The organism is Saccharothrix sp. 6-C, assembly GCF_016695385.1.
Taxonomy (GTDB): domain Bacteria; phylum Actinomycetota; class Actinomycetes; order Mycobacteriales; family Pseudonocardiaceae; genus Actinosynnema; species Actinosynnema texasense.
Map to the genome: position 1 here is coordinate 8584736 of NZ_CP064192.1, position 56562 is coordinate 8641297.

Sequence of the window (56562 nt, forward strand, 5' to 3'; positions counted from 1 at the left end):
TCAGCGTGCCGCCGGTGTAGACGCCGAACTCCAGCGCCATGCCCTCGGCCGAGACCAGGCCGAGGGCGTGCTCCAGCGTGGCGTGCGGGTGGCCGAAGTGCGGCGCGGTCGGCAGGTGCCTGCGGATGAACCGGGCGCTCTCCTTGGCGGCTTCCTGCTCGCCCGCGAACACCAGGTCGCGCCGGGCCCGGATCTCGTACTGGACCGTCGCGTCGACCGCCCGGTCCGCCTGTCTGCGCAGCTCGTGGAGCTCCTGCTGGAGCGCGGCGATCCGCTCGGCCTGCTCGCGGTGGTAGGGGCGCACCGCTTCGTCGATGACCCGCAGGATCTTGCCGCGCACGCGCTTGCGGACCTCGTCGACGATCGGGCTGTGCCGGACTTTGTCGAGCACCTGTCGGCTCCTCTCGCGGGTGTGGCGGTGAACACGGTCGGGCAGCGCGGTGCCCGTTGTCCAGCCCCGCGACCTCAACGCCGCACCGGAACGTTACAAGTACTGACCAGTCCCCCGGATGTGCGGACCACCCTCGACGTCGGCGTGGCCCGACCCGGCGGGCAGGGCGCGGCCGCGCATCTGCTCCAACTGGACGCGCGCTGCCATCTGCTGGGCGAACAGGGCCGTCTGGATGCCGTGGAACAGGCCCTCCAACCAGCCCACCAGCTGCGCCTGGGCGATGCGGAGCTCCGCGTCGGACGGCGTGCCCTCCTCGGTGAACGGCAGGGAGAGCCGCTCCAGCTCGTCGCGCAGCTCGGGCGCCAGGCCGTCCTCGAGCTCGTCGATGGACCGCTTGTGGATCTCCTTGAGGCGGTTGCGGCTGGCCTCGTCCAGGGGCGCCGCGCGCACCTCCTCCAGCAATTGCTTGATCATCGTGCCGATGCGCATGACCTTCGCGGGCTGCTCGACCAGGTCGGTCACGTCCTGACCGCCGCCCGCCTCGTCGCCGCCCGGCACCCGTGCGGTTCCCACCGGCGTGCCGTCCGGGCCGACCACGACCACGTGCCGCTCGTTCTCCAGCTGATCATCTCGGGGTGCCTCGCTCATGCCTCCCATCCTGGCCCGATCGGGTGGCGAACGCCGAACCGGGTCACGGATCGGGTGGCAAACCCGCGGCCCCTGCTGTCGCTCCCGCCGACGTCCTCCGTACGGTGTGCGGCATGGCGTTCGACGTCGCCCGGGTCCGTGGGCTGTTCCCCGCGCTCGGCGACGGCTGGGTTCACCTGGACGCTCCGGCGGGGATGCAAGTACCCGAACAGGTGGCCACGGCCGTCTCCACCGCGCTGCGCGCACCCGTCTCCGGGCCGGGTGGCATCTTCCCCGCCTCGCAACGGGCCGAGGCGATCGTCGACGCGGCCAGGCGCGCGGTGGCCGACCTCGTGGGCGCCGACCCGGCGGGCGTCGTGCTCGGCCCCAGCTCCGCCGTGCTGCTGCAACGCCTGGCCGACGCGCTGTCGGAGGGCTGGTTCCTGGGCGACGAGATCGTGGTGTCGCGGTTGGACCACCCGGGCAACATCGCGCCGTGGCAGCGGGCCGCGCAGCGCACCGGCAGCGTGGTGCGGTGGGCCGAGGTCGACATCGAGACGTGCGAGCTGCCCGCCTGGCAGTACGACGACCTGGTCACGCCCAAGTGCAAGCTGGTCGCGGTGACGGCCGCGTCCGGCTCCGTGGGCACCCGGCCGGACCTGCGCAAGATCGCCGAAGCCGCCCGCCGCACGGACGCCCTGGTCGTGGTCGACGCCTCCTCGGCCGCGCCGTTCGTGCCGCTCGACATCACGTCGATGGACGCCGACGTGGTGGCGGTGTCGGCGAACAACTGGGGCGGGCCGCCGGTCGGCGCGCTGGTGTTCCGCGACCCGTCCATGCTCGACCTGCTGCCGTCGGTCGCCGTCGAGCCGGGCGCGCGGGGACCCGAACGCCTGGAACTGGGCCCGCACGCCTACCCGCTGCTGGCCGGTCTGGTCGCATCGGTCGAGTACCTGGCCGGTTTGGACGACGCCGCAGTGGGCCCGCGACGCGAGCGGGTGCTCACCTCCCTGGGTTCGGTGAAGGCGTACCAGGCCGGACTTCTGGCTAATCTCATCAACGAACTGCGATCGCTCCGTCACGTCATGGTGATCGGCGACGCCATGCGGCGGGTGCCCGCGCTGGCGTTCACGGTGGCCGGCGTGAAGGCGACCGACGGCGTGGAGCACCTGTCCGAGCGCGGCGTGTGCGCGTTCGCCGACTCGGGGCAGCACGGCGTGTTCTCGGTGCTGGGCGTCGGTGAGGTCGGCGGGGCGATCCGCGTCGGCCTGGCGCACTACACGAACGCGGTGGAAGTGGACGAGCTCGTGCGGGCGGTCGCCGAGCTCGGCTGAGGTCGGGTTGCGCTGAGACAGGGGGCTGGGTGGACGACCTGCTGTCACGGGAGCTCGCCGACCTCGCCGCACTGCACCGGCTGGCGCCCCTCATGTCGGAGTACCTGCCCGACACGGCGCACGAACTGCGGCCCGCCGCGCTGGTGGCCGTGGTGGACGAGGTGCTGCTCGGGTCGCGGACCGTGCTGGTGGAGTGCGGGTGCGGCGCGTCGTCGGTGGTGCTGGCCCGGCTGCTCGCCCGGCGCGGGTTCGGGCACCTGCTGTCGGTCGAGCACGACGAGCGCACGGCGGCGTTCGTGGCCAGCCAGCTGCGCCGGGAGGGCCTGGGCCACGTGGCGCGCGTCGTCCACGCCCCGCTCGCCCCGCACCCGGCCGCGCTCGGCAACGCCCAGTGGTACCACCCGCAGCTCGTGCACGACGAGGTGTCGGCCTACGTGGAGCGCTACGGCCTGGTCGACCTGCTGCTCGTGGACGGCCCGCTGCTGGGCGACGCGCGGTACCCGGCCCTGCCGGTGCTGCGGGGCGTGCTGGCGCCGGGCGCGGCGGTCCTGGTGGACGACGCCGAACGCCCCGGCGAGCACCCCGTCCTGGTCCGCTGGGCCGAGGAGTTCGCCCTCCGCTTCCGCACCACCCCTCGCACCTTCCTCGCCACCGCGACCGCGCTGGAGTGACCGCGGTGGCGTGACCGCGCTGGAGTGACCGCGCTTCAGACCGCCAGCACGAGCTTGCCGAACACGTCCCCGTCCGCCAGCGCGCGGTGGGCGTCGGCGGCGCGGGCGATCGGCAGGACGTCGTGCACGACCGGCTTGACCTGGCCGGACGCGATGAGCGGCCACAGGTGCTCGCGCACCTCGGCCACGACGCGGCCCTTGCCGTTCGGCCCGTCCACCGGGCGGAACCGCAGCCCGGTCGCCGTGACGCTCGCGCGCTTGGACAGCAGCTTGCCGATGTTCAGCTCGCCCTTCACCCCGCCCTGCATCCCGATGACGACCAGCCGCCCGTCCGGCGCCAGCACGTCGAGGTTGCGGTCGAGGTAGGCCGCGCCCATGTTGTCCAGGACGACGTCCGCCCGCCCGACCTCGGCCACGAAGTCCTGCTCGCGGTAGTTGACGAGGACGTCGGCGCCCAGCTCGGCGCACCGCCGCAGCCGCTCCGCCGAGCCCGCCGTGACGGCGACGCGCGCGCCGAGCGCCTTGGCGACCTGGACGGCGTGCGTGCCGATGCCGCCCGCGCCGCCGTGCACGAGGAACGTCTCCCCGCTCCGGAGGCCGGCGACCATCACCACGTTCGACCAGACGGTGCACGCGACCTCGGGCAGCGACGCGGCGGTCACCAGGTCGACGCCCTCGGGCACCGGCAGGAGCTGGGCGGCCGGGACGACGACCCGTTCCGCGTACCCGCCGCCGGCCAGCAGCGCGCACACCTCGTCGCCGACCCGCCACCCGGTCACGCCCTCGCCCAGGTCCGCGACCGTGCCCGAGCACTCCAGGCCCAGCACGTCCGACGTGCCCTTCGGCGGCGGGTAGTGACCCTGGCGTTGCAGCAGGTCCGCCCGGTTGACCGCGGTCGCGGCCACGTCCAGCAGCACCTCTCCGGGGCCCGGTTCGGGGTCCCGAACCTCCGCCCACGCCAGCACGTCGGGTCCGCCGAACTCACGAATGGTGATCGCGCGCATGATCCGCACGGTAATCCGGTAGCGCCCGCGACGCGCGGTCGCCACCATCGACGGGCATGGACCACTGGCCGTTGCACGACCTGGTGCTGCGCACGCCGCGCCTCGACCTGCGCCCCGACGACGACGAGGGCCTGGTCGAGCTGGCGGGGCTGGCGCTGGACGGCATCCACCCGCCGGAGCGGATGCCGTTCGGCGTCGAGTGGACCGACGTGCCGCGCGACCGGCTCGGCCTCAACACCCTCCAGCACTACTGGCGGGAACGGTCGATGCTCTCGCCGCAGCGGTGGACGGTGAACTTCATCGTGCGCCTGGACGGCCGCGTGACGGGCGTGCAGTCGCTCGGCGCGGACGACTTCCCGGTGCGGCGCGAGGTCACCAGCGGGTCGTGGGTCGGGCTGCGGCACCAGGGGCGCGGCATCGGCACGGAGATGCGGGCCGCCGTGCTGGCGTTCGCGTTCGACCACCTCGGCGCGGTGGCGGCGCGGTCGAGCGCGTTCGACGACAACCTCGCCTCGCACGCGGTGAGCCGCAAGCTCGGCTACCGGCCGGACGGCACGTTCACCCAGGTCAGGCGAGGTGAGTCGGCTCAGCAGACGCGCCTGCTGGTCACCCCGGCCACGTTCCGGCGACCCGACTGGGCCCTGTCGGTGGCCGGTGTCACACCGTGCTTGCCCCTGCTCACAGGGCGACAACCAGCCGAGTGACGGATTGCGCTCACCCTCCTGACTTGTGAGGGTTCGGCATCCGAGTGAAGGGGAACTCGATCATGTCAGGTAGAACCGGGATCCGACGCGCGGCGATCCTCGCCGCGTCAGCATCCCTCGCACTGGTCGCCGTGCCGGGCGTCAACGTCGCCTCGGCGGCGTCGCTCGACGGGCCCAAGCTGGCCAAGAACCTCACCAAGAACGTCACCGCGGACGGGGTCAACCGCCACCTGATCGCGTTGCAGCGCATCGCCGACCGCAACGGCGGCAACCGGGCCGCGGGCACGTCCGGCTACGACGCCAGCGTCGAGTACGTGGCGGGCAAGCTGCGCGGCGCGGGCTTCGAGGTGTCGACGCCGGAGTTCACCTACCCCGTGCAGATCACGGACGCCGCGACCGCGACGGTCGGCTCGACCACGTACGAGAACATCCCGCTGGAGTTCTCGCCGCAGACGCCGGTCGGCGGCGTCACCGGCCCGCTGCGCGCCGTGCCCGAGGACGGCACGCCGGGCTGCGAGGCGACCGACTTCGCCGGGCAGGACTTCACCGGCTCGATCGCCCTGATCCGCCGCGGCGCGTGCACGTTCGACATCAAGCACCGCAACGCCGCCGCCGCGGGCGCCATCGCGGTGATCATCGCGAACAACGCCGAGGGCAAGCTGTCGGGCGTCACGCTCGGCGCGCCGGGCGTCGTGCCCACCGGTGGCGTCACCCGGGAGGACGGCACCGCGCTGTTCGGGTCGGCCGGGCAGACCGTCACCGTCGACCTGCGCTACCACGAGGAAGACCGCGTCTCGCGCAACGTGATCGCGCAGACGAAGACCGGCCGCACGGACAACGTCGTGATGGCGGGCGCGCACCTCGACAGCGTCGAGAACGGCGCGGGCATCAACGACAACGGCACCGGTTCGGCCGGCCTGCTGGAGACGGCGCTGAAGCTCGGCGGCTCGCCGAAGGTCAACAACGCGGTGCGGTTCGGCTGGTGGGGCGCGGAGGAGCTCGGCCTGGTCGGCTCGACGAAGTACGTGCAGTCGCTGTCGTTCGAGCAGCAGCTCGACATCGCGCTGTACCTGAACTTCGACATGATCGGCTCGCCCAACGCGGCGTACTTCGTCTACGACGGCGACGACTCCGACGCCGTCGGCGCGGGCGCGGGCCCGTACGGCTCGGGGCAGATCGAGCAGGCGTTCGTGGAGTACCTGACGGTGGAGAAGGGCGTGCAGACCGAGGGCACGGACTTCACCGGCCGTTCGGACTACGGCGAGTTCATCGCGCAGGGCATCCCGGCCGGTGGCCTGTTCACCGGCGCCGAGGGCGTCAAGACCGAGGCGCAGGCGGCGAAGTGGGGCGGCACGGCCGGTGTCGCCTACGACCGGAACTACCACGGTTCCGGTGACAACCTGGGCAACGTGGACCGGGTCGCCCTGGACCGCAACGCCGACGCGTTGGCGTGGGTGACGGCGTCGTACGCGATCAGCACGGAGAGCGTGAACGGCGTGCCGGCGCGGTCGGCGCGTGCCGCGGCGCGTGCGGTCGCGGCGCGTTCGCTGCACGTGGAGCACCACCACTCGCACGCGGACGTGGCGTAGATCACTGCTTGACGGGTAACGGAGGCCGGTCTTCCCCAGGGGGGACCGGCCTCCTGCCGTCGCCGGTGGAAGGTCCACAAAGGATGGACTGGTGCGGTGGTGATCGAGGTCGGTCAGGTTGCGGCCATTCGAATCCACCACCCCGGGGGCCGGTCTTGACTCTCTCGAAGCGCGTGGTCGCGCGAAGATCCCTTGCCTTCGTCGCGGCGCTCGCGGTCACCGCGACCCTGTCCGCCGCGGCCCGCGCCCAGGGGCCGGTCCCGTCGACCGCCGGCGGAACGGCACCGGTCCAGGCCCGGCCCGCCGCCGCTGCCGCCGCCGCCCAACCGACCGTGCCCCAGCCGACCGTGCCCCAGCCGACCGCGTCCCAGTCGGCGGGGTCCCAGTCGGCGGGGTCCCAGCCGGCCACCGGGTCCGCGACCTCGTCGCCGACGGCCGCAGCCGCCGCGCGGCTCGCGATCTCGGCCACCGTCGGCGCGGGCCCGTTCCTGGTCGGCGAGCAGATCCCGGTCGAGGTTGCGGTCGCCAACGACGGCGACGCCGACGCCACCGGGGTGATGGCCTCCGCGTACTCGAGCGCCGGGTCCGCCTTCTTCGTCCCGTCCGCCGAGTGGGGCGAGCTGGCCACCTGGCCCGGCCCCGGCATCACCCTCCCCGCCGGGCAGCGGCGCGTCCTCACCGTCCGCGGCGAGGTCCAGGGGTGGAGCGGCGCCCCGGTGGTGAAGTTCCTCGTCCGGCAGGGCAACGCCTCGGTCGCCGAGCACGTGCTGCCGCTCCCGGTCCGCGACCCGGGCTCCGCCGCGGACGACCTGGGCGGCCTCGTCTACGGCGACCTCGACGGCAACAACGCGCCGGACGCCGGTGAGGCCCTGCACGGCGTCCGGGTCACCGCCTCCACGAACGGCTCGCCCTGGCTGCGGCTGGAGGCCACCACCGGCGTCGACGGCCGGTTCCGGTTCGCGGACCTCCCGGTGCAGGTCTACGCGCTGTCCCTGGACAACGCGCCGGACGGCTGGGTCGTCGGGTCGGGCTCGCGCGTCGCGGTGGACGGGAGCAGCTCGGGCGCGGCCCTGCTGCTGCGCGCCACGCGGCCGTTGACCGACCACCTGTCCGCGGCCATGCGGTTCACCCGGGACGTCTACCAGGTCGGCGACCAGGCGCAGGTGGAGGTGACGCTGACCAACAGCGGCGCCGCGGACCTGACCGGCGTCAAGGCCGCCTGCGACCGGGTCGGCGGCGGCGGGCCGGAGTTGCGGGACGTCGTCTTCGGCGAGCTGGGCTGGGACGAGCCCGGCGTGACGGTGCCCGCCGGCCGGTCGCGCGTGGTCACGATGACCGGTCGCGTCTCCGAGGCGACGGTCGGGTACGGCGCGGTCAACCACATCTGCGACTTCGGCCCGGCGCCGGACTCCCCGGGCCGCCCGGAGGCCTACGCCCTGGCCAAGGTGCCCGGTCCGGCCGTGACCGCGCGCATGTCCTTCCACCACGACCGCGACGGGGACCGGCTCGGCGAGCCCGACGAGGTGGTCGCCGGCGCGGTGGTCGTCCTGCGGGACGCGGTCACCCGCCGGGTCGTGGCCGAGGGCCGCACCGACGCGCAGGGCCGCGTGCGCTTCGACGACCTGCCCAGCGGCCCGTACGAGGTGCGCGTCTACGGCTCGTGGAAGCTCCCGTCGGACGGTGGCGCCCCCCTGTTCGCCGGCACCTGCGACAACTGCCAGGCCGAGCGCTCGTTGTTCCTCCTGCCCGGACCGGACCCGACGAAGGCTCACCGCGCCGGCGGGTGACGTCGGGCACCGCCTGACCTGGGGGTCCGTCCCCCCTGTCCCGCCGGCGGGACAGGAGGGACGGGCTCTCACGGACTCGCGGGGTGGTGTCGCGGGTCTCGGCGTCGGCTACGGTACGACCGTGGACAAGACTGACGGTCAGGACTACACCGACCGGCTCGCGCGCCTGCAGAACCTGCCCTGGAAGCGTGTCCTGAACGTCCAGGCCCCGTACCGGTGGAACGTGCGCCGCATCTTCGGCGAGCGGGAGGTGCTCGACGTCGGCTGCGGCATCGGGCGCAACCTCAAGCACCTGGAGCCCAACGGCGTCGGGGTGGACCACAACCCCCACTCCGTGCAGACCTGTCGGGACATGGGCCTGACGGCGTTCACCACGGACGAGTTCTTCGAGACCGAGTACGCGAAGCCGGGCCGCTTCGGCGGCATCCTGGCCGCGCACCTGGTCGAGCACATGCCGCGCCCGCAGGCCGTGGACATCCTGCGCGACTACGTGGAGTTCCTCGAGCCCGGCGGTCTGCTGGTGCTCATCTGCCCGCAGGAGCGGGGTTACGCGTCGGATCCGACGCACGTGGCCTTCACCGACCTCGACGGCCTCGCGGACGTGACCTCCCAGCTCGGGCTGGTCGAGCGCGACCGCATGTCCTTCCCGTTCCCCCGGTCGGCCGGGAAAGTGTTCACGTACAACGAGTTCGTGCACGTCGCGGTCAAACCCGCGAACTGAGAACCTGACCGCATTTCACTTTCGGCTGTCGTACCCCTGAGGTAGTGTCGCGCCCGTTCGGTCGAGTCGGGGGCTCGTCCCACAGGGGGGTCGCGCTGCGCGCTGCCAACGTCCGCGTGTCTCTGTCACGGACTGGCTGGAAGACCGACGCCTTCAGTTCACCTCGCAGTCAGGAAAGAGGATCATGCGTCGTTCCGCAGCGCTGCTGGTCGCCACCGCGGCGACCGCCGCCGTGGTGACGGCCGCGGCTCCGGCCACCGCCGAGCCCGCGTCCGTCCACAGTGGAGACCGGGTCGCCCGCGCCGAGCTGGCGCTCGACCGGACCTCCCGGCCGAGCCGGCCGTACGGCACGAAGACGACCGACGTCAACGCCCGGGAAGCCCAGGCCGAGGAGTACCTGGGCACGCGGTTCATCCCGTCCGCGCCCAGACGCATCCTGGACACCCGCAGCGGTCTCGGCCGCGGCGGCATCACCACGCCGGTCGGCGCGGGCGGCCGCATCGAGGTGCCCGTCACCGACGCCCCGGCGTACACCCTCGCCGTGGTGCTGAACGTGACCGGCACGTCGCCGACCGCGAACACCTACGTGACGGTGTGGGACGGCGGCGCCGACGTGCCCAGGCCGGAGGTGTCGACCCTGAACCTGGTGCCCGGTGAGACCCGCGCCAACTCGGTCACCACCTGGGTGTCGCTCGACCACACGATCAACCTGTACAACAACGCGGGCAACACCCACCTGATCGCCGACGTCGCGGGCTACTACGTCTACGACAACCCCAACGTGGCGGTCACCCCCGGTCGGTACTTCGCCACCGGCCCGACCCGCGTGTACGACTCCCGCAACACCGGCGGCGCGTTCTACGGCGGCGAGTCCCGCTCGATCGACTTCAGCTCCTACGGCGTGCCGGCCGGCACGACCGCGGTGGCGCTGAACGTCACCGGTGTCAACGCGACCGCGAGCACCTACGTGACCGCGTGGCCGTCCGGCTCGGCACGGCCGACCGCGTCCAGCCTCAACGTGACGCCCGGTGGCGCCACGCCGAACGGCGTGACCGTCGCGCTGGGCTCCGACCGCAAGGTCAACCTGTTCAACAACGCGGGCTCCGTGAACCTGATCGTGGACATCACCGGTTACTACCTGCCCACCGACAACGGCGGCGCGGACTTCTACCCGGTCACCCCCGGTCGCGCGTACGACACCCGGTGGGCGGGCGAGTCCGGCCCGATCCCGCCGGGCGAGGCGCTGACGCTGTTCTTCGACGACGAGGGCCTGCTCCCCGGTGACAGCCTGCTGCTGAACCTGACCGGCACCGAGCCCACCGCGGACACCTACATCACGCCGTACCCGGCGGGGGAGAACCGTCCCGGCACCTCGGCGCTGAACCTGGCGCCCGGCCAGACCTCGCCGAACATGGCCACGGTCCGCCTCGGCGCCCTCACCTCGGGCGGCGTGACCTACCCCGCGCACAGCCACTACAACAACGCGGGCTTCACGCACCTCGTCGTGGACGTGTTCGGCATCTTCGGCTGATCACCGCGCCCGCCGGGTGACCACCCGGCGCAGCACGAGCGACGCGCGAGGTCCCGGTCGCCGGGACCTCGCGCGTTCGTCTTCCCGGGGGCCTGCGGACGCCGCGGAGGCGGGTGGTCCGGGGCGAGCGCGCTGCCCGCCGGCGACGCCCGTCGGCTAGGCTCCTGCACCGAGGTAGCGTGCCCGAGCGGCCTAAGGGACACGTCTTGAAAACGTGCGAGGGTTGATCCCCTCCGTGGGTTCAAATCCCACCGCTACCGCGCTCGACGCGCCCCCGCGCCCCTCACCGGGCGCGGGGGCGCCGTCGCGTCACGGGCCCGGTCACCCGTCGACGTCCCGCAGGTGGTTGATGATCCGCTCGAAGACCTGGGCGACCACCGCCTGCTCCTCCCGCGACAGCAGGTCGACCATGTGCTCGCGCACGCCCTCGACGTGGGTCGGCGCGGACGTCTCCAGCAGCGCCATGCCCCCGTCGGTCAGCTCGGCGAACACCCCGCGGCCGTCCTCGGGGCACTCCCGCCGGCGCAGCAGCCCTTCCCGCTCCATCCGCGCCACCTGGTGCGACACCCGGCTCTTGGACGACGCCACCTCGTCCGCGAGCTGCGACATCCGCATCCGCCGCGCCGGTTGCTCCGACAGGCGCACGAGCACCTCGTAGTCGGCCAACGACACCCCGTGCCCGTCCTGCAGCTCGCGGTGCAGGCGGTCGGCGAGCATCGACGCCCCGACCACGTAGTTGCGCCAGGCGCGCATCTCCCCATCGTCGAGCCAACGCGGCTCCTGCTCAGTCACCCCACAAGGTTAGGCCGCACATATCCGTTAACGGACGATCCACGGACATGTCTGGTGCCGGTCAGCTCCGCCAGGCAAACTCCTGCGCCGTACCGCGCCCTCCTACCGGGGCGCCGCAGGGAGGAACCACCCCATGACCTCGTTCAGACGCACCGCGCAGCGCTCCGCCGCGCTCGCGGTCACCGCGGCGGCAGCGCTGGCGGTCACGCTGGTGCAGAACCCCGCGCTGGCCGACAAGGACAACCGGCCGGCGCGCACCGTCGACGTCCGCCTGATCGGCATCAACGACCTGCACGGCAACATCGAGCCGCCCTCGGGTTCCTCGGGCCGCGTCACCCTGTCGGACGGCACGCAGGTCGACGCGGGTGGCGCCGCCTTCAACGCGACCCACATCCGCAACCTCCAGGCCGAGGTGCGCAACTCGGTGATCGTCGGCCAGGGCGACCTGGTCGGGGCGTCCCCGATCGTGTCCGCGCTGTTCCACGACGAGCCGACCATCGAGGTGCTCAACAAGGTCGGCATGGACACGACCGCGGCGGGCAACCACGAGTTCGACGAGGGCTACCGGGAGCTGCTGCGGATGCAGCGCGGCGGCTGCCACCCGGCCGACGGCTGCCAGTTCCGCGAGGGCTACGAGGGCGCGGACTTCCCGATCCTGGGCGCGAACGTGACGCTGGCCAAGAACGACCTGCCCGCGCTGCCGCCGTTCTGGGTCGAGTTCCGCGACGGCGTGCCGATCGGCTTCATCGGCATGCCGCTGAAGGACGTGCCGATCCTGGTCGACCCGAACGGGATCAAGGAGCTGGAGTTCGGCGACGAGGTCGCCGCCGCCAACCGCTACGCCGACCTGCTGAACTGGCTCGGCGTGAAGTCGATCGTGCTGCTGATCCACCAGGGCGACAACACCTCGGGCGGCGGCCCGGACGAGTGCCGCACGGTCGCGGGCGGCCCCGGCCGCAAGATCGCCGAGCAGGTCAGCCCGAAGATTGACGCGGTGTTCTCCGGCCACAGCCACCAGCACTACAACTGCACGGTCACCGACCCGGCGGGCAACCCGCGCCCGTTTATCGAGGGCCTGGCGTTCGGCCGTGAGCTGTCCGTGGTCGACCTGAAGATCGACAAGCGGACCCGCGAGGTCGTCCGCTCGGCCACCGTCGCGCGCAACCACGTCGTGACCCGGAACGTCACCGCGGACCCCGAGGTGCAGGCGATCATCGACCTGGCCAAGTCGAAGTCCGGCCCGATCGCGAACCGCCCCATCGGCACCATCGCCCAGGACATCCCCCGCGCGCAGAACCCGGCGGGCGAGTCGCCGCTCGGCAACCTGATCGCCGACTCCCAGCTGGCCGCCACCGCGGGCAACGGCGCGGTGCTCGCGCTGATGAACCCGGGCGGCGTGCGCGCCGACCTGGCCTACGCCTCCTCGCCGGCCGGCGAGGGCGACGGCGTGGTGACCTACGGCGAGGCGTTCACCGTGCAGCCGTTCGGCAACATCCTGCAGACGGTCACGCTGACCGGCGCGCAGCTGAAGGCGGCGCTGGAGCAGCAGTGGCAGGTGGTGAACGGCGCGCAGCGGCAGATCATCCTGCAGCCGTCGGCCGGCCTGACCTACTCGTGGTCGGCGTCCACGCCGATCGGCTCCAAGGTGTCGGGCATCGTGCTCAACGGGACGCCGCTGGACCCGGCCGCGAGCTACCGGGTCACCATCAACAGCTTCCTGCAGGGCGGCGGTGACGGCTTCAGCGCGTTCACCGGCGGCACCGGGATCACCGGCGGCGGCATCGACCTGGACGGCTTCACGGCCTTCCTGACCGCCAACCCGAACACGGCCCCGCCGGCGCTCGGGCGCATCACCACCACCCCGTGAGACACGCGCTGTGAGCGGGCCCCCCATGTGCCCGCTCACAGCGCGCAACCACCGCTCCGCTGAGCCGGATGAATCTCGTTTCACCAGTTCAGGGCCTTCTACCCGGGTTGTGCATCAGGCCGAAGAGGCGCATCCTCGATGCAGGACCTGCCACCGGCGGAACCCGAGCTGACTCGCCGGCGGCACGCCCGGAAGGGGTAGGTGGTGCGGTGCAGGTAAGTCCTCGCGGTGACGAGCCGCGTTCGAACCGCGACCCCGCGGGCGGAGCGGTCAGCAGACCGGCCCGATCGCGACCGTGAGCGGTTCCGACGAGGTTTCGAGCGCAGGGCGCCCTCGGCGCCATCGCCGCGCTTGACGATGTTGACCCGGTAGGTCATCAGGGCGCCGTCTCCACCGTCGGCGCCGACCGCGGTCCACGCCGACCTCGTCACGAGGTTTTCGTCACTTCCACATGGGAAAACCCGGGTGCGGTGCCCCGACGTCGGGCTCCGCACCCGGGGCCTTGTGTTGTCCGGGTCCGGCTTAGTTCTGTCTGGGAGGACGAGCGGTGCAGTTCAACGAGAACGCCGAGCTGGACACGTCACAGGTCTCCGACCAACGCGGTGTCGGTGGCCGGGTCGCCCTGGGCGGCGGTGGGCTGGGGATCGTCGGCCTGATCCTGTACTTCGTGCTCTCCCAGCTCGGCGGCGGCGCGCAGCTGCCGACCGGCTCGGGGTTCGGCGACGTCGGCCAGGGGCAGCAGGTGGACTCCGAGGCCATCAAGGAGAAGTGCCGGACCGGCGCGGACGCCAACCGCGAGTCCGACTGCCGGGCGGTGGCGTTCATCAACTCGATCCAGGGCTACTGGAGCGACCAGTTCGCCCGGTCGGGCCGCACCTACCAGGTCGTGCAGACGAACTTCTTCTCCGGCAGCGTGTCGACCCGGTGCGGCAGCGCGTCGTCCGCCGTGGGGCCGTTCTACTGCCCGGCGGACTCGCAGGTGTACATCGACCTGGGGTTCTTCCAGGAGATGCAGGAGAAGTTCGGCGCCACGGGCGGCCCGTTCGTCGAGGCCTACATCCTGGCGCACGAGTACGGCCACCACGTGCAGAACCTGCTCGGCACGTCCGACCGGGTCGGCTCGGGCTCGGGACCGACGTCCGGCTCGGTGCGGCTGGAGCTGCAGGCCGACTGCTACGCGGGCGCCTGGGCCAACCACGCGGAGACCGTGCCCACGTCCTCGGGCCAGCCGCTGATCACCGGCGTCACGCAGGACGACGTGAACGCGGCGCTGGACGCGGCGTCCCGCATCGGCGACGACTTCATCCAGGGCGAGCTGGGCGGCGGCCAGGTCGACACGACCAAGTTCACCCACGGCACGTCGGCGCAGCGCCAGAAGTGGTACACGACGGGCTACGAGACGGGCGACCCGGCGCGCTGCAACACCTTCGACACCGACAACCTGGGCTGAGCCGCCCGGTCACGGCCGTTCGGCCAGCACCTTCGAGCACCGGGCCAGCAGGGCCCGGAGGGTCTCCCGCTCGGCCTCGCTGAACTCGTCGGCGAGCCGCCGCTCGACGGCGGAGGCCCGCTCGTCGGCCGCTTCGAACGCCACCCGGCCGGCCTCGGTCAGCCGCGTCTCCAGCACGTTGCGGTGCACCTCGTGCGGCACGCGGGCGATGAGGTCGGCCGACTCCAGGTTGCGCAGGATCGTGGTCATGGTCTGCGGCGTCACGCGGCAGCGCCGGGCCAGTTCGGCGGCCGACACGCCGGGGTGGCCGTCGAGCACCAGCAACGTCGCGTACTGGGCCACGGTCAGCCCGGCCGGCCGCACGGCCTGCTGCTTCACCAGCATCAGCTCGTGCTCGACCCGCTTGATGTCGCCGCCCAGGCGCTCCTCGAACGGCATGCCCATGCCCCCGATCGTAAAGTGCGTTGACGGGTATCAGGACTCTGATTTAACTTCGTGCTCGTACTCATACCAGTGGACGGAGCATGATGCGTTTCCTGATGGTTCTCGTGCTGGTGGTGGTCACCGCCACCCCGGCCGCCGCCGCGCCCGCGCCGGACGTGATCACCGGCCGATCCGCCGCACTGCACCCCGAGGGCATCGCCTGGGACCCGCTGCGGCACGCGTTCCTGCTCGGCTCGATCCGGCGCGGCACCGTCGAGGTCGTCCGCGACGGCACGACGAAGACCCTGGTCAGCGACCCCCGGATGGTGTCCGCGTTCGGCGTGCACGTGGTCGGGGGCCGCATCTACGTCGCTCACGGCGACATGGGCGTCGGCGCCCGGTCCACGCCGGAGACCACCTACCGGTCCTCCGGGCTCGGCGTGTTCGACCTCGCCACCGGACGGCCGCTGCACCTGGTCGACCTGGCCATCGGGCCCGGCCGGCACAGCGCCAACGACGTCGCCGTCGACCACGCGGGCAACGCCTACGTCACCGACCCGGCCTCCGACGCGCTCTACCTCGTCGACCGCGACGGCCGCGCCACCGTCCTGGCCCGCGACCCGCGGTTCGGCAGCGACACCATCGGCCTGAACGGCATCGTCTGGCACCCGGAGGGCTACGCGCTCGCCGTCCGCTACGACACCGGCGCGCTGTTCAAGATCACCCGGTCGGGACGGATCTCGGAGGTCGCCCTCGACCGGCCGCTCGTCGGCGGCGACGGCATGGACCTGCGCCCGGACGGCACGCTCGCCGTGGTCACCAACTCCCTCGGCGCGCCGGGCGAAGCGGCCGTCAGCGTGCTGCGGTCGGGCGACGGCTGGGGCACGGCCCGCACCACCCGCCGCGTCGCGCCGTGGGGCGACGACGAGCCGACCACGATCGCGCGCTCGCCGCACGGCAGCTACGTGGTCGACGGCGACCTGGGCACGCTGATCGGCGGCACGGGGCTGTCGGACGCGCACACCCTGCGGAAGTTCCCGGAAAGCCGGGGACGGCACGGTGGCGGAGCGGTAGCTTCCGACGCGATCGGCTGAGGGCCCTGCCCGGCGGCGACTCGGGGGACGTCGGCAACCCGCGGTGGGCGAGGACCTGCTCACGGGGGGACCAGCAGGACCGACGCGGGACGCGTCGCGCGGGTGATCACGGTGGGCGCGCCGGCGCTCGGCGCGAGAAACCACGACCACCACGACCACCACACCGTCCGGGTCACCGACGGTGACACCCGTCGAGACCACGACGACCGAGCCGCCGGCGGCGTGCTCGGCGAGTACCGCGACCAGGCCACCGGCGACGGCTGGTTCACCGTCGACGTCGTCGCCGACACGACCGCGCGGGTGGTGTTCGCGGTCGTGCCCGGCCCGGAGGTCGCCGAGCCGGTCGAGGTGGACCGGGTCGAGGTGACCGCGTCGTCCGACCGGGCGGCCTACGACATCGCCGGGCTCGTGACGGCCCGGGTGAAGGTCGCCGACACGGGCGTCGGGCCGCGCGTCCCGGTCCGGTTCGCGCCGGACTGGGTGCCATCCACGATGATCTACGACTACACCCGGTGGGGTCCGCTGTACCCGACCTCGAACCCGACCGGCGGCCTGTACCTGTGGGCGGGCGAGTCCTACGAGGTCACCCTGGTCGGCGAGCCCCGGCCCTGGGTCGGCGACCTGGTCTCGCTCAAGGGCCGGATCACCGTCGGCACGCGCGGCGAGTCCGTGCCGCTCGACCTGTCCGCCGCGGTGAGCCAAGCGGTGGGCGACGTCGCGGTCCTCGTCTACGGCGACGTCAACGCCAACGGCGCGTTCGACCCCGGCGAGGCGCTGCCGGACCAGGCGGTGACCGTCGAGGGCGGCCTGCCCACGACGCTGCACCGGGGCGACACGGACGCCGCCGGCCGCTACCGGATCGAGGACACCCCGGCGGGCAACTACCGGGTCCGGGTCTGGCACTCGTCCCGCTGGGCGCTGCCGATCGACTTCTACGACCGGTTCACCCTCACCGGGGACGGCGGCACGACGGTCGAGGTCGGCCTGGTCCGGCCCGAGGACGCGCTGACCGCCGTGATCGCGTGGGACAAGCTCCTGGCGAGGACGGTCGCGCTACCTTCGGACGGGTGCGCCAGGACTGGTACTGCGACGAGGTCATCCCCGGCTCGGTCGAGGTCGAGGTGGTGGCCGAGACCGCGACGGTCCTGGCGTTCCGCCCACCCCGGCCGGGCTTCGGCCGCGAGCACGTGATCGTGGTGCCCAAGGCGCACGTCGGGTCGCTGCTCGACCTGGAGCCCGACCTGGCCGCCGAGATGATGGCCGTGCTCCAGCAGACGGCGGCCGAGGTCGTCGCCCGCCACGGCGGGTGCCAGGTGCTCACCACGCTCGGCGACGAGCAGCACAACCAGCACCTGCACTGGCACGTCGCGGCCGGCGACGGCGTGGCCCGGTTCGTCCCGACCGGCGGGTGGAACCCCTGACCGGAGGGGCGCGGTGTCGCAATCGCCACACCGCGCCCCGCCGAACGCGGTGTTAGCGTCGCTGACCAACCGCGAGACCCAGGGGAGAGTGGCCGTGACGGCGCTGGAGGCGATCGTCGTCGTCCTGGCCGGTGTGTTCGCCGGCGGGATCAACACGGTGGTGGGTTCCGGCACCCTGGTGACGTTCCCGGTGCTGATGGCCGTCGGCTACCCGCCGGTGGTGGCGAACGTGTCCAACAGCCTCGGCCTGGTGCCCGGCTCGCTCAGCGGCGCGTGGGGCTACCGGCGCGAGCTGTCCGGGCAGGCGGGCCGGGTGAAGCGGCTGCTGCCCGCCTCGGTGCTGGGCGCGGTGGTCGGCGCGATCCTGCTCGTGGTGCTGCCCGAGGACGCGTTCTCCGCGATCGTGCCGGTGCTGATCGCCATCGCGCTGGTGCTGGTGGTCGCCCAGCCGTGGCTCAACCGCAAGCTCGCCGAACGGGAGCGGCACGAGCACGGCGGCGTGGCGCTGTGGGTCGGCGTGTTCCTCGCGGGCATCTACGGCGGCTACTTCGGCGCGGCGCAGGGCGTGCTGGTGATGGGCCTGATGGGCGTGCTGATGAACGAGCACATCCAGCGGATGAACGCGCTGAAGAACGTGCTGACCGCGTTCGTGAACCTGGTCGCCGGCGTGCTGTTCATCTTCATCGCCGACGTGGCGTGGCTCGCCGTGCTGCTGCTGGCGATCGGCTCGGTCGTCGGCGGTCAGCTCGGCGCGAAGGTCGGCCGCCGACTCCCACCCGCCGCGCTGCGCGCGGTGATCGTGGTGGTGGGAGTCGTGGCCATCACCCAGATCCTCACCCGCTGAAAGAACGCGCCGCCGCCAGGAACGCGTCGTTCTCCCCGGGTTCGCCGATCGTGACGCGCGCGCCGTCGCCGGCGAACGCCCGCACGACCACCTTGTGCGCCAGGCAGTGCTCGTTGAACGCCGCGGTCCGCTCGCCGAGCGGCAGCCACACGAAGTTCGCCTGCGACCCGGGCACCTCGAAGCCGGCGGCCAGCAGCCCGTCGCGCACCCGCGCCCGCTCGGCCACGATCGCCCGGCACCGCGCCATCAGCTCGGCCTCGGCGTCCAGCGACGCCAGCGCGGCGACCTGCGCCAGGGCGTTCACGCTGAACGGCACGTAGACCTTGCGCAGCGTCTCGGCCACCGCGGGCGACGCCACCGCGTACCCGACGCGCAGGCCGGCCAGCCCGTAGGCCTTGGAGAACGTGCGCAGCACGGCCACGTTGTCCCGGCCCGCGGCCCACTGCGCCTTGGCCAGCTCCACGCCGTCGGGCACGTCCGGGTCGTCCACGAACTCCTTGTACGCCTCGTCGATCACCACGAGCACGTCCGACGGCACCCGCTCGATGAACCGCTCGATGTCCGCCGCCCGCAACGCCGTCCCGGTGGGGTTGTTCGGGTTGCACACGAACACCAGCCGGGTGGCCGGGGTGATCGCGTCGGCCATCGCGTCCAGGTCCAGCCCGTGCCCCGGCGTCAGCGGCACCCGCTTCTGCCGCGCGCCGACGACCGCGGTGATGATCGGGTAAGCCTCGAACGAGCGCCACGGGAACAGCGCCTCGTCGGCCTCGGTGCACGTCGCCTGCACCAGCTGCTGGCACAACGTCACCGAGCCGCAGCCCACGGCCACCTGCTCCGCGGGCACGCCGAGCTTGTCCGCCAGGCGCGCCACGAGCTCGGTGGCGGCGGTGTCGGGGTAGCGGTTCACGGCGGTGGCCGCGTCCGCGATCGCCCGCACCACGCTGGGCAGCGGTCCGGCCGACACCTCGTTGCTGGCCAGCTTGATCGCGCCGGGGATCGTCTTACCGGGCACGTATCCGGGCAACGCGACGAGGTCGGCGCGGGTTCGCACGGTCATCCAAGGACTCCCTTCGGGGTTCTGAGCTGGACGTTATCCGGTGAAAGACCCGGATGGGGCATACCCGCCGTTCGGATGCTCACGTTGACTGCCGTTCACCCCCACGTGGAAGGGTTGGGACATGACATCTACCCGCACCGAGACGCTCTCCCTCACCGACGGCCGCGAGCTGCGGCTGACCGTCGCCGAGCCGGAGAACGCCGTCCGCGGCGGCTTGGTCGTGTTGCACGAGGCGCGTGGCGTGACCGACACCGTCCGCGGGTTGGTGAGCGGACTGGCCGCCGAGGGGTGGTTGGCGGTCGCGCCGCACCTGTACGACGAGGTGTCCGGCGACGAGGCGCCGGCGATGGTGAGCGGGTTGTCCGGGGACGCCGTGCTGGCCGACACCGACGTCGCGTTCGTCTGGTTGGCCCAGCGGGGCATCAGCCAGGACCGGATGGGCGTCATGGGCTTCGACCTGGGCGGATCGGTCGCGATGGTCGTTGCGGGAAGCCGAACCGTCGGCGCCGCGGTGACCGTCGGCGGCGGTGGGATCCTGGAACCGCTGGCCGAGGGGCTGCCCTCGCTGGTGGAGGTCGCGGAGGAGCTGACCTGCCCCTGGCTGGGCCTGTACGGGGACGACGACTCCGAGATCCCGTACAGCGACGTGGAGAAGCTGCGCGACGCGGCGGCGGCGGCGCCGGTGGCGACCGACGTGGTCCGGTTCTCCCGCACCAGCCACCGGTTCGACACCGCGCCGCAGGTGAGCGCGGAGGCGTGGCAGCGCGCGTTGAACTGGTTCGACTCACATCTTCGCTAAGCCTCTGGTCGGCGGCTTGGAACCGAACGGGCTTCCCGGTACATCTAAGGGAGGCGTCCGGAACGCCTGATTTCGGTCGTCGCCGGCTAACGCGCGGTCGGTCTGCGGCGAATCGCAGTGCAGGGGGTAGTGATGAGCGACGGGAACACGGTCCCACCGGCGGCTGCACAGACGGTGCAGATCCCGCCTGGTTTCACGCCGTCCGCGGCGGCCCCACCGGCGGTCGTGGCGGACGCGCCGGTGGTCGACGTGCCACCGGTTCCCGTGCCACCCGATCCCACGTCGGCCGCGCCACCGGTGTCCGCGGCCCCGGCCGCCGCGCCGGATCCGGCGGACGCCACGCCGGCCGCCGCACCGGCTCCCGCACCGACGACCGACGCCACCGTGACCCTGCCCGCCGCGGCCGCGGCCGATCCCGACGCGGCCGAGCCCGTGGTGGCGGACAGCTTCGCGAAGGCCGCGCAGACCGACCTGGACAAGGCCACCACCGCGCTGGACGCGGTGGACAAGGAGTCCGTCCAGCTCGACCTGGACAAGCAGGGCGTCAACGACCTGCTCAAGCTGGTCTCGCAGGCGCGCAACCTGGTCGACACCGTGCACGGCCGCGCGGTGAACAACCTCGACGTCGAGCTCCAGTTCGGCAACAACTGGGTGAGCGACGCGATCAGCAGGCGGCTGCGCGAGGTGGCCGTCGGGAACGAGGAGTCGGCGGTCAACGTGATCGGCGACTTCATGCAGGTGCTGTTCGAGGTCGAGGAGACCATCCGCGACGCGGCGCGGAACCTGGAACGGGCCGACGACGAAGCGGCGGACGCCTTCGGATCCGCGGGGGAGGCCAAGGGCTGATGGGCGACAACAAGCACGGCGACAAGCACGGGCACGGCGGCAACCACCAGGGTGGCGGTCAAGGCGGCGGCCAGGGCTGGGGCAAGGACAAGCCCTCCGACCTCGGCCAGAAGGTCGACTGGATGACCTACACCCACCAGCAGCTGTGGGAGATGATCAACACCGGGGTCGACCTCAAGGCCGCCGGCAGCGCCCAGGCCGACTGGGCGACCGTCGGCAAGGCGCTCGGCGAGGTGCAGGAGCTGCTGGCCAAGGCGATCAGCCAGTCCAGCCAGGCCTGGACGGGCGAGTCGGCCGAACGCGCCCGCGAGGCGCTGGAGTCGGTCGAGAAGTGGGCGCTGAACACCAGCGAGCACGCCGACAACGTGGCCAAGTGCATCGCCACCGAGATCGACCACGTGCAGACGGCGCGCGAGATGATGCCGCCGCCCGCGCCCGCGCCCCCGGTCGTCGCCCCGGTCACCGGCGCGCCGTCGACCCCGATCGCCGGCCAGACCCCGGTCGCCACCCACACCCCGGTCGCCACGCCGCGTTCGCCGCTGGCCGGCAACCGGTTGGCGGAGGACGGCGGCTACCGGTCGCCCACCCTCGCGTCGCACGACGGCCTGGCCGCGGGCCCCACCCCGGTCGTGCGCGCGCCCGGCGCGTTCACCGGCATCGACACCATCGCCGCGCCCGCGATCGACTCGGTCGTCGCCGCGGACGCGACGCACCGCCAGGCCGCCGAGGTCATGGCGATGTTCCAGCAGAACTCCTACGAGGTCGACCGCACGGTGCCGTCGTTCAGCCCGCCGACCAACCCGGTCGCGCCGCCGCCTCCGCCGCCCGTGGTCATCACGCCGAACCCACCCGCCACCGACGGTGGCGGCGGCGGCGCCGGGACCGGCGGTGGCCAGGCCGTGGTGAACAACCCCGCCGGCCCGCCGAACCAGCGCCCCGGCGGCACGTCCGCCCAGTTCGGGCGCGGCGGCTTCGCGGGCGGTCGCGGCGGCTACGGCGGTCGCGGCGCCCTGCCCACGCCGGTCGGCATGGGCGGCGGTGGTGGCGGCGTCGGACCGGTGGCCGGTCCCGGCGGCGCGACGGGCTCGCTCGGCGCCGAGCGCGGCTCCGCCAACCCCGGCAGCGTGACCAGCCAGTTCCAGGCGCCCAAGTCGGTGACGCCGCAGTCCGGCATGATCGGCGCCGCGCCGATGGCCGCGCCGCCGCCCGTCGCCGGCGGCGGTGAGAAGGACCGCAACCGGCCCGGGTACCTGGAGGACGACGACAACGTCTTCGGCGTCGACCGCAAGGCCGCACCACCGGTGATCGGCCTGTGACCGAACGCGTCTTCCGGCTCAGCGAAGTGGAGTTCTTCCTGCTCTGGCAGGCGGTCCACCGCGACGCCCACCCGGTCCCGCTGGGCGCCAGGCACTTCGGGCACACCCAGCGGGAACGGGACGCGCTGATCGAGACCGCGTCCCGCGACCTGGCGGCCCGCGGCTACGGCACCGTGCGGCGGCCGGACGAGGAGCTGTACGGGCTGCTGCGCGGCCTGGCCGAGTTCGAGATCGGCCTGGAGGTGTTCTTCACCCTGCGCGGCGCCCAGGCGCGCGGCCTGGCCACCGCCGCGTGGCACGGCGCGTTCGCGGGCAGGCTCGGCAACCAGGTGCAGGTGGCCGGGTTCCGGCCGACCGCGCTGCCCGCCACCACGGTCAACACCCTGCCGCCCGCGCCGCCCGGCAGCGGCCGGTCGGTGAACGTGCGCTGGGACGACTACCTGGCCGCGGGCCGGGCGGGCGAGCGCGACGGCAGCGAGGGGTTCCTCGACTCGCTGCGCGCCGTCGGCCTGCGCGAGCCGGAGGCCAACACCCTGATGCGCGCCGTGACCACGCGCAGCGGCGGCGGCCAGGTCGGCGTGATCGCCCGCAACCGGGCCGGCTACCTGCACCCGACCGGCGCGGTCGTGTCGTGGCTGGACACCGCCGAGGGCCGCTACCTCGTGCGGCGCGACGACGGGTGGCTGGTCGTCGCGCCGACGGACGGGCCGAGGCTGATCTCCGCGATCGAGGGACTGTTGGCGAGCGCCGGCCGGAACTGACCCGGTGTGTGGACGCCCGCTGTGGTTCCGGGCCGCCGGATCGGCTAGGAACTTCAGGTATGACCGAGATGCGTGCCGGCGCCGCCGCCGGCGAGGCGGAAGTCCTGTGGCGTCCCGACCCCGACCGGGTCGGGGACACCAGGATGGTCGCGTTCCGCTCCTGGCTCACCTCGACGAAGGGCCTCGACCTCCCCGACCACGAGTCGCTGTGGGAGTGGTCCACCTCCGACCTGGAGGGGTTCTGGGGCGCGATCGCGGAGTTCTTCGAGGTGGTGTTCCACAGCCCGCCCACGCGCGTGCTGGAGGCCCCCGTGATGCCCGGGGCGGTCTGGTTCCCCGGCGCGACGCTCAACTACGCGGAGCACGCCCTGAGGGGCCCGGACGGCGACCTGGCGGTCGTGTTCCACCGCGAGGACGGGCTGTCGTCCCAACTCACCTACGGCGAGCTGCGCCGCCGGGTCGCCGCCGTGCGGGCCGGCTTCGCCTCGTTGGGCGTGCGACCCGGTGACCGCGTGGTGGCGCTCGTGCCGAACTCGCCGGAGGCGCTGATCGCGTTCCTGGCGGCGGCCTCGCTCGGCGCCACCTGGTCGTCGTGCTCGCCGGACTTCGGCGCGCGGGCCGTCGCCGACCGGTTCGCCCAGATCACGCCGACCGTGCTCGTCGCCGTCGACGGGTACCGGTACGGCGGGCGGGCGTTCGACGTGCGGCCCGCGGTGGAGCGGCTCAGGGCGGAGATCCCGTCCCTGCGCGCCACCGTGATGGTCGACTACGTCGGCGGCACCCCGCTGCCCGGCGCCGTGACCTGGGACTCCCTGCTGGCCGAGCACGCCGACGCGCCCCTGGAGTTCGAGCCGGTGCCGTTCGACCACCCGCTGTGGGTGCTCTACTCGTCCGGCACCACGGGGCTGCCGAAGGGCATCGTCCAGGGCCACGGCGGGATCGTGGTCGAGCACCTGAAGATGCTGGCGCTGCACAGCGACCTCGGCCGGGGCGACCGGTTCTTCTGGTTCACCACCACCGGCTGGATGATGTGGAACTTCCTCGTCTCCGGCCTGCTGGTCGGGTCGACGATCGTGCTGTTCGACGGCAGCCCCGCGCACCCCGACCTCGACGTCCTCTGGCACCTGGCCGAGCAGCACCGCGTCACCTACTTCGGCACGTCGGCGCCGTACATCCAGACGTGCCTGAAGGAAGGCGTCCACCCGGCGGAGCGCTACGACCTGACGGGCCTGCGCGTCGTCGGGTCCACCGGGGCGCCCCTGACCCCCGAGGGCTTCCGCTGGATCGCGTCGGCCGTCGGTCCGGACGTGCAGATCGCCTCGGTCTCCGGCGGCACCGACCTGTGCACCGCGTTCGTCGCCGCCGCCCCCGACCTGCCGGTGTGGCTGGGCGAGCTCTCGTGCCGGGCGCTGGGAGCGGCCGTGGAGTCCTTCTCGGAGGCGGGCGTCCCCGTCGTCGACGAGGTGGGCGAGCTGGTGATCACCAAGCCGATGCCCTCGATGCCGGTGTGCTTCTGGGGCGACGAGGACGGCACGAAGCTGCGCGAGGCCTACTTCGACACCTTCGAGGGCGTCTGGCGGCACGGCGACTGGATCAGGATCACCCCGCGCGGCTCGGCGGTCATCTACGGCCGGAGCGACTCCACCCTGAACCGCGGCGGCGTCCGCATGGGCACCAGCGAGTTCTACCGCGTCGTCGAAGGGATGCCGGGCGTCGCGGACTCCCTCGTGATCGACACCTCGGGCGCCGGCCGGACCGACGGCGAACTCCTGTGCTTCCTCGTCCTGGACCCCGGCACGACCCTGACCGACCTGGAACCCCGCCTCCGCTCGGAGCTGCGCACCAACCTGTCACCGCGCCACGTCCCCAACCGCTTCGTCGCCGTGGCCGAGATCCCGAGGACCCTCAACGGCAAGAAGTGCGAGGTCCCGGTGAAGAAGATCCTGGCCGGCACCCCGCCCGAGCGCGCCGTCAGCCTGGACGCCCTGCGCAACCCGGCCGCCCTGGACCCATTCCTCGACCTGGCACGAGACCTACCTCACGTCACCCCCGCCTGAGGCCCCGCCAACGCCCCCCTCCGCCCCCTCTGACCAGGGAAGACGGGTTAAGGAGGGGGGCGTTTTGCTAGAGCGGTGGGGGCATGTGTAATCTATGCGTCGTAGCCGAGGGCTCCGGGAGGCTTCGCCTAGTCTGGTCTATGGCGCCGCACTGCTAATGCGGTTTGGGTTTACCGCCCATCCCGGGTTCAAATCCCGGAGCCTCCGCAACACCCGGCTTCGGCCGGGTGACAACTGAAGAACGATGCGCTCGTAGCTCAACGGATAGAGCATCTGACTACGGATCAGAAGGTTGCAGGTTCGAATCCTGCCGAGCGCACCAGAGTCAGTCCAGGTCAGGGCCTTGTTTCGGTTAACGGAACGGGGCCCTGACTTGTTGTGTGGGGCGCTGCTGTCTCACAGCTCCAACCGGGCCTCGCACCACTGCCACGCCTGGTGATCGATTTCACGGGCTTGTCAGAAGTCGTAGGCGGTCGGTGAGCGTTTTCGAAGCCGGCCTCGGACCGCTACGCGTCAGGCCGTTCGAGATCTGTACGCAGTAACGGGGCCTCGGCGAAGGGCCACGGGGGCGTGGGTCAAGTAACAGGCGCAGCCGCGAGAAGCGGGAGTGGCCGCACTGCACCGGCATGACGTGTGGCCGGCCACCCATCTCCGGTCCATGGCGTGGTGTCCGTGGCCAGGACCTGGATGACCGCCTTGACCAGGCTGGCGGCATGGCACAACCGCTTGGTGTAACCGACTTGGCTGAGCCGGTAGGGGACGACTGCCCTGGCGGGCGCGGGCGTGGCGCAGCACCAAGGGCCGGGGGAACCCCAGCAAGGCCTGCGACCACTGCCCATGACCGGCTCCACCTTGGTCAACCGGGGTTGCAGGCGCACTCCACGGCTACCACTGGCCAGGTGCGGTGCGACCTTCAGCAGGTTGTCGCCTGACGTGGAGTGCAGTCGCGAGGGTGTCAACGTCGCTTGTCGCAACCCGTGCGGCGAGACCCGGGCTTCACGTCTGCAGCGGTGTCGAGAGTAGCTGCGGCTCGACTCAGGAGGGCGCTCTATGCTGATCGTCGGTCCAGCGGGTGCAACAGTCCGTGGAAGTTCAAAGCCCCGGCGGCATGACCAGCAGGTCAGGGGCACGTCCGGGGCTATTCGAGAGTCAGTGTAGCAAACTTGACGACCCGAGGTAACCCGGCTCGTCAAGCCGGTCGTTACGAGAGGTGTGGATGACTGCGGTTGGTGCGGGCGGCTGGATCGAAGGCTGGCTTTCGGCCCCGAGGTTCGCGGTGTACCTCCAAGCCGCAGGTCAAGACCGCCGGTTGGCAGTCGAGCTCTACGAGTGGAACACCGCGATCTCGTCGGCCTTCCACCACGATCTTGCCCACCTCGAAGTCGGGCTCCGCAACGCTTACGACAGGGCGCTGATGCGGGGAGTCGGACCGAACGGGCAACACTGGGTCTTCCAACCGCACGCGTTCTTCCCGCCGCAGATGAAGACTGCGTCCAATGGCAAGCGTGTCGATGACAACCAGAAGTCTCGTGACCAGCTTAATCATGCGATCCAGCAGGCCACACCGGCTCGTATGACCGCCGCTCAGCCTGCGTCGGGCAAGGTCATCGCCGAGCTGAGTTTCGGCTTCTGGCGGTACCTGACCAGTCGACGACAGCACCAACCGTTGTGGGTGCCCTACCTGCACCACGCTTTCGTACCGGGAACAGCCCGTTCTACGGTCGACGGACATGTCGACAAACTGCACCGGCTGCGTAACCGGGTCGCCCACCATGAGCCGCTGACCGGGTTGGACCTGAAAGACCGGTACAGCCGTGTGCTTGCACTTGCCGCTCTGATCGACCCGTTGTTGGAGGTGTACATCTCCAACAACAGTCCGTGCCCCCAGTTGCTGGCCGCGCGTCCCCGCTGAGTGGAGCTGGAGGTGACCATGACACCGGCAGCCAGGCAGTGTGAAGTCGGGGCGCTGAACACTGCTCGACCAGGTCATGTCGCTCAGCGGCTGGTGCGGGAGGTCGTCGGGCGTGCGGATCGAGGCCCTGACCTGGACTGCTCAACGGCGCTCACCAGCGCGAACGGACCAAGTGGACCGTGCGGGCCGACCTTCTCGCCTCTACGGATCAGAAGGTTGCAGGTTCGAATCCTGCCGAGCGCACCAGCTCAGAGGCCCCACCGAGAATCTTCGGTGGGGCCTCTGCGTGTTGTGTGATCGCACCTCACCTTTCGACCACCTCGATGCGTGTGCCAGTCATCACACTGATCGAACCGCGCCGAAAGATCCCGCTGCCGTCCGGCTTGACGCAAAGCCTCGAACGCCGGGAATGGCTTGGTAGGAGCAAAGGCCGGGTGATTGCCGACGGCACGGTCGGCGAGCGGTATCGGTGGTTCAGGTGCGGTGCATGGTCCAGTGCTTCGCGATCCAGGCTTGTTGGCGTTCGGTGAGTTCCACGTGCAGCTTCTCGCCTTGGAGGCGGTGGTACTCGGGGTAGTCGCGGATGGTTTCGGAGACGGCGATGGTGTGGTCCTGAGGGTGCACGGCGAGGTGACCGAGGTCGAAGAGGCGGTGCACGTCGCGGCGGAGCAGGAGTCCGCCCTGGTCGTTGTGCTGACCGTCGGCGGCGAAGCTGTTCAGGTGAGCCGCCTCGAGTGCGGAGTGCGGGGTGCGGCCGGTGAACGCGCACGTGTCGTCGTACTTCTCCAGGAGCAGGCGGCGGAAGGCTCCCTGCCCTCGCCGGACCCGCACGACCGCCGTGGTGTGGCCGCCTTCCAGCGTGGTCGCCAAGGCGGCCTCGACCGGTGACAGGGACGGTCGGCCGGGCGCGGCCCGAACCGCCTCCTGGAACCTCGGGTAGTCGAGTTGACGGATGCTGAGCTGCGACTTCGGCAGCGTGCACAGCCCCCGCAACCGGTCACCGGTCAGCTCGCCGGTGAGGTCCACCCAGGCGATGTCGTGGTGCGACCGGTAGGTGGTGACGACTTTCCCGGTGGTCACCACCTCCGACTCCTCGAAGGTGCCGGTGCACTTCGAGCACCGGTAGGCGGGGGTCTCGGTCTTGCGCAGCTTGATACCGGCCTTGCCGCAGTGCGGACAGCGGTGGAGGGCCTTCTCCTCCTCGCCGACGACGACTTCCTCGATCACCGAGGCACCCAGCAGGACCTTCTTGTCCCACAGCACGATCACGTCACCCGCCTGCGGCAGCTGGTGGTTCGGGACCGAGCTGTCCCAGCTGTAGTGGGCCGCCGGCGAGTCGTCGTAGCCGTCGTTGCTGCGCCGCGGCCGGTCGTCTCCGACGGCGAGCATCAACCACGCGCCCCGCTGTGCGTCCGTCCGCATGTTCCCCCCCACGACGATGCAACCGTTCCGCGAAGGTCATCGCCACGCACTCGTGTCGCGTTAGGCGGAAACCCGTCCGGTCAGTACCGGGTGTCGCTCTGCGCCAGCGGCGGGTAGGTGGTGGACGGTTCGCCGTCGACCGTGGTGCCGGCGAACTGGAGCATCGCGCGGACCGGGCCGTTGAGGGCGGCGGGGTAGGGCAGGGTCGGTACGGAGACCTCGTCCAGTGCGCGCAGGTGGGTCGGGTCGAGGGTGACGTCCAGGCCCGCCAGGTTGTCCTCCAGGTGCGCGAGGCGGCGGGCGCCGAGGATCGGGACGACGGTGCCCGGACGTGCCCGCAGCCACGCCAGCGCGACCGCCGCGCTGGACGTGCCGAGCGAGTCCGCGACCGCCCGCACCGAGTCGATGACCTCGTACTCGTCCTCGCTCGGACCGCCGACGAACGCCGCACGCGCCGAGTCGACCGCCGCACCCCGGCGGTACTTGCCGGACAGGAAGCCGTTCTTCAGCGGGCTCCACGGCACCAGCGCCAGTCCTTGGTCGAGCGCGAGCGGCGCGAGTTCGGCTTCCGCGGTTCGGGCCAGCAGCGAGTACTCGACCTGCAAGGCGATCAACGGGGTCCAGCCGCGCAGCAGCGCCGTGGTCTGCGCCTGGGCCGTCACCCAGGCAGGCGTGTTGGAGAACCCGACGTAACGGACCTTGCCCGCGCGCACCAGGTCGTCCAACGTCCGCATGGTCTCCTCGACCGGGGTGTTGCGGTCCCAGTTGTGCAGCCAGTAGACGTCCAGGTAGTCGGTCCGCAGACGCCGCAGGGTGTCGTGCAGCTGGTGCACGATCGACCCGCGGCCGGCGCCGCCGCCGTTCGGGTCGCCGGGGAACATGTTGGCGAAGAACTTCGACGCCAGCACCACCCGGTCGCGGCGTCCGGGGCGGGCCGCGAAGTAGTCGCCGAGGATCTTCTCCGAGTGCCCGTTGGTGTAGAAGTTGGCGGTGTCGACGAAGTTGCCGCCGCGGTCGAGGTAGGCGCCGAGGATGCGTTCCGACTCCTCGACGTCGCACCCGGCGCCTCCGGCGTCCTCGCCGAACGTCATCGCGCCGAGCGCGAAGGGGCTGACGCGCAGTCCGGAACGGCCCAGGGTGACGTAGTGGTCCAGTGGCATGTCGCGCTCCTCGGGGAGAGTGTTTCCGGGACTTCCCAATCCCATCGCGCGCTGGTCCGGCGAGGTAGGCCGATCCGCTCGTCCTCTTGCACGATCCTGCCGACTTCACCCGGGTCGGGCTTGCCGACGACCGGCCGGGGTGCTTCGGTTGGCCGGTGCGCGCCACCGCCGACCTGCTCACCGAGATCCGCCGCTTGATCACCACCCACGCACGCCCCGACCTGCGGACGCGCATCGACGGCCTGCTGCTGTCCCGCGTCGACTCCGCCGCGCCGGACTACTCGCTCACCGAGCCGCTGCTGGTGGTGATGGCGCAGGGCGGCAAGCGCCTCCTGCTCGGCGACCAGGTGCACGAGTACCGCGCCGGCCACTACCTGCTCGTCACGGCCGACCTGCCGGTCACCGGCCACTACCTCGACGCGCCGTCGTCGGGCGTCGGCCTGGTGCTGCGCCCGTCCGCCATCGCCCCGCTCGTGCTCGAGACGCCGCGCACCCGCGTCGGCGCCGGGCCGCCCGCGATGGCGACCGGCGTGGCCGACGTCGACCTGCTCGACGCCGTGGCCCGGTTGCTGCGCCTGCTCGACCACCCGGCGGACGTGCCCGTGCTCGCGCCGCTCGTCGAGCGGGAGATCCTCTGGCGCGTGCTGACCGGTCCGGACGGCGGTGTGCTCCGGCAGATCGGCTTGGCGGACAGCGGCCTGTCGCACGTCAACCGCGCGATCCGGTGGCTCCGCGACAACTACGCCGAACCGGTGCGCGTCGCCGACCTCGCGAGGCTGGCGGGGATGAGCCCGTCGGCCTTCCACCGGCACTTCCGCGCGATCACGGCGATGAGCCCGGTGCAGTTCCAGAAGCGCATCCGGCTCCAAGAGGCGCGGTCGCTGCTCGCCGCGCGGCCCGGTGACGTCACCGGCGTCGGCCACCTCGTCGGCTACGACAGCCCGTCGCAGTTCAACCGCGAGTACCGCCGCCTGTTCGGCGAACCGCCCGGCCGCGACGCCGCCCGCCTGCGCGCCGACGCCGTGCCCGACCCGCGCGCCGGCACCGCACCCCACCTGCCGTGAGCTTTCCTCGGTCGGCGTGACAACCGGGGTGTTCATCCCGGACGGGTTCGCCGACGGGTGGTGAACACCCGTCCATGTCAAAGATGCTTGACATTGAGTCAAACAGAGCTGACACTGACGATGTCAAGTTTCTTTTACACCGGGAGGGTGTGCGATGTCGTACGAGGAGAAGGGGACCTGGGTGTACCTGGTGGTCAGCGCGCTGACCTACGTCGGGTACGTCGTGGTCGTCATGAGACGTGCCGGTGACGGACCGGTGGCCGAGGTGCCGTACCTGTCGCCCATGTTGTGGGCCATCGGGATCGCGGTGGGGCTGGCCGTGGTCGGCCGGATCGCGCTGGAGATCGCCAAGCCCAGCGAGAGCCACAAGGCCGACGCCCGGGACCGGGACATCGACCGGTTCGGCGAGCACGTGGCCGTCGTCGTGCTCGGCGTCGGCATGGTGCTGCCGCTCGTGCTGGCGCTGGCCGAGGCGCCGCACTTCTGGATCGCCAACGCGATCTACGCCGTCTTCAACGCCTGGGCCGTGTTCGGGGCCGCGGTCAAGCTCGTCGCGTACCGCCGGGGGTTCTGAGTGGGCAAGCCGACCAGGATCACCAACTCGATCCGCGCGCTGCGCTTCGCGCACGGCGAGATGACGCAGGCCGAGCTGGCCCGCCGCCTCGACGTCACGCGCCAGACCGTCATCGCCATCGAGCAGGGCCGCTACTCGCCCTCGCTGGAGATGGCCTTCCAGATCGCCCGGGTCTTCGCGGTCCCGCTCGGCGACGTGTTCCAGTACCCGGAGGACGACTCATGAGAGCGATCACCCAGGACGCGTACGGCGTCCCCGAGGAAGTGTTGCGGCTCGACGACATCGACAAGCCCCCGGTGCGGGACGGCGAGGTGCTGGTGCGCGTCCACGCCGCCGCGGTCTCCGGCTCCGACTGGCACCTCCTGCGCGGCCTGCCCTACGCGGCCCGGCCGGTGGTCGGGCTGCGGCGGCCGCGCAACCGGGTGCCCGGCCTGGAGCTGGCGGGCACGGTCGAGGCGGTCGGCGCCGGCGTGTCCACCACCGCGGTGGGCGACGAGGTCTTCGGCTGGTGCTCCGGCGCGTTCTGCGAGTACGCCGCCGTGCCGGAGGGCCAGGTGACGGCCAAGCCCGCGAACCTCACGCCGGAGCAGGCGGCGGCCGTGCCGATCGCCGGGTTCACCGCGTTGCAGGCGGTCCGGGACGCCGGACGGGTGCGCGCCGGGCAGAAGGTGCTGGTGCTGGGCGCTTCGGGGTGCGTCGGGGTGTACGCGGTGCAGCTCGCCAAGCACTACGGCGCCGAGGTGACCGGGGTGTGCAGCGCGGCGAAGGCGGACCTGGTCGCGGGGATCGGCGCGGACCACGTGCTCGACTACGCGGCCGGGCCGGTGACCGCGACCGGCTTCGACGTGGTGGTCGACCTCTACGGCAACCCGTCGCTGCGCACCCTCAAACGGCTGGTGAAGCCGGGTGGGACGGTCGCGCTCGTCGGCGGCACGGGCGGGCGGTGGTTCATGGGCGTCGACCGGTGGCTGCGGGTGCCGCTCGCGGCCCCGTTCCTCGGGATCAAGGCGCGACCGCTGGTGCACAAGGACCGCCTCGACGACCTGGTGCTGCTGCGCGAGCTGATCGAAGCCGGCGCGGTGACGCCCGTGCTGGACCGCACGTACCCGTTGGCCGAAGCCGCCACCGCGATCGAGGACGTGCGGCGTGGCCGGGTGCGCGGCCACGCCGTCGTCGCTCTCTAACCCGTCACCACTGCGACGGCGCGGGCGGCGGGACGACCTGGGGACGGTCGTCGCACGTGATCGTGTTCGGCAGCAGCCACGGCGCGAGCCAGCCGTCGTTGCCGCCGCCGTCGGTCAGCGCGAACTCCGAGCCGGTGGCCGGGAAGTTGAACGAGCCGCAGTTGTTCACCGGCACCGCGCCGACGTTGCGCGCGTCCACGTTCTCGAACGTCGCCGAACCGGCCGCCCGGGCGCTCAGCACCGAGGTGCCCGTGCCGTCGACGCGGACGTCTTCGAAGTGCACGTTGGTGATCGAGTGGAGGTCCTTCACCGACCACTCGCTCACCAGCATGATCGCGTTGTAGGTGTTGTCCAGGAAGTGGTTGCCCACCACGCGCACGTCCGCGTCGATGTCCCGCTCCAACGCGTAGAACCAGATCGCGCCGAGCCCGATGTTCCAGTTCAGCTCGTGCGTGCCGGCCCGGACGGTGGTGTTGTCGGTGATCAGGACCTGCCCGGTGAACGGCTGCGCGCCGAACCGCGACCCGAGCTGGATGCCGCTGCCCTCGCGCACCGGGTCGGCGACCAGGTTGCCCACCAGGGCGTTGTCCGTGCCGCCGTACAGCGCGATGCCGTTGGCCAGCACGGGTGATTGCACGGTGTTGCGCTCGAAGCGGTTGCGCGCGTCCTGCTGGTGCTCCGACCACATGGCCAGGCCGTCGTCACCGGTGTTGCGGATGAAGTTGTTGCGCACCAGGGAATCCGTGACACCGGTGTGGAAGTTCAGCGCGTCCGCGACCTGGTCGACCACGATGTTGTCGGTGACCGAGACGTTCGACATCGGACCGTCGAACCACAGGCCCACCTTGGTGTGGCGCAGGTGCAGGCCGCGGATGGTGGAGTCGCTGAGGGCACCGCCGATCCCGTTGACCTGGTCGGTGTCGACGCGCTCGCGCACGTCGCCCTCGATGGCGAACCCGCGCAGGTGGACGTTGCGGCTGCCGCCCTCGGCGGCGGGCTTGCCGTAGAAGCCGACTCCGGTGTGGACGGAGCCGTCCGGCGCGGGCGTCGGGAGGGCGACTTCACGGCCCTTGATGACGGTGTGCCAGTTGCCGGCGCCCTCGATGGTCACGTCGTCCACGACGATGTGCCGGTTGACCTGGAACGTGCCCGGCGGGATGTGCACCGGGAGCCGGTGGCGCCTGGCGAAGGCGATGGCGCGGTCGAAGGCGTCGGCCGAGTCGCGCCGGCCGGTCGGGTCCGCGCCGAACAGCAGCACGTTCGCCGCGACCGGGTTGACGTGCGGCGGCGCGACCAGCTCGGAGTCCAGCAGGTCGATCACCGTCCACGCGGCGTTGGTGCCGGCGGGGGCGGTGAGGCGGACGCGGTCGCCGGCGCGGTAGGTGCGGCCGAGCTTGAGGCGCTGCTCGTCGTAGAAGTGGCTGGGGCGGAACGGTGTGCGGATGACCGGCGCGGGCGTGGTCTGGGACGGCACGCAGGCGCACTCGGTGATCCACCAGTCCGGGTGCAGCAGGCCGGCGTTCGGGTCGTTGGTGAAGGGGTACTGGTTGTAGAGCCACGCGTACTGCGAGGTGAGCGTCATCGTCTTGCGGTGTCCGCCGTTCACCGTCACGTCCAGCGGCGCGGTGATGCCGCCGCCGTTCGGGGCGTCCGGGATGCTGTAGCGGACGGTGATCGCGTTGGCGGCCTTCGGCAGGGTGAACTCGACGTGCCGGCCGGGCTCGAGCCGGACCGCCTTGCGGCCGGACGCCTCGGACGGCAGCGTGTACGCCGTCCGGTCGGGCCCGATGACCGTGCCGGTCGTGGTGGCGTTCTCCGCTTCCTGCTCGACGAACGCCACGTCCGCGCCCCGGCCCGCGACGAGCGCGGGGTCCAGCGCGGCCCGGGTGACGACGGGCGCGGGCGCGGCGTCGGCGGCGGGCACTGCGAGCCCCGCCGCCGTCACCGCGACGACCACGCCGAACCTGGCGGATATCCGCAACATCGACGACTCGTTTCTCTCAAGGCCGGGGGAGGCGACCTTAGGCACGCTGTGGCGTGCCTCACAAGAGTCTGGCGAGTCTTTTCATGAATCTGTCAACGACTTGCGCAGATCGAGCATTCGCTTGCGGTGGCTGACGTCAGCTCCGGGTGCGCCCCAACTCCGCCAGCACCCCGTCGGTGAACGCGGGCCACGCCGTCGCGGCCCACTCGCCGAACTTGCGGTCGGTCAGCGCCACGCACGCGACACCGGCGTCCGGGTCGACCCACAGGAACGTGCCGCTCTGCCCGAAGTGCCCGAACGTCCGCGGCGAGCTGGCCGTGCCGGTCCAGTGCGGCGACTTGTCCGCCCGGATCTCGAACCCGAGCCCCCAGTCGTTGTGCTGCTGCGACCCGAACCCGGGCAGCACGCCGCGCAGCCCCGGGAACACCACCGCCGTCGCCTCCGCGACCTGCTCGGCCGACACCAGCTTCGGCGCCTGCACCTCCGCGGCGAACCGGACCAGGTCGGCCGCCGTCGACACCGCGCCCGCGCCCGCCGAGCCCTCCAGCGCCGACGACGCCATGCCCAGCGGCTCGAACACCGCCTCCGCCAGGTACCGCGCGAACGGGATGCCGGTCGCCTCCGCGACGCAGTCCGCGAGCACCTGGAAACCCGTGTTGGAGTAGATCCGCCTGGCGCCCGGCGCGGCTTGGACGTCGGCCGAGTCGAACGCCAACCCGGACGTGTGCGCGATCAGGTGCTTCACCGTCGACCCCTCGGGCCCGGCCGGCTGGTCCCACTCGACCGCGCCCTCCTCCACCGCCACCAGCACCGCGTACGACGTCAGCAGCTTGGTCACCGAGGCCAGCGGGAACCGGTGGTCGAGCGGCCCGTGCGTGCCGAGCACCTCACCCCGCGCGTCGACCACGGCCGTCGCCGCGGTGTCCACCGGCCACGACGACACCGCCTGCAAGCTCTCCATGCCGCAGACTCTGCCACGTGTCACCACGAGAGCTGGTCGTGCTCGGCACCGCGAGCCAGGTGCCGACCCGCGGCCGCAACCACAACGGCTACCTGCTGCGCTGGGACGCCGAGGGCTTCCTGTTCGACCCGGGCGACGGCACGCAGCGGCAGATGGCGCGCGCGGGCGTCGCGGTCACCGACGTCACCAGGCTCTTCATCACCCACTTCCACGGCGACCACTGCCTCGGCCTGCCGGGCGTGGTGCAGCGCATGTCGCTCGACCGGGTGCCGCACACCGTGCACGCGCACTTCCCCGCCGAGGGCGCGGAGTACTTCGACCGGCTGCGGCACGCCAGCTCGTTCCACGACGTGGCGGACGTCCGCGCGCAGCCGGTCACCGGGCCGGGCGTGCTCGCCGAGGGGCCGTTCGGCCTGCTGGAGGCGCGGCGGCTGGACCACACGCTGCCCGCCTACGGCTACCGCCTGGTCGAGCCGGACGGCCGCACGATGATCCCCGAACGGCTGGCCGCCCACGGCATCCGGGGCCGCGCGGTCCGCGACCTCCGACCGCCGCTGCTGGACGAGGTCAGCGTGCCGCGCCGGGGCCAGCGGTTCGCCTTCGTCATGGACACCCGGCTGTGCGACGGCGTGTTCGAGCTGGCCGACGGGGCCGACATGCTGGTCATCGAGTCGACGTTCCTGCACGTGGACGAGGCGCTGGCGGTCGAGTACGGCCACCTCACGGCCCGTCAGGCGGCCCGGGTCGCGGCCGAGTGCGGCGTGCGCAAGCTCGTCCTCACCCACTTCTCGCAGCGCTACACCGACCCCCGGCTGTTCCGCGACGAGGCCGCCGAGGTGTTCGCCGGCGACCTCGTCGTGGCCGCCGACCTGGACCGCGTCACGGTGCCGAAGCGGCGGTGAGCACCGGCAGTGGCCGGTGCTCGACGCCGAAGGGGCCGATGTGGACCGTGACCTCCCCCAGACCGCGCAGGGTGATGGCGAGGGCCAGCAGGAGCGCGAGCAGGAACGTGAGCAATCGGACCTGCGCTCGCCAGTCGGAGGCGATCCGGTGCAGCAGGGACGGCCAGTCACGGGGCTCTCGACGTCTTCTCACGGATGCTCCTCGGTAGTTCCTTTTCTTCATTAAGAGGATGCGGGGGTGGTTCGGCAAGCATTCTCCGATGATCTGGCCGGGATTTTTTCAGGTCAGCGGAAATTGCCCGGAAATCGCGCTCTTGGTGAACGGGTTCCGCAGAAATTTCGCGGAAATTTCGGGTTGCGCGGAAATTTCCAGGAAGTGCGTCGACGGCCGGCCGGCATTCCGCAGATCTGCGGAATGCCGGCCGGTGGTGCGAGTGGCGATCCGGGTGATTGATCTGGTTCGATAACGGGTAGAAGGCACGCTAGTGTCCACGGCCAGTCGGTCTCCCCGCCCTTTCGAGGAGTTCTGGTGTCGGAATTCAGTGTGAAGGACCTCCGGACGGGCTTGGGTGTGCGCGATCCGTCGCTGGTCGACGTCGGGAAGTCCGAGCTGGGTCGAGCGCTGCACGTCGCCCCCGGTGACAGTGGGGCGAGGGTCCGGGCCAAGGTGCTGGTCCAGGTGGAGAGGGCCATCGACGCCGTAGCCGGTCAGGACGACTACCTGCGCATGCTCCTGCGGTACGTCTTCAACACGCCCGCCGATCGCGAGCTCAACCGGCTCACCCAGGGAGGTCGCCTCGGCGAGTTCGCCAAGGCGGATCTCCGGGCGGCCGACGGCACGCCTTTCGTCAAGGTGGCCAAGGGCACCACCTCGAAGCTCACCTTCGGACTGGGCGTTCTGATCGAGGAGTACTGGGACGCGCACCCACCCGTCCCGCTGACCGAGGACGAGATCTCCGCGCGTGAGGAGGAGGAGCGTCGGCACGCGCTCGGCATCGCCCCCGAGGCGAACGTCGAACTCGACGCCGTGCTCGTGGAGGAAGGGCTCAGGGACTACAACCTCGGCGAACGCCGGGGCATCGAACGACGACTGGCTTCCCTGCGCCTGCACTTCGAGGTCCTCGGTCCCTGTGTCGTGACGGTGCGCACGAGTGACAAGAGGGAATTGGTCTGCGCTTTCACCCGGCCCGATCTGCTCGCCGACTACTGGCGGACGACGGGCCGGCGACTGGGGCACCCCGCGGTCGGCGGCGGGGCGCGGCTGCTCGGCGTGCTGGCGAGGGGGAAGGACCTCGGGTTGCTGGTCAACCCGTTCACCGGTGATGCCGACAAGGGGTACTGGAGGCCGGACCAGGTGGCGCTGCTGGCGTCGGACAGGAGCGGGGCGTGAACAGCGGCTTCTCGGTGGACCTGCTGGAGCTGGAGCGGTTGGCGCACGACCTCCGCGAGATCGGTGGCGACGTGCGCGACGCCCCGGTGTGGAAGTACGAACTCGACGTGGACCGCCTGCGCGAGCCCGATCCGCTGCGCGCTGCGGTGACGCGCTACCAGGCAAGCCTGCGGGCGGTGATGGAGCGCCTGTGTAGCGACGCCGAGAGCGTGGCGGCGGGGGTGGCGGCGTCCGGAGTCGAGTACCGCCATGCCGATGAGCGGGTGGACGCCGTGCTCCGGCGGATCGACGGTGATGCGGGAGGACTCGGTGTTCGACGATGACCAGCCGCAGGGGCCGGAGGACGACGACCCGCTCCCACCCGCGTCCAGCGAGCCGGAGTCGCTCGACCGGGCGCCCGGCGATCCCGACTGGATGCGCAAGTTCGTCGAGGCGACGCGGGCGCAGGGCGAGCAGTTCACCGACGGGGAGGAACGACTCCGAGCGCTGAACCCGACCCACTGGCGCGGCGTGGCGGGGGAGGGCTACAGCGCAGCGCGTGACCGGTTGGCCGAGAACTGGCGGTCGGTGGCGGACGTGCACGGCGAGGTGGTCCGCCGGGTCGAAGGGCACAACAGCTACGTCCACGAGTTGCGGCACCTGTGGGCGGTGTACGCCGACAACCCGGCCGGCCGGGCGCACTCGGCCGAGGTGTACACGCGCGCCAACAACTCGCTGGCCGAGGAGTTCCTGCGCCGGGCCGAGGAACTGGACGCGATCCTCCGGTCCCGGACCGAGGGCTCGGAGTCGCCGCGTGACAGCGGTTCGGCCATGACGCGGACCGCGGAGCCGGAGGCGATACCGGCGCCGAGGGTCGAGCCCGAGCTGAACCCGATGCCGGAGCCGGAGCCCGAGCCCGAGCCCGAGCCCGAGCCGGACGCGGAGCCGGAGCCGGAGCCGGACGCGGAGCCGGAGCCGGAGTCGCTGTCCGACCTCGTGCGGGAGGAAGCGGACCTGGTGGCGGCCGTGGCGGAGCTGCGGCGCAGGGTGATCGAGGAGGTGGAGCACGCCGTGCTCGGCGGCGAGTCGAGGCACTGGCTGCTGTGGGAGGACGACTCCGGCGCCTGACCGGTCAGGCCCGGTGCGAGCGCTCGGCCGCCCACTGGTCGCGGACCAGGGTGTCGAGGTCCGAGCAGGCCGGCGCCCAGCCCGACGCGCGCAGAGCGGTCGTGTCCGCGCGCAGCACGGGCGCCTCGCCGGGGTGCGCGGGCCGCCGCACGACCGGCACCTCCCGGCCCGTCACCCGGGCCACCGAGGCCAGCACGTCGGCCACGCTCGCCGGCGTCGCGCCCACGTTCAGCGCCACGTAACCGTCACCGTCGCGCTCCACCGCCGCCACGAACGCCCGCGCCACGTCGCGCACGTGCACGAAGTCCCGCACCGCCGACCCGTCGCCGAACACCTCCATCGACGGCAGCCGCCCGGCCGCCACCCCGCACGCCTTCGTGATCACGCGCGTGTCGTCCACGTCCCCGCCGCCGGCGACGTTGAACAGCCGCAGCGCCACCCCGCTCACCCGGCCGGCCTCGGCGGCCCACGCCAGCACGTCCTCGGCGGCGGCCTTGGAAGCGGCGTAGGGACTGCCCGGCGCACGCGGGCAGGACTCGTCGATCGTCGCGACACCGGCCGACCCGTACACGCCGGCCGTGGACGCCAGCACGAACCGCGGCGGCGGCGAGCGCAGCAGGTTGACCGTGCCGCCCACGTTCACGTCGTAGAACCGCACGGGGTCGCCGAACGACTCGCGCACCCGCCCGAGGCCCGCCAGGTGCACGACCGCGTCCACCGGCCCGTCGAACGACCCGACCCGGACATCACCCGAAAAGGGGATAGGTGTGTGGCCGGCGGCGGACAACTCCGCCGAGACCACCCGTCCGATGTACCCGGTGGACCCGGTGACGACTACGCGCATGGCGACATCCCAGCACGTCCACGGCGCGGTTCGCGTTCTTGAACTCGGTGCAAATTCACCCTAAAGGTAGGGACCGGTGGGGCCGATACAACCCAAGTGAGTTACCCGCATCCCGCCACGCACACGAGCATCGAGGGCGTTCTTGCCGAGCACGCCGTGCACGAGGCCAAGCGCCGGCGGTTCCTGGAGACCGCCGCCGCGATCGTGGCCGCCGCGCCTCCGTCGGTGGACGACACGCTGCTGGGCCTGCTGCTCCCGTTCCCCAAGGCCCGGGGACCGCGCGCCTTCCTGAACCGGGTTGACCAGGTACTTCGACACGCCGCTCGATGATCTCGCGCACCCGCCCCTGATCCCATCGGCAAGTTTCATCGCTCGTTGCCGGACCGTGCTGGGCCGATCCCGCCGCCTGCCTCTACAGTGCGTGGCACCGGCGCTCGCCGGCTGTCTCGTCTGCTTCTCATAAAGCGAGTTCTCGGCGATGGATGACGTCCTTTCCGCGCTTCAAGCGCGCCTCGGCACCCTGTTCGGCGACCGGTTGGTCGTGCTCGCGGGCGGCACTCGGTTGAGTAGTCGCGTCGCCGAGCTCCACCAGCTCGGCGCCCGCCATACGCTCGTGCTGTCGACGGACGACCACGCGCCGCTGCACGACTCGGAAGTGGCCCGCTGGGTGCCGCTCGGCATCGCGGGCGGCTTCGTCGCGGTCGAGCAGAACCGGCTCACCAAGCTGCTCACCTCGCCCGACCGCGAGGTCCGCGCCGTGCTGGAGGACTTCGACCCGCGCGGCGAGGCGCTGGTGATCAGCACGCCGTACGTGCACACGCCGCGGTTCGCGGGCCGTCCCGTGCTCAACGCCCGCCGCCCCGAATGGGTGGAGCTGGAGAACAAGACGACGATCGACGGCCTGTGGGACGAGCTGTCCGCGCCCCGCGCGCCCGCCGTCGTCCTCGGCCTCGACTTCGACGGCCTGTGGGCGGCGACCCAGCGCCTGGACCGCGGCGCGGGCGTCGTCTGGTCCGGCGACGGCCCGGCGATCAACGGCGGCGCGAACTTCGTCCGCCGCGTCCGCGACCGGCAGGAGGCGCAGGACGCCTACGACGTGCTCGCGGCCAAGTGCGAGTTCGTCCGGGTGATGCCGTTCCTGGAGGGCATCCCGGTGAGCGTGCACGGGATCGTGTTCCCGGACGGCACCGCCGTGCTGCGGCCGATCGAGATGGTCGTGCCGCGCCGCGCGGGCCAGGCCCGGTTCCTCTACGCGGGCTGCGCGTCCTACTACGACCCGCCCGCGCGGATCCGCGAGGAGATGCGCAACCTGGCCCGCCGGGTCGGCGAGCGGCTGCGCGAGTCGGTCGACTACCGCGGCACGTTCACCCTCGACGGCATCGCCACCGCCGACGGCTTCCTGCCCACCGAGATCAACACCCGCTACGGCGGCGCGATGGTGTGCTTCGAGGACGCCCTGCCGCAGCTGCCGCTGGCGCTCGTGCAGGTCGCGCTGGTGGCCGGGCACGACCTCGGCGTCTCGTCCATCGAGTTCGAGGAGCTGCTGGTCTCCGCCGCGGACGACTACCGGCACGGCTCGGTCGGCGCGAACGTCCGCGCGGTCCACCCGACCGAGGTCGTGGAACGCTCGATCGTGTTCACCGAGTGGTCGTGCCGGTTCGCGCACCCCGAGGAGGCGCCGCACGGCGTGCTGCGCCTGCGCCCGTCCCCGCTCGGCGCGCGGCTGGAGCTCGACTTCTACGCCGCCGAGCTGCCGCCGGCCCGCCCGGTGGTGGCGCTGACCGTGGCCGCGTTCGCCCTGGCCGACCAGGAGTGGGGCACCGCGCTCGGCCCGCTGGAACCGGCCGTGCCGGTCGCCGACGACGAGGCCGCCGCCGCGGTCGTGGAGCCGACCGCCGTCACGGCCTGATCGTCACGCCCTCCTCGCCGTCGCCGTAGGCGGCGAGGAAGGCGTACCGGTACCCCATCAGCTGCATGGTCACGTACGGCGGCTGGTGGTGCGGGTACGCCTTGTCCCGGTAGGCGCGCAGCAGCTCCGGGTTGCACTGCGCGGTGGCGCGCAGCAGCGCCGGCGTGATCGGCGCGTCGCTCACGAGGTGCAGCGCGACCCGGGCCGCCAGGGCGAGCAGCCGCGGCGAGCGGTCGGCGGAGGCCAGGTCCTCGGCCACCGCCACCACGTGCCTCGGCACGGTCTCGGGCACCGCGATGGCCAGCGCCATCGAGCAGGCCACCTCCGCGCCCGCCAGCGCCTCGAACACCTTCGGCGCGCCCTTGGCCACCTCGTACCGGGTCTGCGTGATCCAGTCCGGCGGCCGGCGCGGCAGCTCGCGCCCCAGCGCGTTCCAGCGCCGGCGGGTCCGCTTGCCCTCGTCGGTGAAACCGGCGCTCGCCAACGCCATCGCGGCCAGCAGGAAGATCACCCGATCGCGGCTGTCCGCGGGCACCCGGTAGCTCGCGCCCATCTCCACCAGGAAGGGCACGGCCCACACGCTCGCCTCCGACACCGTGTCGTCGACGAGCAGCCGGTCGACGAGCGCGCGGCACGCGGCCTCACGCGTGGCGCCCTCGTCGTGCACCACGCGTCGGAGCAGGTCGTCCACGCCCGCCCCGTGGGCGAGCACCGACCAGGGCATGTCCTCCAGTCCACGCAACGGATCCGGCCGTTGCCACGCAGGTGGGAGCTCCATGGCGCGCAACGTACGCGATCACGGTGATCGGTACCGGTGGGATCACTCGCCTGTGGGTGGTGCGCCCACCGTACGATCACGCGGTGCGCGGACCCACCTTCAAAGTCGTCGACCTGTTCTCCGGCGCCGGTGGCATGAGCCTCGGCTTCCAAGCGCACCGGGACTTCACCATCGTCGGCGCGGCCGACGCGCAGATCGGCAAGCCGTCGTCCCGGCTGGGCTCGTTGCGCTGCAACGGGATCTACCGGGACAACATCGGCGTCGATCCGCTCCAGGTCGACCTGGGCCGGCTCGACCCGGCCGTGCTGCGGCAGGTGTGGAACCTCCGCCGCGGCGAGCTGGACGTGCTCGTGGCCTGCCCGCCGTGCTCGGGCTTCACCCGCATCGCGCCGGCCAACCACCTGCGTGACGACCCGCGCAACTCGCTGGTCGGCCGGGTCGCGGCCTACGTGGACGAGTTCCGGCCGCGGGTGCTGGTCCTGGAGAACGCCCGCGAGCTGGTGAAGGGCAGGCAGCGGCACCACCTGGACGGGCTGGCCGAGCTGCTGCTGGAACTCGGGTACGAAGTGGACGCGAGCACGCACATGCTGTCGCGCTTCGGGCTGCCGCAGCTGCGCGAGCGGGCGATGGTGGTGGCGGTGGACGCCGGCGTGCCGCTGCGCACCCTCGAAGACCTGTGGCAGGGCTGGGAGGTGCGGCCCGGCGCGGTGACCGTGCGGCGGGCGATCGGCAAGCTGCCGCCGGTGGAGGCGGGCGAGTCGCACCCCGAGGACGAGATGCACGTGTCGCCGTCGTTCCGCCGCGACCGGTCGCTGGACCGGATGCGGGCCATCCCGGCCGACGGCGGGTCGTGGGGCGACCTGGTCGGCTCGCCCTCGGAGCAGCTGCTGAACCCGGCCCAGCGCAAGATCATCGAAGAGGGCAAGTGGGGTTCCCACCCGGACGTGTACGGCCGGCTGTGGTGGGACGAGCCGGCGCGCACGATCAAGCGGGAGTGCGGGCACGTCGGCAACGGGCGCTACTCGCACCCGGAGCAGCACCGGTTGTGCACGGTGCGGGAGATGGCGCTGCTCCAGGGCTTCCCGCGCCGGTTCCGGTTCGACGTGTCGGTGATCGGCAACGCCTACCGGCACGTGGGCGACGCCGTGCCGCCGTTGATCTCCTACCAGCTGGCGTCGCTGGTGAAGTGGATGCTGACCGGTCAGCCGCCGACCGCGCGCGACCTGTGCCTGCCCGGCACGTCGCTGCGGGTCGGGGACATCCGCCCGGTCGCGCCGTCCGCCCTGGTCGCCTAGATCACCGTTTGGCAACGGTGTGGCGTCGAAAGCAGGTCGGCGGGTATTACGTGCAATCCACTGTGGACCGGCTGAGCTGCGGGAACGTCGGCACTTCGGTAATCCGCGCCCGTTTCGCGGGCCGTCGAAACAGGCGTCCGACGTCCACTGTCGACGCGCCGTCGAATGCGCTTGATCATCCATTGTGGACGGATGACCTCGGTATTCGCTGCTGGTGGGTGGTCCTGCCGGCGGTGTCACCCGTCCTCGATCACGTGCTCGCAATCGGCTACTGTTCGGCTGATTCCTGTCGTTTCGGTGTCGGAGCGCTCTGCCGAGTAGCTCCCCGGACGACACGGACCGCCGCCTTGAACCACACCAACGGGCTACCCTCGCGAGCCTCAAGGAGACAAATGGCATCCCGGTCGACTGTGAAGCGCCTCGGCGCTGCGATCCTCGGCGCCGGCCTCGTGTTGATGTCGGCCCTTCCCGCGGCCGCCGACAAGCCGAAGGTCGAGCCCTACGACGGCGCGAACGAGCCCGGCATGGGCATCTACCTGGAGCGCGACGGCAAGGTCCTGGACAACGACGAGGACAAGGAGGGCATCCAGGCTTTCAACGCCAGCCTCATCGGCCTCCGTCTCCAGGAAGGCGACGACTCGCAGACCGCCAAGGCGTACTGCGTCGAGCTGCCGACCCCGCTGCAGGACGGCCAGCCGCTGGTCGAGGTGCCGTGGGGCGAGCACCCCAACCCGGACACCAAGTTCAAGGAGAACGCCGCCAAGGTCAACTGGGTGCTGCAGAACAGCTACCCGGCGATCGAGGTGAAGGACGCCTACGAGCTGTACGGCCTGGACCCCGAGAACAAGCGCAGCATCCTGATCGCCGCGACCCAGGCCGCCGTGTGGCACTTCAGCGACGGCGTGGACCTGCGTGAGAACGACTCCACCACCGAGGAGGAGGACGTCCACGGCGGCACGGTCGACGACCTCGTCTTCAAGGTCTACGAGTACCTCACCACCAAGGCCGAGGACCTGGCCGAGCCCAAGCCGACCCTGTCCATCGAGCCGGGCGAGCTGACCGGCAAGGCGGGCGAGAAGATCGGCCCGTTCACCGTCTCCACCACGGCCACCGAGGCGGTCCTGACCGCCGAGCTGCCCGACGGTGTCACGGTCGTCGACGCGAACGGCAACGCGCTGCCCGTCGCCGACCCGAACGCCCGCGCCGCCGCGGCGGCCACGTCGAACGTCGCCGAGGTGTGGGTGAAGGTCGACGCGGGCGTCGAGCCCGGCGAGGTCGAGTTCACCGTCACGGCCGGCGCCAAGCTGCGCAGCGGCCGGCTGTTCGTGTCCAGCGACCGCAACCTGAAGACGCAGTCGCTGATCATCGCCAAGTCCGAGGTCTTCCCGGTCAAGGCGAAGGCGAAGGCGAAGTGGGTCGAGGGCACCGTCGTGACCACGACGACCGAGGCCACCACGACCACCGCGCCGACGACCACCACCACGGCCGAGGCGCCGGTCACCAGCACCACGGTCCCGGCCGGCGGCGGCAGTGACGACGACCTGGCCAACACCGGCGCGTCCATCTTCGTGCCGCTGCTGATCGGCATCGGCCTGCTGGGCGCGGGCGCCGGGGCGCTGTTGTTCCTGCGTCGCAAGCGCACTGCCTGATCTTGATCCGTCGGAACGGCCCCCCGGGACTCCCGGGGGGCCGTTTCGGTGCGCGGCGGCGGTCGGCGGAGCCCGGAGGTACCGTTTGCCGCTGGGGCCGCGCGGTCGATTCGGGTAGCCTGCGTCAGGAGTGCGAAGGAGCACGATGAACTTCGACGAGATCAAGAACAAGGCGTCCGAGCTGCTCGAGCAGAACCACGAGAAGGTCGATGCGGGCATCGACCAGGCCGCCGAGTTCGTCGCAGGCAGGTTCGGCCACGAAGAGCTGGTCAAAACGGTGGCCGAGAAGGCCAAGGACATCCTTCCGGGTGGAGAGTGAACTCGTTCAACACGGCTGAGCGGGCGACCCCGTCCGGGGAGAGCACCCGTTCCGCCGCCGCGCAGATGGTGACCTGGCAGGGCTACGACGTGCCCAGGCTGGAGCAGGTGCGGTTCCTGCTCTCGGAGCGCAAGCTCCGCGCCTCGGGCCGACTGGTGACCGCCGGTCCGGCCGAGCAGTTCAGCGGCTCGTTCGAGGTGTCGGTCGGCGAGACCGGCGCGGTGAAGCGGCTGCTGCTGCGGACCGCCACGGTGTCGGAGGAGCGGCAGATCTCGGTCAGCCGGTCACCCGAGGGCATCTGGCTGGTCGACTCCGGCCAGGGCGCGGAGCGGGCGGACTTCGACGGCGCGGTGGACGTGGACGTGCAGTTCGCGGTCCTGTTCAACGCCATCCCGATCCGCCGCCTCAACCTCCAGCAGGAGGAAGGCGACCACGAGATCCCGGTCGTCTACGTGACCCTGCCCGACCTGTCGGTCCAACTGGTCCGCCAGCGCTACCGCACGGTCTCGATCGGCGAGGACCGCGCGGTCGTCTCCTTCACCCACGGCGAGTTCGAACAGGACATCACCGTGGACCGAACGGGCCTGGTCGTCGACTACCCCCGCATCGCCTACCGGATCTGACCCCCGGCCCGACCGGCCCCCGGACAGCGCGAAGCCCCTCGATCGACGGCGGCCAGCGCGTTCGCTCGATCGGGCGAGCAATCGCTTGCCTCCCGTAAGCCCCGGCTCCCGCCGTCCGACGGGCCTACCAGGGCTCACTTCCTCGGTCGAGCGACCTCGGCCGTGACCGGGCCCAGCAAGCCGCCGGCAGCGGCGCTGTCGCTCGATCAGGCGATCTCACACCCGGACGGCGATCGCCATGCCCTGGCCCACGCCCACGCAGGCCGCCGCCACGCCCAGGCCGCCCCCACGCGCGCGCAAGTGCCGGCACAGGTCCACGACCACGCGCGGGAACGAGGCGCCCAGCGGGTGGCCGTACGCGATCGCGCCACCGTGCACGTTGACCTTCTCCCGGTCCACTTCCGGCAGGTGGTGCAGCACCGACAGGGCCATCGCCGCGAACGCCTCGTTGATCTCCCACAGGTCGACCTGCGCCGACTCGATCGCCAACCGACCCAGCAGCTTCCGGATCGCCGACACCGGGGCCAGGGTGAACCGCTGCGGGTCCTCGGCGGTCACGGCCGAGCCGAGGAACTCACCCAGCGGGGTGACCCCCAGCGAGGTCGCGACCTCCTCCGACCCCATCAGCAGCGCCGCCGCGCCGTCGTTCAACGGCGACGAGTTGCCCGCCGTCACCGGCCCGCTCTCCGAGAACGCCGACTTCAGCTTCCCCAGCTTGTCCGCCGACGTCTCCGGCCGCACGGACTCGTCCCGCCGCACCGGCGCGGCGTCCCGCAGCTGCACGGGGAACGCGAACCCGTCGTGCACGCCCGCGTCCCAGGCCGCCGAAGCCCGCCGGTGCGACCGCAGCGCGAACAGGTCCATCTGCTCCCGCGTGATGCCCAACGACACCGCGACGTCCTCCGCCGCACGTCCCAGCGGCACGGTCCACTCGGCCTTCATCCGCGGGTTCACCAGCCGCCACCCGAGCGCCGTCGACACCGACTCCAACCGGTCGGCGAACGGCTTGTCCGGCCGCGGCACGACGAACGGGGCCCGCGTCATCCCCTCCACCCCGCCGGCCACGAGCAGCGACGCGTCACCGAGCGCCAACGCCCGCGCCGCCTGCACGATCGCCTCACCGCCCGACGCGCAGAGCCGGTTGATCGCCACTCCCGGCACCGACGTCGGCAGCCCGGCCAGCAGCGCGGCCATCCGGCCGATGTTGCGGTTCTCCTCGCCCGCGCCGTTGGTGTTGCCCAGCAGCACGTCGTCGATCGACGCGGGGTCGAGGGAGGGGTGCCGGCGCAGCAGCTCCACGATGGGCAGCGCGGCCAGGTCGTCCACGCGCACCCCGGACAGCCCGCCTCGGTAGCGGCCGAACGGGGTGCGGGCGGCGTCGAGGATGAGGGGGCGCGACATGCGCCCCATCTTCTCACCGGCCGACGAAGAACGGGATGTAAGCCGAGGTGGGGCGGGTCTCACCGGAGGTGGCGAACAGCCGGACCTCGATCATGTGCGGCCCGGGGGACAGGCCGGTGGTGTTCAGCGCGAACCGGTACTTCCCGGCGACACCGGGCCCGCCGGACGCGGTCGGCACCACGGCCACCCGGTCGTCGTCCACCCGCACGGAGAACCCGGCCAGCCCCGCCAACCGCACCCCCGTCCGCCCTTCGAGCGCCAGGTCGAACACCATCCGCCCGCGCTGCACCGCCGCGCCCTCCGGCACGGTCTGGCCGCTCGCGTCGAGCACCCGGCCGTCGACCCGCGCCAGTTCCGGTTCCCGCCCGATCAGCGGGGCCTTCGCCGTGGTCGGCGGCGTGCCCGAGAACGACCCGCTCAGCTCCAGGTCCACGTGCGTGGCCTGCACCCGCAGGCCGGTCACGAGCGTGACCGCGAGCCTGCCCGACGCCCCGACCCGCAACGCCTCCGCCGGCAGGTCCGCCACCACCGGGTACGCCACACCGGCCCGCCACGGCGCACCGGCAGACGCGGGCCGCAGCGGCGCCACCACCCCGCCCGCGGACACGCTGAACGACGGCGCCTCCGGTGACGCGTCGGTGTGCAGCAACGCCATCCGCAGCTGCCCGCCCGTCACGCCCGGCAACGCCCGCGTCGGCTCCGTCGCCGCCGCCTCGACCGCCACCGACACCTCGACCTCCGGTCCCGGCACCCACGGCGGCGTGGCGGCCTCCGCCGCGTCGAACGCGATCAGGCTGACCGCCGCGCGCTGCCCGGTCGGCCCGGCCACCGACACCAGCGCCGTCGCCTCGCGCCACGAGGGCACCGCCGGACTGGTCGCGACCACGTCGCCGTCGAGCAGCACCCGCACGCCGTCACGCCGCAGCGCCAGCTCCCACCGGTGGCTCAGCCCGGTCTCCAACGCGGGCACCGCGCGCACCGCGGTGGTCGGCGTCCCGGCGGCCACGAGCACCTGCACGGACGTCGCGCCCGCGCTCGTCGCGACCCGCAGCCGCACCGCGTCCGGCGGCAACGCGTCGCCGCTGACCAGCGACACCGGCCCCGGCACGAGGTCGAGCACCAGCTCGCCGTCACCGCCGGGCGCGTCGGTCTCCACCACGAACCGGCCCAGCTCGTCGGCTTCGCGCAGCACGAACGGCGTGCGCGACCGCAACGTCGCCGGAGCCGCCGCGCAGTTGCTGCTGAGCACCAGCCGCCGTCCGTCGTCGTCCTGGCCGGGCGTGGCCCGCGCGCAGTTGCCGCGCGACGCCAACCGCCACCGGGTCGGGTCGGGCGCGTCCGGCTGGTCGAACCGGTCCTCCAGGGCGTAGTCGCCGGCCGGTCGCGCGTGCGGCGTCCCGGTGGACCTCGCGGGCGAGGAGCGCTGCCCGAAGGAGTCGACGGCGTACACCGCGACCTCTTGCATCTGCTCGTCCTCGAGCCCGTCGATCTGCATCACCCGGTCGGTGACCAGCCTGGAGTGGTCGAGCCGGCCGACCGCTCCCCACCGCACCTCGTAGCCGGGCGCGTCACCGGTCCACCGCAGCTGCAACCGACGCGGTCCGGACGACACGTGCACCTCGCGCGGCGACTCCGGGGGCGGTCCGGGCGTCGGCACCAGGACGCCTTCGGCGGCGTACGGGGCCAGCGACGTGGGAGGCGGCGTGGAGGTGGTGGTCGCGGCGACGGGTTCGCCGACCCCGGTGGTCCGCAACACGGTGATCACCCCGGCGAACAGCACCACACCGGCGGCGACGAGGGCGATCCGGCGACGTTCCATTGAGTCAAGTTAGGTGGCTCGGTGACCGCGGTCACCACGTCGTTGCGCACCCGAGACCAACGGGGGCTACAGCGGGCGGATCTCGAACGGCTGCTGGTACGACTGCACGTCGTGCCGCTCGTCCACTGGGACCACCCGCACGTCCAGCTCGTGCCGGCCGCCGGCCAGCCCGTCGAGGTCGACCAGGAACCCGTGCCGCCCGCCGGCCGAGCCGTTCGTCGGCAGGACCGCGATCCGCTCGCCGTCGAGGTCGACCTCCACGCCCTTGACGGCGGCGACCTCCCGGGCCCGCGTGTCGGCGAGCTCGACGGTCAGCCGCAGCCTGCCCCGGTCCGGTAACCGGTCGGCCGGCTCCCCCGCGGTCTCGTGCACCGCGGACACCGCTGGTGAGGGCACCCGCGGGTCGGGGAGCGGGCGGGTGACGAGCCGGGGGAGCGGGTGGCGCGCGTCCGGCCCGTCGGCGATGACGAGGTGCGCGGCGTAGACGCTGAGGCCGCCGTCGGAACTCACCCTGACCTGGGGGTTCGAGTCGGGTGAGGGCAGCGGGAAGTCGGCGTGGACGACGGCCGGGCGAGCCGGGTCGAGACCTCGGTCGGGCGGCATGAACACGGCCGGCGCGGACCGCGTGCCCAGCTCGACGGTGATCGGCGCGGCCCGTTCGGCCACCACGGACGCGACCACGCGCACCGAGGACGCGCCCACCAGCTGCGAGTTCGCCACGTTGCCCAGCGACACCCCGCCGGAATCCGTGCCGCTCACCCCGAGCGGCGCCACGGACCCCGGCGCCGGCGTGCCGGGCACCCCGCCCAGCCCGAACGTGTCCAGGTGGGTGCCCCGGGCCTGCCGGAACGCCAAGCGCGCCCGGGCGGACGTCCACGGCAGCTCCACCGGCGCGGACGCCACCTCGACGCCGTCCCGCGACGCCACCACCGAGCCGGGCAGCACGCGCAGCTCCCAGCGGTGGCGGACGCCCGACGTGGGCGGCGGGTAGGTGCCGGACGTCTCGCCGAGCGGGGCGCCGCCCAGCAGGAACCGCGCGCCGAACGGCGTGATGCGCAGGACCGGGACACCGGGCGGGAACGGTTCCTCCAGGTGGCCCAGGTCCTGCACCGGCTCGGGCAGCAGGGCGATCAGCACCGCGCTCTCGTCCGTGAGGTCGCCGACCGGGCCGTCGGTGGTGAGCGAGACCCGGGCGACCGCGCCGTCCGGGGCGGGCGGGCCGAACCGCAGCGGCACGTTGGACTGGAGGTCGACGCGGTCGCAGTCCACCTCCAGCCGCTCGCCGTCGACCGGGCGCAGGTGGAGGCAGTCGGTGTCGCCCCGGTCGAACACCCGCCACCGGCGCGGGTCGAGCGCTTCCGGGCCGTCGAACAGGTCGAGGGGCACCATCAGGCCGTCGAGCCACGTGTCGTCGTAGGCGAGCCTCGGCACGGCCTTCGCGGTGGCGGGGTCGGACCGGCCGCCCAGCGCGTCCAGCGCCCGCACCTCGACGGTGGTGTCGGCGTTCGCGTCGAGGTCGGTCAGCTCCGTCCCGGTGCCGCGGACCAGGCGGGTCTCACCGTTCCAGCGCACCTCGAAGCCGCCGTGGCCGATGCCGTCGGCGGCCGTCCAGGACGCGCGCAGGCTCGTGCGGTCCAACGCGGTCAGCCGCAGGTCGGTGGGCGTCGCCACGCGCTGGGTGTCGGGGACGTACTCGACCCTCTCGTCCAGGAACCGTTCGAACGCCCGGGGACGCGGGGGAGCGGACTCGTCGCGCAGCACCACCACCGCGCCGCCGAGGAGCGCGAGACCCCCTAGGGCGGCGATGAGCCTGCGACGCTCCACCGGTTCACCTTATGGGGTGCGTGCGAGCGCGATCGTGCCGTTCAGGGCGACGACGCGGCCCCCGCGTGCACCGAGGTCGCGCAGGTCGCGCAAGGCGTCGGGCGCGGTGAGGTCGATGGCCAGGTCCGTGCGCACGGCCTGGTCCTGAAGCTTCACGCGTGCCGCGTGACCGGCGTCGATGGTCTTCGCCAGGCCGCCGGTGGAGGCGAGGGAGCCGCGGGCCGCGCCGAGCCGGCCCAACGCGTCGTCCACGGCGTCGAGCAGCGCGCCGCGGTTGCCCTCGCACATCGCGCGGACCAGCTCGGGCCGGCTGCCCGCGACGCGCGTGCCGTCGCCGAACGAGCCGGCGGCCAGGGAGAGCGCGAGCGGCCCGCCGTCCGCGCCGACGCTGGCCAGCACGGCGGCGAGCAGGTGCGGGAGGTGGGAGATGCGGGCCACCGCGGCGTCGTGCGCCAGGGCGGTGGCGGGCACGACGTGCGCCTTCGCCGCGAAGGCCAGCTCCATGACGTCGGTGAGGACGTCCGGGTCGGCGTCGTCCTCGGCGGTGACGACCCAGGCGGCGTCGTGGAAGAGGTCGGCGCGGCCGGCGGACCAGCCGGAGGCGGAGGTGCCCGCCATCGGGTGGCCGCCGACGTACCGGGCGTGCGGCGCGACCCGGCGGACCAGGTCGGCGACCGGGCCCTTGACGCTGACCACGTCGGTGAGCCGGACGCCTACGGGCAGGGCGCGGAGCACTTCTTCCACAGCCGGCAGCGGAACCGCCACGACCACGAGCGCGTCGTGCTCCCGCGCGCGGTCGAGTGCCCCGGCGAGGTCGAGCACGTCGTGCCCGTCCTGCCCGGCCGCCTCCGCGTCGGCGGTTGAAGCGGTCGCGCCCCAGGTCACGCGCCCCGCGGCCGCCGCCGCGCGCAACACCGAACCACCGATCAACCCGAGCCCGACCACGCAGACGCTTCGCACGGCGCCCATCCTGCCGGCGCGGACCGGCACCCCCCTACTCGTCCACAGGACGGGAGTTGTCCACAGCTCCCGAACGACCCCTCGCCCCACCCCGCCCCAGACGGCAGGGTCGAGGCCGTGAACACCACAGCCCCGACCCCGCCTCGATCCCGACTTCGGCTCGCCGCAGGGAGTCCCGCTGCCCGCCCTACCGCAGGGCGTCCAGCGCGAACGCGGTGTAGACCACCACTCCGTGCTCCATCGCGGCTTCGTCGAAGAGCACCCGGCTCGAGTGGTTCGGCTCCGCCCGGTCCAGCTCGACCCCGCGCGGGCAGGCGCCCAGGAAGGCCATCGCGCCCGGCACCCGCTGCAGCACGTACGAGAAGTCCTCGGCACCCATCAGCGGGTCCTCCATGTGGGTCGCCCACCGCGAACCGAGGGCCGCCCCGGTGATGTCGACGACGTGCGGGCCGACCACGTCGTCGTTCACCGTGACCGGGTAGCCGGGGACGACCTCGACCTCGGCCGTGCAGCCGTGCGCGGCGGCCACGTGCGTGACGACCTGCCGGAGCTCGCGGTGCACCAGGGCCCTGGTGTTCTCCGAGAGCGTCCGGATGGTGCCCTCGACCAGGGCGGTCTCCGGGATGATGTTGGTCGTCGTGCCGGCGGAGATGCGGCCGATGGTGACCACGGCCGGTTGGTGCACGCTCACCCGCCTGGCGACCATCGTCTGCAGCGCGCCGACCATGGCGGCGGCGGCCGGCACGGGGTCGAGCGCGTCGTGCGGCATGCCGCCGTGCCCGCCCCGGCCCTTGACGGTGATGTGGAAGGTGTCCGCCGAGGCCATCGTCGGCCCGGGGCGGCAGACGACGACACCCGACTGGAGCGTGGAGGTGATGTGCAGGGCGAACGCCTTCTCCACCGGTGTGCCCGCCGCGTCGAGCACGCCCTCGTCGAGCATGTGCCGCGCGCCGTGCCGGCCCTCCTCGCCGGGCTGGAACATGAACACGACCTGGCCGGCCAGCGCGTCGCGGCGTGAGGAGAGCAGCCGTGCGGCGGAGGCCAGCATGGCGACGTGCGTGTCGTGGCCGCAGGCGTGCATGGAGCCGTCGATCTCGGAGGCGTACGCCAGGCCCGTCTCCTCCTGCAACGGCAGCGCGTCCATGTCGCCGCGCAGCAGGACGGTCGGTCCCGGCTTGCCGCCGCGCAGCACCGCGGTGACCGAGCTGCTGGACCCTCCGGTGGTCACCTCGAGCGGCAGGCCGGACAGCGCGTGCTGGATCGCGGCCTGGGTCGCGGGCAGGTCCAAGCCCTGCTCCGGGTGCCGGTGCACCTGCCGTCGCAACGCCACTGTCCTGGGCTGGAGGGCTCGGGCGGCTTCCACCAGCCCGGTGAACCGGGGCTCGGAGGCGGTCGTCCTGGCGGTCGGCAGAGTTGTGCTCATCCCTCGATAGTGGCATCGCTCGGCCCCCCGTGCCCGCGGCCGAGGCCCCCGTGCTACCGGGTGCCGAGGTGTGGCCCTACGGTGTGCACATGGCACACCAGGAGCCGGTCAACGGCTTCGCTGTCGCGGTCGTTCGTGAAGACGGCCGATGGCGGTGCAGCAAGATGGACAGCTCGGCGTTGTCCGAGCTCGACGCGGCGATCACGGAACTGCGCCAACTGCGTTCGACGGGTGCCGTGTTCGGGCTGCTGGCGGTGGACGACGAGTTCTTCATCGTCCTGCGGCCGGTGCCCGGCGGGGTGTCCCTCCTGCTGTCCGACGCGGCGGCCGCGCTCGACTACGACATCGCCGCCGACGTCCTCGACCTGCTCCGCGTCGACCCGCCGGACGAGGAGGACGACGAGCTCTGGCCCGAGGGCGACCTGGCCGTGCTCGCCGACCTCGGCATGCCGCAGCACGAGATGCAGGTGGTCGTGGACGAGGTCGACCTGTACCCGGACGAGCAGCTGCAGATGGTCGCGCAGCGCTGCGGGTTCGGCGACGAGTTCACCAAGCTGCTGGACAGCCTCCAGGCGTGACCGGGTGATCAGCCAGGCGTCCGACGAGGCGATGGTCGAAGCCGCCCTGGAGGTCGCCGCCGAGGCGCCCAGGACGGGCGACATCCCGATCGGCGCGATCGTCTACGGCCCGGACGGCGCCGAGCTGGCCCGCGCCTGCAACGCCCGCGAGGCCCTGGGCGACCCGACCGCGCACGCCGAGGTCCTGGCCCTCCGCGCCGCCGCCGCGGCCTGCGGCGACGGCTGGCGCCTGACCGGCTGCACCCTGGCGGTCACCGTCGAGCCGTGCACGATGTGCGCCGGCGCCCTGGTCCTGGCGAGGGTCGACCGGGTCGTCTTCGGCTGCTGGGAACCCCGGACCGGCGCCGCCGGCTCCCTGTGGGACGTGGTCCGCGACCGCCGCCTCAACCACCGCCCGGAAGTGGTCGGCGGCGTCCTGGCCGACCGCTGCGCCGCCCTGATGGAGTCGTTCTTCGCGGACCTCTGACCTCCGCACCGCCCTGACCAGCCAAGATCCCACTGCCCACCCCCCGTTGGGCTGACCCGGGTCGGTCTTGTATTGTTCTCGGCGGTGGCGTGTCCGAGCGGCCGAAGGAGCACGCCTCGAAAGCGTGTGAGGTGAAAGCCTCCGTGGGTTCAAATCCCACCGCCACCGCTGCTCAGAGCCCCGGTTGCCGATCATGGCAACCGGGGCTTTGACGTTCGGTGGCATTCCTGGTGGCAATTGCCCTCTACGGAGCCGGTACGGGCGCCCCGGTGGCGTTCCCGTTCTCGCCGTCGTCGGTGGTCTCAGGACTCCTCAGCGGTTCTCCAGAGCAATCCTCCGACCCGCTGAGCCACGTCCCGCCGGATCGCCGCCGTGATGTGCTGGTAGCGGGCCGCCATCGCGGTGTTCGACCAGCCCATGATGCCCATCACGGTCCGCTCGGCGACTCCGAGCAGCAGTAGCACCGTCGCCGCGGTGTGCCGTGCATCGTACAGACGACCGTCCGGCACCTTCGCGACCTCGACCAGTCGCTTCCACTCGTCGTAGTCCGAACGCGGGTTGAGCGGCGCCCCGATCGGGGTGGTGAATACGTAGCCGGTTTCGGTCCACAGGTCGGCCGCCTTGTCCCGCTCCCGATCCTGCTCTGCTCGGTGCAGCTTGAGCAGCTTCACCAACTCGTCGGGCAAGCCGATCCCGCGCTTACCCGCAGCCGACTTCGTCCCTGCCGTCTCATCGCGCACGGGCACCCTGTTCGGGCAGTACCCGCCGTACTTCCTGCCGCACGGCTCGGCACACCCGTGACGCCACTTCGGACGCAGCCTGTTCCGGCGAACCGTGAGTGTCCCGACCTCCAACTCCACGTCCGACCAGCGCAGACCGAGCGCTTCACCCTGCCGCAGACCAAGCGCCAACGCGATAGCCCACCGTGCACTGTTGCGCCGTTGCTGCGCTACCTCCAACAGCGCCTTGACCTGCTCGACCGTGTACGGCTCGACCTCGACTTCCTCGACCTTCGGTGCCTTGGCCTCCAGCGCTGGGTTCTCGGTGAGGCAGGTCGGTGGCGGGGTCGTAGCCGGCGGTTCGGATGCGCCGAAGTCATGCGGTACCCCGTCTCCGAGATCGGTAACTTCGCAACTGCGGTAACCGCACAGGCCAGGCGATTACGATCGGAGTGTGGTTACTGATCGGATCGATAACTGGCACCTCGTGGAGGTGGCAATCGAGCGCAACGCAAGACGGCTGTAACCGGAGGCGCGGCCCCTCGCGGCTACAGCCGCCTTGTCCGTGGTGGTTCACCATCGACCAGGTCGAATGGCGGTCGGTTACTGTCCTTATCGGTAACCCCATGATCAAAGGTAACCGCTTGCCTGCACGGTTATCACAGTTACCGATATTCTGACAGGTGCGGACAGGTCCTGGCGCGTGCACTCCATGGTGCCACGCTCTGCACCGCTCGTCAGAGCGTCAGCCCTCGCCTCACGGCGTAAGCAAGCACGAAGGTGTCGAGTTCAGTGCTGGTGAACCTCAGCACGGCCAGGTCCGGACGCTTCGAGTCTCCCAACGCGAGCGCGTCGGGCACGCCAGGGATCTCGGCGAACGTTACGCAAGCCTCGTCGCTGGTTTTCGGGTCGCAGCCGAGAGCAGTGAACTTCACCTCTGCAAGATCAACGCTGTACAAGTCGGGAGCGGTAGTGGCCATCGGGTTCCCTTCCTTCGATGCGAGGTGCGGACGCAGTCCGTCCAGTAAAGGCATCTCCACACTGGGACGAGCGGGGTAAGGTGACAAGTCGCCAAATGGTCGTCATGCTCTCCGGCATGCTGGAGGGGCGAGCGTCGGAAGTGCTCTGTTCGCAGCTACGATGCGACGGCCCGATCTTGCACCTGACGACTTGAGCAGGCGGCAAAGCGGTTGTGATCATGGAACTAAG

Annotated in this window: 56 protein-coding genes and 4 tRNA genes (1 of these 60 running past the window's edge); 40 read left to right on the top strand and 20 right to left on the bottom strand. The window is 72.1% G+C overall.

From position 1 onward, the window contains the following. A protein-coding gene (locus IOD16_RS37545) for a class I SAM-dependent methyltransferase (RefSeq protein WP_201438106.1) crosses the window boundary here: on the bottom strand, positions 1-391 show its 5' end (the start). Its footprint begins 461 nt before the window's first position; 391 of the gene's 852 nt are visible here — the first part of the coding sequence; its start codon is at positions 389-391; its stop codon lies off the left edge, out of view. Positions 392-484: 93 nt separating this feature from the next. After that, positions 485-1039 (bottom strand): bacterial proteasome activator family protein, encoded by a 555-nt coding sequence (locus IOD16_RS37550; RefSeq protein ID WP_123744694.1) that lies wholly within the window; start codon positions 1037-1039, stop codon positions 485-487. Between the two features lie 113 nt (positions 1040-1152). Here IOD16_RS37550 and IOD16_RS37555 point away from each other — a divergent pair, with 113 nt between their 5' ends. Both IOD16_RS37555 and IOD16_RS37560 read left to right on the top strand, forming a co-directional pair. Then, positions 1153-2352 carry a cysteine desulfurase-like protein gene (locus tag IOD16_RS37555; protein ID WP_123744693.1) on the top strand — a complete coding sequence of 400 codons (1200 nt, stop codon included), beginning with the start codon at positions 1153-1155 and terminating at the stop codon, positions 2350-2352. A gap of 29 nt (positions 2353-2381) precedes the next feature. Beyond that, positions 2382-3023 (top strand): class I SAM-dependent methyltransferase, encoded by a 642-nt coding sequence (locus IOD16_RS37560; protein WP_201438107.1) that lies wholly within the window; start codon positions 2382-2384, stop codon positions 3021-3023. A gap of 35 nt (positions 3024-3058) precedes the next feature. Here the strand turns inward: IOD16_RS37560 and IOD16_RS37565 are convergent, their stop codons facing one another. Further along, on the bottom strand, positions 3059-4027 hold the full coding sequence (locus IOD16_RS37565) for an NAD(P)H-quinone oxidoreductase (protein ID WP_201438108.1): 969 nt from the start codon (positions 4025-4027) through the stop codon (positions 3059-3061). A 56-nt stretch (positions 4028-4083) separates the two neighbouring features. Between IOD16_RS37565 and IOD16_RS37570 the strand changes: the two genes are divergently transcribed. The 6 genes from IOD16_RS37570 (at position 4084) to IOD16_RS37595 (ending at position 10619) form a co-directional block, all read left to right on the top strand. Continuing rightward, on the top strand, positions 4084-4731 hold the full coding sequence (locus IOD16_RS37570; protein WP_201438109.1) for a GNAT family N-acetyltransferase: 648 nt from the start codon (positions 4084-4086) through the stop codon (positions 4729-4731). A 62-nt stretch (positions 4732-4793) separates the two neighbouring features. Next, positions 4794-6320 carry a M28 family metallopeptidase gene (locus IOD16_RS37575; protein WP_201438110.1) on the top strand — a complete coding sequence of 509 codons (1527 nt, stop codon included), beginning with the start codon at positions 4794-4796 and terminating at the stop codon, positions 6318-6320. 155 nt (positions 6321-6475) lie between these two features. Next, positions 6476-8107, top strand: coding sequence for a carboxypeptidase-like regulatory domain-containing protein (locus tag IOD16_RS37580; RefSeq protein ID WP_201438111.1), 1632 nt, complete (start codon positions 6476-6478; stop codon positions 8105-8107). A 121-nt stretch (positions 8108-8228) separates the two neighbouring features. Next, entirely contained in the window at positions 8229-8828 is a 600-nt protein-coding gene (locus IOD16_RS37585; protein WP_201438112.1) for a class I SAM-dependent methyltransferase, read from the top strand. 184 nt (positions 8829-9012) lie between these two features. Next, complete coding sequence (locus tag IOD16_RS37590) at positions 9013-10359, top strand: hypothetical protein (protein WP_201438113.1); 1347 nt, start codon at positions 9013-9015, stop codon at positions 10357-10359. Between the two features lie 173 nt (positions 10360-10532). Then, positions 10533-10619: transfer RNA gene (locus IOD16_RS37595), tRNA-Ser, on the top strand. A gap of 61 nt (positions 10620-10680) precedes the next feature. Here IOD16_RS37595 and IOD16_RS37600 read toward each other — a convergent pair. After that, on the bottom strand, positions 10681-11151 hold the full coding sequence (locus IOD16_RS37600; protein ID WP_236594610.1) for a MarR family winged helix-turn-helix transcriptional regulator: 471 nt from the start codon (positions 11149-11151) through the stop codon (positions 10681-10683). Between the two features lie 133 nt (positions 11152-11284). On the opposite strand from IOD16_RS37600, the gene IOD16_RS37605 reads away from it, so the two are divergent. Continuing rightward, positions 11285-13018 (top strand): bifunctional metallophosphatase/5'-nucleotidase, encoded by a 1734-nt coding sequence (locus IOD16_RS37605; RefSeq protein WP_201438114.1) that lies wholly within the window; start codon positions 11285-11287, stop codon positions 13016-13018. Positions 13019-13565: 547 nt separating this feature from the next. Then, the gene (gene ypfJ / locus IOD16_RS37610; protein ID WP_123744684.1) at positions 13566-14468 is read left to right on the top strand and encodes a KPN_02809 family neutral zinc metallopeptidase; all 903 of its coding nucleotides are present in this window, start codon (positions 13566-13568) and stop codon (positions 14466-14468) included. Between the two features lie 9 nt (positions 14469-14477). Here the strand turns inward: ypfJ and IOD16_RS37615 are convergent, their stop codons facing one another. After that, positions 14478-14912, bottom strand: coding sequence for a MarR family winged helix-turn-helix transcriptional regulator (locus IOD16_RS37615; RefSeq protein WP_201438115.1), 435 nt, complete (start codon positions 14910-14912; stop codon positions 14478-14480). An 80-nt stretch (positions 14913-14992) separates the two neighbouring features. Between IOD16_RS37615 and IOD16_RS37620 the strand changes: the two genes are divergently transcribed. The 4 genes from IOD16_RS37620 to IOD16_RS37635 all read left to right on the top strand — a co-directional run bounded on the left by IOD16_RS37620 (position 14993) and on the right by IOD16_RS37635 (position 18250). After that, complete coding sequence (locus IOD16_RS37620) at positions 14993-15985, top strand: SMP-30/gluconolactonase/LRE family protein (protein WP_201438116.1); 993 nt, start codon at positions 14993-14995, stop codon at positions 15983-15985. A gap of 111 nt (positions 15986-16096) precedes the next feature. After that, complete coding sequence (locus tag IOD16_RS37625; RefSeq protein WP_201438117.1) at positions 16097-17176, top strand: carboxypeptidase-like regulatory domain-containing protein; 1080 nt, start codon at positions 16097-16099, stop codon at positions 17174-17176. Beyond that, positions 17110-17406: an HIT family protein gene (locus IOD16_RS37630; RefSeq protein WP_201438118.1), complete on the top strand. Its 297-nt coding sequence runs from the start codon at positions 17110-17112 to the stop codon at positions 17404-17406. Before IOD16_RS37625 ends, IOD16_RS37630 begins: the two co-directional genes overlap by 67 nt. 94 nt (positions 17407-17500) lie before the next feature. Beyond that, complete coding sequence (locus IOD16_RS37635) at positions 17501-18250, top strand: sulfite exporter TauE/SafE family protein (protein ID WP_201438119.1); 750 nt, start codon at positions 17501-17503, stop codon at positions 18248-18250. On the opposite strand, the gene hisC is transcribed toward IOD16_RS37635, so the two are convergent. Further along, entirely contained in the window at positions 18240-19307 is a 1068-nt protein-coding gene (hisC, locus tag IOD16_RS37640) for a histidinol-phosphate transaminase (RefSeq protein ID WP_201438120.1), read from the bottom strand. The genes IOD16_RS37635 and hisC overlap by 11 nt on opposite strands. 121 nt (positions 19308-19428) lie before the next feature. On the opposite strand from hisC, the gene IOD16_RS37645 reads away from it, so the two are divergent. From IOD16_RS37645 to IOD16_RS37680, 8 genes are all read left to right on the top strand, one after another. Next, on the top strand, positions 19429-20106 hold the full coding sequence (locus IOD16_RS37645) for a dienelactone hydrolase family protein (protein ID WP_123744681.1): 678 nt from the start codon (positions 19429-19431) through the stop codon (positions 20104-20106). Between the two features lie 132 nt (positions 20107-20238). Continuing rightward, positions 20239-20952, top strand: coding sequence for a hypothetical protein (locus tag IOD16_RS37650; RefSeq protein ID WP_201438121.1), 714 nt, complete (start codon positions 20239-20241; stop codon positions 20950-20952). Beyond that, positions 20952-22268 (top strand): PPE domain-containing protein, encoded by a 1317-nt coding sequence (locus tag IOD16_RS37655; RefSeq protein WP_201438122.1) that lies wholly within the window; start codon positions 20952-20954, stop codon positions 22266-22268. Before IOD16_RS37650 ends, IOD16_RS37655 begins: the two co-directional genes overlap by 1 nt. Further along, positions 22265-23029 carry an ESX secretion-associated protein EspG gene (locus IOD16_RS37660; protein WP_123744679.1) on the top strand — a complete coding sequence of 255 codons (765 nt, stop codon included), beginning with the start codon at positions 22265-22267 and terminating at the stop codon, positions 23027-23029. Before IOD16_RS37655 ends, IOD16_RS37660 begins: the two co-directional genes overlap by 4 nt. A gap of 59 nt (positions 23030-23088) precedes the next feature. Continuing rightward, entirely contained in the window at positions 23089-25086 is a 1998-nt protein-coding gene (locus IOD16_RS37665; RefSeq protein WP_201438123.1) for an acetoacetate--CoA ligase, read from the top strand. A gap of 117 nt (positions 25087-25203) precedes the next feature. Beyond that, a tRNA-Ser gene (locus IOD16_RS37670) sits at positions 25204-25293 on the top strand. 39 nt (positions 25294-25332) lie between these two features. Beyond that, a tRNA-Arg gene (locus IOD16_RS37675) sits at positions 25333-25408 on the top strand. Between the two features lie 894 nt (positions 25409-26302). Continuing rightward, positions 26303-26998 carry an Abi family protein gene (locus tag IOD16_RS37680; RefSeq protein ID WP_201438124.1) on the top strand — a complete coding sequence of 232 codons (696 nt, stop codon included), beginning with the start codon at positions 26303-26305 and terminating at the stop codon, positions 26996-26998. 474 nt (positions 26999-27472) lie between these two features. Here IOD16_RS37680 and IOD16_RS37685 read toward each other — a convergent pair whose 3' ends face one another. Both IOD16_RS37685 and IOD16_RS37690 read right to left on the bottom strand, forming a co-directional pair. Then, complete coding sequence (locus IOD16_RS37685; protein WP_201438125.1) at positions 27473-28420, bottom strand: HNH endonuclease signature motif containing protein; 948 nt, start codon at positions 28418-28420, stop codon at positions 27473-27475. 80 nt (positions 28421-28500) lie between these two features. After that, the gene (locus tag IOD16_RS37690) at positions 28501-29580 is read right to left on the bottom strand and encodes an aldo/keto reductase (protein ID WP_201438126.1); all 1080 of its coding nucleotides are present in this window, start codon (positions 29578-29580) and stop codon (positions 28501-28503) included. Between the two features lie 173 nt (positions 29581-29753). Between IOD16_RS37690 and IOD16_RS37695 the strand changes: the two genes are divergently transcribed. The 4 genes from IOD16_RS37695 (at position 29754) to IOD16_RS37710 (ending at position 32402) form a co-directional block, all read left to right on the top strand. Then, positions 29754-30644, top strand: a complete 891-nt coding sequence (locus IOD16_RS37695; protein WP_201441739.1) for an AraC family transcriptional regulator — start codon at positions 29754-29756, stop codon at positions 30642-30644. Between the two features lie 154 nt (positions 30645-30798). Further along, positions 30799-31218 carry a hypothetical protein gene (locus IOD16_RS37700; RefSeq protein WP_201438127.1) on the top strand — a complete coding sequence of 140 codons (420 nt, stop codon included), beginning with the start codon at positions 30799-30801 and terminating at the stop codon, positions 31216-31218. Then, positions 31219-31443: a helix-turn-helix transcriptional regulator gene (locus IOD16_RS37705; protein ID WP_123744672.1), complete on the top strand. Its 225-nt coding sequence runs from the start codon at positions 31219-31221 to the stop codon at positions 31441-31443. Next, positions 31440-32402 (top strand): NAD(P)-dependent alcohol dehydrogenase, encoded by a 963-nt coding sequence (locus IOD16_RS37710; RefSeq protein WP_201438128.1) that lies wholly within the window; start codon positions 31440-31442, stop codon positions 32400-32402. The genes IOD16_RS37705 and IOD16_RS37710 overlap by 4 nt, the downstream gene beginning before the upstream one ends. Before the next feature lie 4 nt (positions 32403-32406). Here the strand turns inward: IOD16_RS37710 and IOD16_RS37715 are convergent, their stop codons facing one another. Then, positions 32407-34386 carry a glycosyl hydrolase family 28-related protein gene (locus IOD16_RS37715; RefSeq protein WP_201438129.1) on the bottom strand — a complete coding sequence of 660 codons (1980 nt, stop codon included), beginning with the start codon at positions 34384-34386 and terminating at the stop codon, positions 32407-32409. 136 nt (positions 34387-34522) lie between these two features. After that, a complete protein-coding gene (locus IOD16_RS37720) occupies positions 34523-35347 on the bottom strand; it encodes a serine hydrolase domain-containing protein (RefSeq protein ID WP_201438130.1) in 825 nt (274 codons plus the stop codon). A 17-nt stretch (positions 35348-35364) separates the two neighbouring features. On the opposite strand from IOD16_RS37720, the gene IOD16_RS37725 reads away from it, so the two are divergent. Next, complete coding sequence (locus IOD16_RS37725; protein WP_201438131.1) at positions 35365-36249, top strand: ribonuclease Z; 885 nt, start codon at positions 35365-35367, stop codon at positions 36247-36249. Here the strand turns inward: IOD16_RS37725 and IOD16_RS37730 are convergent. Next, entirely contained in the window at positions 36227-36442 is a 216-nt protein-coding gene (locus tag IOD16_RS37730) for a hypothetical protein (RefSeq protein ID WP_201438132.1), read from the bottom strand. The two genes, IOD16_RS37725 and IOD16_RS37730, sit on opposite strands and share 23 nt — an antisense overlap. A gap of 45 nt (positions 36443-36487) precedes the next feature. Between IOD16_RS37730 and IOD16_RS37735 the strand changes: the two genes are divergently transcribed. The 4 genes from IOD16_RS37735 to IOD16_RS37750 all read left to right on the top strand — a co-directional run bounded on the left by IOD16_RS37735 (position 36488) and on the right by IOD16_RS37750 (position 38746). Further along, positions 36488-36703 carry a hypothetical protein gene (locus IOD16_RS37735; RefSeq protein ID WP_201438133.1) on the top strand — a complete coding sequence of 72 codons (216 nt, stop codon included), beginning with the start codon at positions 36488-36490 and terminating at the stop codon, positions 36701-36703. Positions 36704-36778: 75 nt separating this feature from the next. Beyond that, complete coding sequence (locus tag IOD16_RS37740) at positions 36779-37639, top strand: hypothetical protein (RefSeq protein ID WP_201438134.1); 861 nt, start codon at positions 36779-36781, stop codon at positions 37637-37639. Further along, positions 37636-37962, top strand: coding sequence for a hypothetical protein (locus tag IOD16_RS37745; RefSeq protein ID WP_201438135.1), 327 nt, complete (start codon positions 37636-37638; stop codon positions 37960-37962). Before IOD16_RS37740 ends, IOD16_RS37745 begins: the two co-directional genes overlap by 4 nt. Beyond that, positions 37949-38746 carry a hypothetical protein gene (locus IOD16_RS37750; protein WP_201438136.1) on the top strand — a complete coding sequence of 266 codons (798 nt, stop codon included), beginning with the start codon at positions 37949-37951 and terminating at the stop codon, positions 38744-38746. Before IOD16_RS37745 ends, IOD16_RS37750 begins: the two co-directional genes overlap by 14 nt. A gap of 4 nt (positions 38747-38750) precedes the next feature. Here IOD16_RS37750 and IOD16_RS37755 read toward each other — a convergent pair whose 3' ends face one another. Continuing rightward, entirely contained in the window at positions 38751-39590 is an 840-nt protein-coding gene (locus IOD16_RS37755; RefSeq protein ID WP_201438137.1) for an NAD-dependent epimerase/dehydratase family protein, read from the bottom strand. 96 nt (positions 39591-39686) lie between these two features. On the opposite strand from IOD16_RS37755, the gene IOD16_RS37760 reads away from it, so the two are divergent. Both IOD16_RS37760 and IOD16_RS37765 read left to right on the top strand, forming a co-directional pair. Beyond that, complete coding sequence (locus tag IOD16_RS37760; protein WP_201438138.1) at positions 39687-39920, top strand: hypothetical protein; 234 nt, start codon at positions 39687-39689, stop codon at positions 39918-39920. A gap of 148 nt (positions 39921-40068) precedes the next feature. Continuing rightward, positions 40069-41499: a hypothetical protein gene (locus IOD16_RS37765; RefSeq protein ID WP_123744665.1), complete on the top strand. Its 1431-nt coding sequence runs from the start codon at positions 40069-40071 to the stop codon at positions 41497-41499. Here the strand turns inward: IOD16_RS37765 and IOD16_RS37770 are convergent. Then, positions 41489-42277: a hypothetical protein gene (locus IOD16_RS37770; protein ID WP_123744664.1), complete on the bottom strand. Its 789-nt coding sequence runs from the start codon at positions 42275-42277 to the stop codon at positions 41489-41491. The two genes, IOD16_RS37765 and IOD16_RS37770, sit on opposite strands and share 11 nt — an antisense overlap. Before the next feature lie 83 nt (positions 42278-42360). Between IOD16_RS37770 and IOD16_RS37775 the strand changes: the two genes are divergently transcribed. From IOD16_RS37775 to IOD16_RS37790, 4 genes are all read left to right on the top strand, one after another. Next, on the top strand, positions 42361-43572 hold the full coding sequence (locus IOD16_RS37775) for a DNA cytosine methyltransferase (protein WP_123748202.1): 1212 nt from the start codon (positions 42361-42363) through the stop codon (positions 43570-43572). A gap of 455 nt (positions 43573-44027) precedes the next feature. After that, entirely contained in the window at positions 44028-45221 is a 1194-nt protein-coding gene (locus IOD16_RS37780) for a thioester domain-containing protein (RefSeq protein WP_201438139.1), read from the top strand. Positions 45222-45366: 145 nt separating this feature from the next. Beyond that, positions 45367-45540, top strand: a complete 174-nt coding sequence (locus IOD16_RS37785) for an antitoxin (protein ID WP_201438140.1) — start codon at positions 45367-45369, stop codon at positions 45538-45540. Beyond that, complete coding sequence (locus tag IOD16_RS37790; protein ID WP_201438141.1) at positions 45537-46163, top strand: putative glycolipid-binding domain-containing protein; 627 nt, start codon at positions 45537-45539, stop codon at positions 46161-46163. Before IOD16_RS37785 ends, IOD16_RS37790 begins: the two co-directional genes overlap by 4 nt. Positions 46164-46379: 216 nt before the next feature. Here IOD16_RS37790 and IOD16_RS37795 read toward each other — a convergent pair whose 3' ends face one another. The 5 genes from IOD16_RS37795 to IOD16_RS37815 all read right to left on the bottom strand — a co-directional run bounded on the left by IOD16_RS37795 (position 46380) and on the right by IOD16_RS37815 (position 53590). Further along, positions 46380-47564, bottom strand: coding sequence for a thiolase family protein (locus IOD16_RS37795; RefSeq protein WP_123744660.1), 1185 nt, complete (start codon positions 47562-47564; stop codon positions 46380-46382). 13 nt (positions 47565-47577) lie between these two features. Beyond that, entirely contained in the window at positions 47578-49383 is a 1806-nt protein-coding gene (locus tag IOD16_RS37800; protein ID WP_201438142.1) for a hypothetical protein, read from the bottom strand. 66 nt (positions 49384-49449) lie between these two features. Then, positions 49450-51207, bottom strand: coding sequence for a fibronectin type III domain-containing protein (locus tag IOD16_RS37805; protein ID WP_201438143.1), 1758 nt, complete (start codon positions 51205-51207; stop codon positions 49450-49452). Between the two features lie 9 nt (positions 51208-51216). Next, the gene (locus IOD16_RS37810; RefSeq protein WP_201438144.1) at positions 51217-52167 is read right to left on the bottom strand and encodes a prephenate dehydrogenase; all 951 of its coding nucleotides are present in this window, start codon (positions 52165-52167) and stop codon (positions 51217-51219) included. Positions 52168-52354: 187 nt separating this feature from the next. Further along, positions 52355-53590, bottom strand: coding sequence for a M20 metallopeptidase family protein (locus IOD16_RS37815; RefSeq protein WP_201438145.1), 1236 nt, complete (start codon positions 53588-53590; stop codon positions 52355-52357). Positions 53591-53679: 89 nt separating this feature from the next. On the opposite strand from IOD16_RS37815, the gene IOD16_RS37820 reads away from it, so the two are divergent. From IOD16_RS37820 to IOD16_RS37830, 3 genes are all read left to right on the top strand, one after another. Further along, positions 53680-54168, top strand: a complete 489-nt coding sequence (locus IOD16_RS37820) for a tRNA adenosine deaminase-associated protein (RefSeq protein WP_123748200.1) — start codon at positions 53680-53682, stop codon at positions 54166-54168. A gap of 31 nt (positions 54169-54199) precedes the next feature. Then, on the top strand, positions 54200-54634 hold the full coding sequence (locus IOD16_RS37825; protein ID WP_201441740.1) for a nucleoside deaminase: 435 nt from the start codon (positions 54200-54202) through the stop codon (positions 54632-54634). Between the two features lie 83 nt (positions 54635-54717). Then, positions 54718-54802 (top strand) — tRNA-Ser (locus tag IOD16_RS37830). A 134-nt stretch (positions 54803-54936) separates the two neighbouring features. Here IOD16_RS37830 and IOD16_RS37835 read toward each other — a convergent pair. Next, the gene (locus IOD16_RS37835) at positions 54937-55374 is read right to left on the bottom strand and encodes a tyrosine-type recombinase/integrase (RefSeq protein ID WP_442978082.1); all 438 of its coding nucleotides are present in this window, start codon (positions 55372-55374) and stop codon (positions 54937-54939) included. A gap of 716 nt (positions 55375-56090) precedes the next feature. After that, positions 56091-56333 (bottom strand): DUF397 domain-containing protein, encoded by a 243-nt coding sequence (locus IOD16_RS37840; protein WP_201438146.1) that lies wholly within the window; start codon positions 56331-56333, stop codon positions 56091-56093. Positions 56334-56562 lie beyond the last annotated feature (229 nt).

Bases quoted from the DNA above. Each gene is read 5' to 3' on its own strand.
- IOD16_RS37570 (WP_201438109.1), top strand. From the start codon at position 4,084: ATGGACCACTGGCCGTTGCACGACCTGGTGCTGCGCACGCCGCGCCTC.
- IOD16_RS37655 (WP_201438122.1), top strand. From the start codon at position 20,952: ATGGGCGACAACAAGCACGGCGACAAGCACGGGCACGGCGGCAACCAC.
- IOD16_RS37550 (WP_123744694.1), bottom strand. From the start codon at position 1,039: ATGAGCGAGGCACCCCGAGATGATCAGCTGGAGAACGAGCGGCACGTG.
- IOD16_RS37590 (WP_201438113.1), top strand. From the start codon at position 9,013: ATGCGTCGTTCCGCAGCGCTGCTGGTCGCCACCGCGGCGACCGCCGCC.
- IOD16_RS37795 (WP_123744660.1), bottom strand. From the start codon at position 47,564: ATGTCGCGCCCCCTCATCCTCGACGCCGCCCGCACCCCGTTCGGCCGC.
- IOD16_RS37565 (WP_201438108.1), bottom strand. From the start codon at position 4,027: ATGCGCGCGATCACCATTCGTGAGTTCGGCGGACCCGACGTGCTGGCG.
- IOD16_RS37710 (WP_201438128.1), top strand. From the start codon at position 31,440: ATGAGAGCGATCACCCAGGACGCGTACGGCGTCCCCGAGGAAGTGTTG.
- IOD16_RS37620 (WP_201438116.1), top strand. From the start codon at position 14,993: ATGATGCGTTTCCTGATGGTTCTCGTGCTGGTGGTGGTCACCGCCACC.
- IOD16_RS37800 (WP_201438142.1), bottom strand. From the start codon at position 49,383: ATGGAACGTCGCCGGATCGCCCTCGTCGCCGCCGGTGTGGTGCTGTTC.
- IOD16_RS37605 (WP_201438114.1), top strand. From the start codon at position 11,285: ATGACCTCGTTCAGACGCACCGCGCAGCGCTCCGCCGCGCTCGCGGTC.
- IOD16_RS37815 (WP_201438145.1), bottom strand. From the start codon at position 53,590: ATGAGCACAACTCTGCCGACCGCCAGGACGACCGCCTCCGAGCCCCGG.
- IOD16_RS37765 (WP_123744665.1), top strand. From the start codon at position 40,069: ATGGATGACGTCCTTTCCGCGCTTCAAGCGCGCCTCGGCACCCTGTTC.
- IOD16_RS37755 (WP_201438137.1), bottom strand. From the start codon at position 39,590: ATGCGCGTAGTCGTCACCGGGTCCACCGGGTACATCGGACGGGTGGTC.
- IOD16_RS37665 (WP_201438123.1), top strand. From the start codon at position 23,089: ATGACCGAGATGCGTGCCGGCGCCGCCGCCGGCGAGGCGGAAGTCCTG.
- IOD16_RS37690 (WP_201438126.1), bottom strand. From the start codon at position 29,580: ATGCCACTGGACCACTACGTCACCCTGGGCCGTTCCGGACTGCGCGTC.
- IOD16_RS37720 (WP_201438130.1), bottom strand. From the start codon at position 35,347: ATGGAGAGCTTGCAGGCGGTGTCGTCGTGGCCGGTGGACACCGCGGCG.
- IOD16_RS37615 (WP_201438115.1), bottom strand. From the start codon at position 14,912: ATGGGCATGCCGTTCGAGGAGCGCCTGGGCGGCGACATCAAGCGGGTC.
- IOD16_RS37820 (WP_123748200.1), top strand. From the start codon at position 53,680: ATGGCACACCAGGAGCCGGTCAACGGCTTCGCTGTCGCGGTCGTTCGT.
- IOD16_RS37715 (WP_201438129.1), bottom strand. From the start codon at position 34,386: ATGTTGCGGATATCCGCCAGGTTCGGCGTGGTCGTCGCGGTGACGGCG.
- IOD16_RS37840 (WP_201438146.1), bottom strand. From the start codon at position 56,333: ATGGCCACTACCGCTCCCGACTTGTACAGCGTTGATCTTGCAGAGGTG.
- IOD16_RS37575 (WP_201438110.1), top strand. From the start codon at position 4,794: ATGTCAGGTAGAACCGGGATCCGACGCGCGGCGATCCTCGCCGCGTCA.
- IOD16_RS37825 (WP_201441740.1), top strand. From the start codon at position 54,200: ATGGTCGAAGCCGCCCTGGAGGTCGCCGCCGAGGCGCCCAGGACGGGC.
- IOD16_RS37780 (WP_201438139.1), top strand. From the start codon at position 44,028: ATGTCGGCCCTTCCCGCGGCCGCCGACAAGCCGAAGGTCGAGCCCTAC.
- IOD16_RS37555 (WP_123744693.1), top strand. From the start codon at position 1,153: ATGGCGTTCGACGTCGCCCGGGTCCGTGGGCTGTTCCCCGCGCTCGGC.
- IOD16_RS37785 (WP_201438140.1), top strand. From the start codon at position 45,367: ATGAACTTCGACGAGATCAAGAACAAGGCGTCCGAGCTGCTCGAGCAG.
- IOD16_RS37770 (WP_123744664.1), bottom strand. From the start codon at position 42,277: ATGGAGCTCCCACCTGCGTGGCAACGGCCGGATCCGTTGCGTGGACTG.
- IOD16_RS37645 (WP_123744681.1), top strand. From the start codon at position 19,429: ATGACATCTACCCGCACCGAGACGCTCTCCCTCACCGACGGCCGCGAG.
- IOD16_RS37685 (WP_201438125.1), bottom strand. From the start codon at position 28,420: ATGCGGACGGACGCACAGCGGGGCGCGTGGTTGATGCTCGCCGTCGGA.
- IOD16_RS37680 (WP_201438124.1), top strand. From the start codon at position 26,303: ATGACTGCGGTTGGTGCGGGCGGCTGGATCGAAGGCTGGCTTTCGGCC.
- IOD16_RS37650 (WP_201438121.1), top strand. From the start codon at position 20,239: ATGAGCGACGGGAACACGGTCCCACCGGCGGCTGCACAGACGGTGCAG.
- hisC (WP_201438120.1), bottom strand. From the start codon at position 19,307: ATGACCGTGCGAACCCGCGCCGACCTCGTCGCGTTGCCCGGATACGTG.
- IOD16_RS37700 (WP_201438127.1), top strand. From the start codon at position 30,799: ATGTCGTACGAGGAGAAGGGGACCTGGGTGTACCTGGTGGTCAGCGCG.